This window comes from Stenotrophomonas sp. VV52, assembly GCF_002893095.1.
GTDB classification, from domain to species: Bacteria; Pseudomonadota; Gammaproteobacteria; order Xanthomonadales; family Xanthomonadaceae; genus Stenotrophomonas; species Stenotrophomonas aracearum.
This window is the reverse complement of the sequence record NZ_PKQQ01000013.1, coordinates 56,629-102,057: the sequence shown is the minus strand read 5'-3', so window position 1 is coordinate 102,057 and position 45,429 is coordinate 56,629. Positions and strand designations below refer to the sequence as shown.

Here is a 45,429-nt window from a genome sequence, read left to right as displayed (position 1 = left end):
GTAAGTGTCCGTGAAAACGGGGGTGAACCCGTACCTTCGGAGGCGAACCATGACCGATGGAATTGGCAGTAGAGGCTGCAGTCGACCACTTATCCTTTCTAAAGTGGGCTTCTGCACCACAGCATCTGAGCTGGCTGCCCAGCGGTGCACATTGAATCGCCAGAGAGATCATTCGATCAGAGCGAGGACTCCTTGGCCTCAGAGTGCCGCCGTCCCTCGCTCGGCGAGCGTGGAGCTACTCTGGATCCGATTGACCAGGATTATTGACTGCGAGACCAAGAAGTTCTCTGTCCTCGTCACTCATCGGATTCTTGATTGCATCCTCGACCCGGCGTGCGCACCAGTTATAGAACGCCGGGTGCTCGATCATAAGCCGCGTTTGACCGAGCTCGTTCAGCCTGACTTGGTAGCAATAGCGAACAGGCCCTATGGTAAGAGTCGAGTAGAAGGACTCCGGTGCGAGCGAGTCCCGATCCCCTGTGATAACGAGTCCACCGTGGGCGGCGTACGGCATCTCGGGGAGATTTGTTCGCACTCGCTCAAACGCGACATCCGCATCAACCCTCAGAAGAATGAAGTTGTCTTCATTCGCTCCAATGGCAAAGCCTGCAACATCTTCAAAGGATGGCGCACTCATCTCTGCAAGATGACAGCACATCAGCTTCGCAAAGTATCTGAAAACGTCTAGATACAGAGGGCCGCCTTCTATGAATCGTGGATCGTTAAAGACATCGATAGGGTTCGAGCCTAGCGCCATAAGCTCTTGGGCTCGCGCGTTGAACTGGTCGAATGCCAGGTCGGCCGGCTGAGTCCTTGAGTTGTTGCAAGCTTCGCAGACGCGAGCTGAGAAGTGGAGCGCTTTGGAGCTAGGACTCTGTGCGAAGCGATAAGCACCACCGTGCCTGGCGATCACCATTCCCCGCTTGCCAAACACGGCTTTAAGAGCGGATGCCTTGATCTTGTGCTCACCGGAAAGCGCATCCTTCGATCCACACAAGCAGCACTCTGCAGTAAGCGGCGGAGCGAAAATGTCCATCTCTTTGCTCTTAGGACAATGTAGGAGGGAGAGCGCCACACCGCGCGTTCGCTTCAGAATACGCCTAGTAGAGATATCGGGTCTTGGCGGCATTCTTGATCATCAGCCCAGTGCGCACTGGAACACTGCCGAGTCGCCTGTGGATTTGAGACAGATGCCCATTTTTGGCGACAGCCCAGACATGTCTCTTGGCTCGGAACGGCTCACCCATTGTGACTCACCGCATGCTCTGAGTACCGTCCCGGCTTGGCCCCATGCATTAGCCTGCCCAGTTGCACCAAATTAGGCCTGCTGCGTTCTGCGCACCGCCAGATCGGCGCAACAAGTATCCTCAGCGACTTCCAGCAGGCTTCGGAGCGCACCATGGAGGCCGTCATCATCTTCAGGATATGGGGATCCGAATAGAGGAACCTGAATCCAGAGATGTTCCGGGCCAGAGTGAACGTAGGGGCCGTAGTCGTCGAGCAAAAGGGCATCGCCCAGAGTCGGCGAGGCAAGTCGCAAATCCTTGGTTTGACCGGACCAGATGATGTACTGCAGATCTGCGAACCACTCGGGCGCGCACCCATCCCTGACTAGTAGCGTGGCGATGCTACGAAAACGTTGCTCTGGGACCGTCGTGAACATCACCAGGCGGTCAAACCGCGCATGGATCTCCTCAAGGAACCGGTAGAGTCCAGGCCTTGGTATCTGGCTGGTCGCATTGGAAATGAGAGTGCCCTCAAGGTCCAGTGCCAGGATAGTCGGTCTCATGTGCCACATATTTACTCTCAGGGAACACCACTCCGCCTGCAGGATCGTGGCGACAGGACCGATCGCGATAAATGTCTGAGTGATTCCGATCCGTCGAGCATTTGCAACCGAAGCCCGACCCATCTCAAGCCAATGACACCGTAGCGAATCACAGGTCAGGCTATCAGGTAGCGGTTGCGTACGGAACGCGAGACATTGCGATTTTTTCCCTGCCAATCATTTTGGCGGCGCGTCCCGGCAACTGCGCAAATGCACGCTGCATGCAGTCCTCGCGCGGGCATACCCGGCAACCGGGACCGATCGATACCGAATTGCCCGGGCTCTGGATATCCAGCCCGCGCGAGTAGATCAACCGCTCGGCATGCTGCAGGTCGCAGCCCAACGCCACCGCAAATGTCTTGCGCGGCTGCCCATGGCCCACCGGGCCGCTGCTCACCTGCCGCGCCAACCAGAAATGCCTGCGCCCATCCGGCATGCGCGCGGTCTGGGTCAGCACACGCCCGGGCTGGTTGAACGCCTCGTACACGATCCACAGCGGGCACGAACCGCCCACCTGCGAGAAGTGGAAGTCGGTCGCCGAATGCCGCTTGGACACATTGCCGGCACGGTCCACGCGGATGAAGAAGAACGGCAGCCCCGGCGCGCTGCGCCGCGCCAGCGTGCTCAGCCGGTGGCATACCGCCTCGAACCCCACGCCAAAGCGATGCGCCAGCGCGTCGATGTCGTACGCGCTGTGTTCGGCTGCACGCAGGAACTGCGCATACGGCATCACCAGCGCACCGGCGAAGTAGTTGGACATGCCGATCCGCGCCTGCGCGATCTGCTCAGGTTCGCGGAAACCCGCCCGCGCGATCACCGCATCGATCTGCGCCGCGTATCCCAGCAGGGCCAGTTCGGCCGCCATCTGGAACGCCTGCTGCCCCGCCTCCAGGTAGTCCGGCAGCCACAGCGTGCGGCTGCCGCCGTCGTACACCCGCTTCTCGCGCCCGGCCTGCAACGGCGCCACCTCCACCAGCACCCCGTGGCGGTCGGCCAGCAGTTGGCGCAGGCGCGGCGCCACATGCCCGGCCACCAGCCCCCATTCGGCGAACAGCTGCTCGGCCAGGTCATCCAGCTCGGGAATGTGGTTGTGCATGCGGTTGAAGAAGTCGCGCACCTGGTCCCCGGCGGGCAGCGCCTGCCCGGCCGCCGGGTCGCCCAGCTGGAATTCCAGCGCGGCGGCATGCTCGCGCAGCAGCAGGTGGCGGCGGTGCAGGTCGAGCAGGGCGTGGCTGATCTGCGGAAGGTTGCCGGCCATGGCGCGCAGGTCGGTGCTGCTCACCTCGTCCAGGCCCAGGTCGCGCAGTGTCTGGCCCAGCGCTTCCTGCAGCGCGCCGGGCTCATCCACGTCGAACAGGTCGGTAACGTCGCCCAACACCTCGCGCAGCTTGTGCTGCACCGCTGGAGTGAGCGGGCGCTTGTTGCGCTCGATCTGGTTCAGGTAGCTGGCCGAAAGCCCCAGCGCCCGGGCGAGCTCGGCCTGGCTGTAGCCACGCTGTTCGCGCAGCCGCAGCAGGCGCAGGCCGATCTGGCGTTGGGGGAGCTGGCTATTCACAGAATTAACAGAAATCGTAGCGGGCATTGGCCAGATTAAGCGTAGACAGCCCGGAAAGCGAGTAAGCGTATGTGAATAATGCCAATCACCTTTCGCACCCCGCCGGTATTGCCATGACTGTTGCAGCGCCCCGTATCCGCATGTTGATCGATGGCCAGTTCATCGAATCGGCCAGCTCGCACTGGCAGAACGTGGTCAATCCGGCCACCCAGGACGTCCTGGCCCAGGTCCCGTTCGCCACCATGAGCGAAGTGGACGCCGCCGTGGCCTCGGCCAAGGAAGCCTTCAAGACCTGGCGCAAGACCCCGATCGGCACCCGCGCGCGCATCTTCCTGAAGTACCAGCAGCTGATCCGCGAGCACATGGGCGAACTGGCCCACATCCTCAGCGCCGAACAGGGCAAGACCGTGCCCGACGCCGAAGGCGACGTGTTCCGCGGCCTGGAAGTGGTCGAGCATGCCGCCGCCATCGGCAACCTGCAGCTCGGCGAGCTGGCCAACAACGTGGCCAACGGCGTGGACACCTACACCCTGCTGCAGCCGCTCGGCGTATGCGCCGGCATCACCCCGTTCAACTTCCCGGCGATGATTCCGCTGTGGATGTTCCCGATGGCCATCGCCACCGGCAACACCTTCCTGCTCAAGCCGTCCGAGCAGGACCCGATGGTCACCATGCGCCTGGTCGAACTGGCGCTGGAAGCGGGCATTCCCAAGGGCGTGCTCAACGTCGTGCACGGCGGCGAAGAGGTGGTCAACGCGATCTGCGACCACCCGGACATCAAGGCCGTTTCGTTCGTGGGCTCCACCCGCGTCGGCACCCACGTGTACAACCGCGCCTCGCTGGCCGGCAAGCGCGTGCAGTGCATGATGGGCGCCAAGAACCACGCCGTGGTGCTGCCGGACGCGAACAAGGAACAGAGCCTCAACGCCATGGTCGGTGCCGCGTTCGGCGCGGCCGGCCAGCGCTGCATGGCCGCGTCCACCCTCGTGCTGGTCGGCGAAGCCCGCGAGTGGGTGCCGGACCTGGTGGCCAAGGCAAAGACCCTCAAGGTCAGCGCCGGCAGCGTCGCCGGTACCGACGTCGGCCCGGTGATCTCCTGCGCCGCGCGCGAACGCGTTGAAGCGCTGATCGCCTCGGGCGTGGAGCAGGGCGCCAAGCTGGTGCTCGACGGCCGCAACCCGCAGGTGGACGGCTTCGAGAAGGGCAACTTTGTTGGCCCGACCATCTTCGACGGCGTGAAGCCGGGCATGCGCGTGTACGACGAAGAAATCTTCGGGCCGGTGCTGGTCATCCTCGAAGCCGAAACGCTGGACGACGCCATTGAACTGATCAACAGCAACCCGAACGGCAACGGCACCGCGCTGTTCACCCAGTCCGGCGCTGCGGCACGTCGCTTCCAGGAAGAGATCGACGTCGGCCAGGTCGGCATCAACGTGCCGATTCCGGTGCCGGTGCCGCTGTTCTCCTTCACTGGTTCGCGCGCCTCCAAGCTCGGCGACCTGGGTCCTTATGGCAAGCAGGTGGTCATGTTCTACACCCAGACCAAGACCATCACCGCGCGCTGGTTCGACGACGAGACCCTGGGTCACGGAGTCAACACCACGATCAGCCTGAAGTAATTGCCTGCAAGGGCACGGAGTATTTTTTTATGAGCAACTCGATGACGACGGAACTCGAAGAAGCGCAGCAGGCCTATAGAGAAGCCGCGCGTGACTTCGCCCAGGCCGAACTGGCGCCGCACGCCGCGCGATGGGATGCGGAGGGCATCTTTCCGCGCGAGGCGATCGCCAAGGCCGGGGAACTCGGGTTCTGTGGCCTGTACATGGACCCCGATATCGGTGGCAGCGGCCTGAGCCGTCTGGACGCCGCCGTCGTCATCGAGGAGCTCGCCAATGTGGACCCGTCCACCGGCGCCTTTGTGAGCATTCACAACATGGCCTCGTGGATGGTCTCCAAGTGGGGCACCGACGCACTGCGTGCCGAATGGGGCCAGGCGCTGTCTTCGGGCAGCAAGCTGGCGTCGTACTGCCTGACCGAACCGGGTGCCGGTTCGGACGCGGCCTCGCTCAAGACCACCGCCGTGCGCGATGGCGACCACTTCGTGCTCAACGGTTCCAAGGCCTTCATCTCCGGCGCCGGTGCCACCGAGCTGCTGGTGGTGATGGCGCGTACCGGCGGCCCGGGTGCCAAGGGCGTCAGCGCCATCGCGGTGCCGGCCGACCTGCCGGGCATCAGCTACGGCCGCAAGGAAGAGAAGATGGGCTGGAACAGCCAGCCCACCCGCGGCATCACCTTCGAAAACGTGCGCGTCCCGGTCGGCAACCTGCTCGGCGAAGAGGGAAGCGGTTTCAAGCTCGCCATGAAGGGCCTGGACGGTGGTCGCATCAACATCGCCGCCTGCTCGCTGGGCGCCGCGCAGGGCGCGCTGGACGCCGCACGCCGCTACATGGGCGAGCGCCGCCAGTTCGGCAAGCCGTTGGCCGACTTCCAGGCGCTGCAGTTCAAGCTGGCCGACATGGCCACCCAGCTGGTCGCCGCGCGGCAGATGGTGCACACCGCTGCACGCAAGCTCGACGCCGGTGCCAGCGATGCCACCGTGTGGTGCGCGATGGCCAAGCGCTTCGCCACCGACGCCGGTTTCCAGATCTGCAACGACGCACTGCAGATCCACGGTGGCTACGGCTATATTCGCGAGTACCCGATCGAACGCCTGCTGCGCGACAGCCGCGTGCACCAGATCCTGGAAGGCACCAACGAGATCATGCGCGTGATCGTGGCCCGTCACCTGCTCAACACCGAAGAGGAACTGCGATGATGGATTGGCGCACGCACGAACACGTTGGCCTGAAGGTGGAAGCCGATGGCCACACCGCCGTGGTCACGCTGGACAACCCGCCGGCCCATACCTGGACCGTGCACAGCCTGTCGGCGCTGCGCGACCTGGTCGGTGCGCTCAATGCCGACAACGGCATCTACGCGCTGGTGATCACCGGTGGCGGCGAGAAGTTCTTCTCGGCCGGTGCCGACCTCAAGCAGTTCGCCTCCGGCGACAAGGCGCTGGCCCGCGAGGCCGCGCGCCGCTTCGGCGAAGCCTTCGAAGCGCTTTCCGGCTTCCGTGGCGTCTCCATCGCCGCGATCAACGGCTATGCGATGGGCGGTGGGCTGGAATGCGCACTGGCCTGCGACCTGCGCATCATCGAAGACCACGCCCAGGTTGCCCTGCCGGAGGCCACCGTGGGCCTGCTGCCGTGCGCCGGCGGCACCCAGAACCTGCCGCGCCTGGTGGGCGAGGGGTGGGCCAAGCGCCTGATCCTGCTCGGCGAACGCATCGATGCCGAAACCGCCGTGCGGATTGGCCTGGCCGAAGAGAAGGTCGGCAAGGGCGAGTCCAAGGCGCTCGCCCTGGAATGGGCGAAGAAGGCCGGCAAGCAGAGCCCGTCGAGCGTGGCCGCGTGCAAGACCCTGGTGCAGTCCACCCGCAGTGGCATGAGTCATGCCTCGGCGCTGGTCGCCGAGCGCGAAGCCTTTGTCGACCTGTTCGACCGTGCCGACCAGGCCGAAGGCGTGAACGCCTTCCTGGAAAAGCGCGCGCCGCAGTGGAAGAACGCATGAGCACCGCCGAGACCGTTGCGGAAGCACCGGTGCTGTTCGAAGAGCAGCACGCCGCCAACGGCAAGCGCATCGGCATCGCGACGCTCAACGCACCGCGCACCCTCAACGGCTTTTCGCTGCCGATGGCGCACCTGCTGCACGAGCGCCTGACCGCGTGGGCGGCCGATGACAACATCGCCCTGGTGGTCCTGCAGGGCGCCGGCGAGAAGGCGTTCTGTGCCGGCGGCGACCTGCACAGCCTGTACCAGAGCATGCGCGCCTACCGCGACGCTGGCCACAGCGACGTGCGCGACAACGCCTACGCCGCGGAGTTCTTCGACGTGGAGTACCGCGTCGACTACGCCATCCATACCTATGCCAAGCCGATCCTGTGCTGGGGCCATGGCATCGTGATGGGCGGCGGCATCGGACTGATGTCCGGGGCCAGCCACCGCGTGGTGAGCGAGCGCTCGAAACTGGCGTTCCCGGAAATCACCGTCGGCCTGTTCCCGGACGTCGGTGGCAGCTGGCTGCTGCCGCGCGTACCGGGCAAGGGCGGTCTGTTCCTGGCCCTGACCGGCGCACCGCTCAACGCGGGCGATGCCATCTACGCCGGCCTGGCCGACATCCATATCGCCGAAGCCCAGCGTGCCGACGTGTTCAGCGCGCTGGCGCAGGTGCATTGGAGCGACGACGCCAAGCGCAACCACGAGCAGCTCACCAACCTGCTGCAGCAGCACGCCAGCGACGCCGCTACCGGCCCGCTGCTGCGAAACGCCGCCACCATCGACGCGCTGTGCGAAGGCGACGACGTGGTCAGCGTGGTCAACGCCATCGCCGCACTGCAGACCGAGGACCCCTGGCTGCAGGCCGCGCAGGCCACGCTCGCCGCCGGTGCCCCCGGTTCCGCACGCCTGGCCTGGGAACTGCAGAAGCGGGCGGAAGGTGCCTCGCTGGCCGACGTCTATCGCTTCGAATACATCGCCGCACTGCACAGCGCCGCCCACGGCGATTTCGCCGAAGGCATCCGCGCGCTGTTGATCGACAAGGACCGCACCCCGCGCTGGCAGCCGGCCACCCTGGCCGACGCTACCCCGCAGTGGGCACAGACCTTCTTCGTTTCGCCTTGGAACGAGGCCACGCATCCGCTGGCCGACCTGGGTGCCACCGTTCCTGAAAGGAGCCTTGCATGAGCCGTATTGCATTCATCGGGTTGGGCAACATGGGTGGCCCGATGGCCGCCAACCTGGCCAAGGCCGGTCACGCCGTGCGCGTGTTCGACCTGGTGCCCGCCGCCGTGCAGGCCGCCGTCGACGCAGGCGCCACCGCCGCCAGCTCCGCGCTCGACACCCTGACCGACGCCGAAGTGGTGATCTCGATGCTGCCGGCCAGCCGCCACGTCGAAGGCGTGTACCTGGGCGACGACGGCCTGCTGGCCGACATCCCCGGCGGCGCGCTGGTGATCGACTGCAGCACCATTGCCCCGGCCACCGCACGCAAGGTGTCCGAAGCCGCTGCCGCGCGCGGCCTGCAGATGCTCGATGCCCCGGTCTCCGGCGGCACCGCCGGTGCCCAGGCCGGCACCCTGACCTTCATCGTCGGCGGCGAAACGGACGCGCTCGAACGTGCCCGCCCGCTGCTGCAGGCGATGGGCAAGAACATCTTCCACGTGGGCGCCAGCGGCGCCGGCCAGGTCGCCAAGCTGTGCAACAACATGGCGCTGGGCGTGATCATGGCGGTCACTGGCGAATCCATCGCGCTCGGCGTGGCGCATGGTCTGGACCCGAAGGTCCTCTCGCAGATGATGGCGGTCAGCACCGGCCGCAGCTGGGCCACCGAAGTGTGCAACCCGTGGCCGGGCGTACTGGAAAACGCGCCGGCATCGCGCGGCTACAGCGGCGGCTTCGGCAGCGACCTCATGCTCAAGGACATGGGCCTGGCGGTGGAAGCGGCGATGAGCGTAGGCGCCTCGATCCCGCTGGGCGAACTCGCCCGCAACCTGTACTCGATGAATCACCAGGCAGGCCGCGGCAAGCTCGACTTCTCCAGCGTAGTCCAACTGGTAACCAACGAAGCGTAGTGCCGGCCGCCGGCCGGCAACCCGATAGAAACAGAACGCATCCCATAACAGGGATCCACCGCGGTGGGATGGGCGGATGCCCGGTCAAATACGACCGGCACCCGCCCATTTTTTTTTACACGATGGTCAACGTCACATCGATATTGCCGCGGGTAGCATTCGAATACGGGCACACGATGTGCGCCTTCTGCACCAGCTCTTCAACCTGTGCACGCTCCAGGCCCGGCACGCTGATCTGCAGTTCCACTTCAATGCCAAAGCCAGTCGGAATCTGACCGATACCCACATTGCCGGTGATGCTGGTCTCAGCCGGCAGCGCCACCTTCGCCTGACCCGCCACGAACTTCAGCGCACCCAGGAAGCAGGCCGAGTAACCGGCAGCAAACAGCTGTTCCGGATTGGTACCCGGGCCGCCAGCGCCGCCCAGCTCGCGCGGGGTGGACAGCTGCACGTCCAGCACCTTGTCCGACGAGGTGGCGTGGCCTTCGCGGCCGCCTGTGGCGGTGGCGTGCGCGGTGTAAAGAACCTTTTCAATCGACATGGGAATCTCCTGGCTGTGAACGGAATGGACCGGTTGGTGAGGTGTACTTTGCGCCTCCCGGGCGGACGTGTGGCAACATAAGATCCAGAAAACTTGATCTGGAGTCCGAAATGGTCGACCGCCTGCAATCCCTGCTGGGCCGCTTCGCGGTCAACGCCGAGGTCTTCCACGCCGGCGCCCTGTGCGGCATCACCGCCCTGCCGGCCGAAGGCGAGCGCGGCCAGCTGCACCTCATCCGCAACGGCCACGTGCGCGTGGAACATCCCGACGGCAGCGTGCTGGAGATCACCCAGCCGAGCGTGCTTGTCTACCCGCGGCCCATGGCGCACCGCTTCCTCACCGACCCGGACGCCGGCGCCGACTTCGCCTGCGCCCACCTGCAGTTCGAAGGCGGCGGCAACAGCCCGGTCGCCGCCGCACTGCCGCCGGTGATCTGCCTGCCGCTGGAGGAGCTCTACGGCGGCCAGCCGATCCTCTCGGTGCTGTTCGACGAAGCCTTCGCCCAGCGCTGCGGTCGCCAGGCGCTGCTCGACCGCCTGTTCGAAGTCGTGTTGATCCAGATCCTGCGCGCACTGATGGAGAGCGGTCAGCTGCGCGTAGGCCTGCTTGCCGGCATGTCCCACCCCCGCCTGCGTCATGCCTTGGTGGCCATGCACGAAGAACCCGCCCAGGACTGGACGCTCGAACTTCTCGCCCAACGCGCCGGCATGTCGCGCAGCGCCTTCGCCGACAGCTTCCGCGACACCATCGGCAGCACGCCGGGGCATTACCTGCAGGGTTGGCGTACGCGCCTGGTGCAGCAGGCGCTGCGCAAAGGCCAGCCGCTCAAGCGGATCGCGATTGATGTGGGCTATGGAAGCGAAGCAGCGCTGTCGCGCGCGTTCAAGTCGCAGACGGGCCAGTCACCGCGGCAGTGGAAGCAGGGGGTAGTGGTGTGATGCAGGTCCAATTTTCCCTACATCCAAGTGGAGAAAAGGCCGATGCAATCATGGAGTTTTGAGATCTAGAGTGATGGGCCACGCTAGGAAGCGTTCCAAGAGGTTTCTCGTTTGGCTGTCTCACCCTTCTCCAGAAAGTCACGTCCAGTTCCATCCAACGTCAACAAGCCTCGTACGTTCGCGAAGTCCGTCATAGCACTCCTGCTGCTGGCTGCCGCAGCGTCGTCCGTGGCAATTGCCTGGAGCGACCGCAAACACCTCCCCGAAGGGGACGCAGCGGCCAGCTACGAGACGCGCGCGGCGGCTCATCCCTGCAACGACCTCGCGACGCTTCAATCCAGCGTGGAACTGCAGGCGCTGAAGGCGTGCGAAGGGCTGCCGGACTCCGCGGATATGACAGTCACGCACACCTTTACCGGGTGTTTCGCAAGCAAGTCGATCCAAGACGTTACGATCACTGTCGCCTATGGAGCTGTGAGCTGCGGCAATCTGCGCTCGTCCCTGAGAGGCCATCAGGAGCCTTGAACCACAGGGAGCGGCTGCAGCGCTAGATCGTCCACTCCCGGTCGGTGGTGAACATGATCGTCAACCACCGATCCGTCGACTCCTCGCCCAGTGCCTCGCCAATCTCATCGCGCAGCTGGTCCCATTCGACCAGCTGCCGCGGCGGGTCGTTCGCCGGCACCACGAAGAACAGCTCGATCTGGTCGCCTCGGCCGACCTTCGCTACGTAGCTGCGATGCTCAATGAAGCCATGTTTGGCGACGATGCTGCTAGCCACCTCATCCACATGCGCCTGCAGGTCGACCGGCGTGATCAGCAGGATGTCCGACAGCGCCTGCCGCACCGTGCCCAGTGGCGCCACGACCACGAATAGACAGACCACCAGCAGGATGGCCGGATCGATGTAAGGCACCAGCCACGCCCACCCGGTATCGCGCAGCAGCCAGCCGCCGCCGAATGCCACCAGATAGGCCGCCGACATGCTTGCTGCCACCACCCAGTTCTTCGCGTCCAGCGCGATGAACTCCGAGCCGATGGAGCGGTTGGCGCGTCGTACGAACAACGCCAGGCCACTCTCGACGATGATGGAGATCACCGCAAACACAATGGCCGGCCCCAGCGCGATCTCGCGGCCGCCGGACATCAGTGCATCGACCGCATTGACCGCCGCATACAACGCCGCACCGATCATCAGCGTGCCGCTCACCCCAAGCACAATCGGCTCCAGGTGCCAGAAGCCCATGGTAAAGCGCTGGTTTAATCGCGACTGCAGCGCGTCCACGTTGGTGGACAGGCTGATAAGCCGCACCACCAGCAGCGACAGCCAGGTCATCACCACATCGATCAAGCCATAGATGCCGTCAAAGATGATGAGCGATGAGTTGGCGTATAGGCCAAAGGCCACGGCGATGGCCGCGACGCCGAATGAGGCCGCGATGGAAAGGCGAAGTACGCCCTGTTCCGTGCTGCTGTCGAAGGTGGAGGGGTGCAGAACGCGCATGGTGAAATCGAAAGAGTCCCGGCATGAGCCGCAGCGACCATGGACGAAGTGGGGGCCGTGGTCAGTAGATTGCCCGTCTTTGACTACACACTCCAAGGCTGGGCTCGACGGTCGAGGATTCTCGGGTCTCCCGCCCATTCCCGGCCCGGTTCAGGCCTCCGGTGTAAACTATTGATCGCGCTGGCAAACCCAGCACTTCCCTGCCAGACCCGACACCCCATGACCCTGCCTGCCGCCCTCGCAGACCGCTACGCCGCATCCCTGCGCCTGTCCGTTGCCCCGATGATGGACTGGACGGACCGCCATTGCCGCGTGTTCCACCGGATCTTGGCCCCCGGCGCGCGTCTGTACACCGAAATGGTCCACGCCAACGCCGTGATCCACGGCGACCGCGAACGCCTGCTCGGCTATGACGGCAGCGAGCATCCGCTCGCCCTGCAGCTCGGCGGCAGCGATCCGACCCTGCTTGCGCAGGCGGCGGAAATCGCACAGGACTGGGGCTACGACGAGGTCAACCTCAACTGCGGCTGCCCCTCCGACCGGGTCCAGGCCGGGCGCTTCGGCGCCTGCCTGATGCGCGAACCCACCCTGGTGGCCGAGTGCGTGGCGGCCATGGTCCAGGCGGTGAACATCCCGGTCACGGTCAAATGCCGCTTGGGCGTGGATGAAGACAACGACTACGAAACCTTCGTCAACTTCGTCGATCAGTCCGCCAACGCCGGTAGCGCAATGTTCATCGTGCACGCCCGCAACGCGTGGCTGAAGGGCTTGTCGCCGAAGGAAAACCGCGAAGTGCCGCCGCTGCGCTACGACTGGGCGCACCGCCTCAAGGCCGACCGCCCGAACCTGCAGATCGTCCTCAACGGCGGCCTGGCCACGGTGGAGGCCTGCCAGGCCCAGCTGCCGGCGCTGGACGGGGTGATGCTGGGCCGCGCGGCCTACCACGACCCCTACGTGCTACATCAGCTGGAGGCGGCCCAGACCGGCGCTCCGCCGCAGCCGCGCGAGGCGCTGCTGCGCGCCATGCGCCCCTACATCGAGGCGCAGCTGGAGCGCGGCCTGGCCCTCAAGCACATCACCCGCCACCTGCTGGGCCTGTTCCACGGCCAGCCGGGCGGCCGCGCATTCCGCCAGGTGCTGAGCGAGGGTGCCCACCGCCCGGGCGCCGATTGGGCGCTGATCGAGCAGGCGCTGACCATCACCCGCAACCAGGCCGAACGCGTCGCGGCTTGACACCGCCCAGCAAGACCCTGCAAGGTTCACTTAGATGAACGAAGCGAAGCGGGGGTCGGAAAAGTTCAGACCGGATTCACTGCGTAAAACCAAGAATTTGCAAAAGATTCGTAAAGCGCCGGCCCAGGCCGACGCTCGCCGATTCACAACTTTTGAACGTTTTGACGCGCTCCGTTAGGATCAGACCCGATGCTCTCCCTGCCCCGCCACCGTCGAATTGCCGTTGCCGCCGTGCTGGCGACCTGCGCCGTTGCTGCCATCGGCAGCGCGGCTGCGCAGGCCCCGCAGCCGGAACCGGCCCGCGGCGAGATGGTCCGGGCGTCCCGTGGTGCCCCGCAGGAGCGGTCCCTGTCCGACGCGGTGCGCCGGGTCCAGCGCACCACCGGCGGCCACATCCTGGGTGCCGAGCGGGTGCCCTTCGATGGGCGGGACATCAACCGGGTGAAATACATGGATGACCGGGGCCGGGTCCGCTACATGGACGACCCTGCCCAGCCGCGTTCACAGCCCCGCACGCCGCGTTCGGATATGTCATCACTACGCGGCGATAACCCCTGAACGGGGATAGTTGTCCGCAGTCATCTGTTAGCCACTGGCCCCAGGCCACACCCAGGACACTAGGGAGAGTTCATGCGTATCCTTCTGGTCGAAGACGAAGCCCCGCTGCGGGAAACCCTTGCAGCCCGGCTCAAGCGCGAAGGCTTTGCCGTCGATGCCGCACAGGACGGTGAGGAAGGTCTGTACATGGGCCGCGAAGTGCCGTTCGACGTAGGCATCATCGATCTGGGCCTGCCCAAGATGTCGGGCATGGAACTGATCAAGGCGCTGCGCGACGAGGGCAAGAAGTTCCCGGTGCTGATCCTTACCGCCCGCTCGAGCTGGCAGGACAAGGTCGAAGGGCTCAAGCAGGGCGCCGACGATTACCTCGTCAAGCCGTTCCACGTCGAAGAGCTGCTGGCACGCGTCAACGCGCTGCTGCGCCGCGCTGCCGGCTGGAGCAAGCCCACCCTCGAATGTGGCCCGGTCGCGCTGGATCTTGCGGCGCAGACCGTCAGCGTTGCAGGCAGCAACGTGGACCTCACCAGCTACGAGTACAAGGTGCTCGAATACCTGATGATGCATGCCGGTGAACTGGTCTCCAAGGCCGACCTCACCGAACACATCTACCAGCAGGACTTCGATCGCGACTCGAACGTGCTGGAAGTGTTCATCGGGCGCCTGCGCAAGAAGCTGGATCCGGACGGCGAGCTCAAGCCGATCGAAACCGTGCGTGGCCGTGGCTACCGCTTCGCGATTCCGCGCAACCACGAGGGCTGAGCCGCTGGTGCGGTGACGGGATGATGTCAGGCCGTCTGTGGTTCTTTAAACGCTGGCGGCCGCGCTCCCTGCAGGCGCGCCAGCTGCTGGCTGCCAGTGTGAGCCTGATCGCCTTCCTGGCGATCGCCGGCTATGCGCTGGATGCGGCATTCGCCGACACCGCGCGCGCCAACCTGCGCGAGCGGTTGAAGAACTACGCCACCGCGTACGCGGCCGGCATCGATTTCACCCGCGACCGCTCGTTGTACATCCGCGAGCAGCCGCCGGATCCACGCTTCGACGTGCCCGGCAGCGGGCTGTACCTGCAGGTGGTGATGCCGGACGGCAAGGGCAACTCGATGTCCGCCGAAGGCCCGATGCTGCCCACCGTGGGCGGCGGCCTGCTGGCCCCGCGGCAGGAAGTGTTCGAAGGCCCGCTGCCGATGATCCAGATCGATGGCAGCCAGGGCTCGGTGTACCGCTACGGCCTGGGCCTGGTGTGGGACGCCGACGCCGATCCCGCCACCGAATTCCCGTACACCATCTACGTGATGGAAGACTCGCGCGCGCTCGGTGCGCAGCTGCGCGTGTTCCGTGGTCGGGTGTGGTTCTGGATGGGTGGTGCCGGTCTGATCCTGCTGCTGTTGCAGACGGTGATCCTGCAGTGGAGCCTGCGCCCGATGCGCCGCGTGATCACCGAGCTGACCAAGGTCCAGCGCGGCGAAACCGAGCGCATGAGCGAACGCCACCCGCGTGAGCTGGAACCGCTCACCGACAGCATCAATGCCTTCATTGAGAGTGAGCGCGAAAATCTCGAGCGACAGCGCAACACGCTGGCCGATCTCGCGCACAGCCTGAAAACCCCGCTGGCGGTGCTGCGCACGCAGCTGGATAGTGGTGCCCAGGACCAGGACCTGCGCGAAGAATTCGACGTGCAGCTGCGACGCATGAACAACCTGGTGGGCTACCAGCTGGCGCGTGCGGCATCGTCCGGGCACAAGCTGTTCTCGGCACCGTTGCCGATCGAATCCAACGCCGAGGAAATCGTGCGTGGGCTGGAGAAGGTCTACGCGTCCAAGGGCGTGCTGTGCGAGTTCGACATCGACGAGGCCGCGCGCTTCCACGGCGAACCGGGCGATCTGCAGGAACTGCTGGGCAACCTGCTGGAGAACGCCTTCAAGTGGGCCAACCGCCGCGTGCTGCTGACCGCCAAGCCGCTTACGGAGCGGGGCGTGCGTCGCGCAGGCTTGCTGCTTTCGGTGGACGATGATGGCCCGGGCATCGCGCCGGAAGACATCGCCAAGGTGCTGCAGCGTGGCGTGCGTGGCGACGAACGCGTGCAGGGCCACGGCATCGGGCTGTCGATCGTGCAGGACCTGATCAAGGACTATCGCGGCGAACTGCAGGTGAAGCGTTCGCCGGAACTGGGTGGCGCGCGGTTTGAAGTGAAGCTGCCGCCCGGCCCTTAGTCGGTAGGTACCGGCCGCTGGCCGGTACACCCTCAAAACGAGGGCGAAGCCCCATAGAACCTGCGCAGGTGCGCTGCCACTGCTGGCATCTCCTGCTCCAGCAGGTCCGGCGCGGAAAAGTGGTACTCGGTCGCCACCGCGAAGAACTCATCCGGTGCTTCAGCCGCATACGGGTCGATCACCGTCTCCTGGCCATCATCCACCTGCGCGCACAGCGCATCGAACGCCTGCTGGAAATCGGCGGCCCACTGCTTCTGCCAGTCGCGCGGCAACGGCGGGGTGCCATCGAGCACGCCGTCCAGCACATCGATCCGATGCGCCATCTCATGCACCACCACGCAGGCCCCTTCATGCGGGTGCTTCAGCTCGGCCTGCACGTCATGCCAGGACAGCAGCAGCGGCCCGTTGTGCGAGACCTGGCCGATCGCCTCTTCTTCCCACTCGTGCAGCACCCCGTCTTCGTCCATCTCGCTCTGCGGCACGATGAAGCCTTCGGGATAGACCAGCACCTGCGACCAGCCGCGCAGTCCCACTTCACCCAGTTCCAGCAGCGGCAAGCAGCACAGCGCGGCGATCAGTACCGCATCATCGTCGCCCAGCTGCAGTCCGCCGATCGGCGTGATGGTCTTGTCGTGCAGGAACGCAGCTGACAATTCGCGCAGGCGCTGCCGTCGTTCGGCCGGCAAACCGCGCAGCCACGCGCTACGCTGGCAGGTGCGTTGCCAGGACGTTTCAGGAATGGGACGCGGCGCGGACCGCAGCCAGCGCAACAACGACTGGATCAGCGGAACATGCCCGGCAGGAAGCTGTGCCATTTCGGTGCACGCAGGCGCGGCAGCACCTCATCGTCGCCGCCACCGCCGGTGCTGACCGGTGCGGCGGCGCTGGGCTTGACCGTGGCCGGCGCCGGGGTTGCCGGTGCGGCGGCGGGGGCCGGGCGCTCGCTTTCCGCTGCCGAATACACGCAACCGCCCCGCCCCGAGCTGGCCATCGCATCGGACGCATGCGCGGCAAGGGGAGCCAACAGCAGGATCAGGCAATGGGCGTGGCGCATCGTCAAAGTCCGTGAAGGGGCGAAAACGGTCAATCTTCGATTCTAGCCCGATTCACGGCGTCGATTGGAAGCCTCCCGAAAAGCGCGTTCGGCCGCTTTCCCGCATACTTTTCCCGATCAACCGATGGAAGCTGCCGTGGACGACCGCCAACTGCTGGCCAAACTGGGCGCCGGGCGACTGTCCGGCGACGCGCTGGCGCGCGAGCTGGGCCAGACCCGTGCCGCCATTTGGAAGCGGATTCAAGGACTTAGGGCGGCGGGCATCGAGGTCGATGGGCGTGCCGGCGACGGCTACCAGCTGCAGCAGCGGCTGGACCTGCTGGACGCGGCTGCGATCCTGAATGCGCTCAACCCCGCGCAGCAGGCCGGTCTGGAAAGCCTGGATGTGTCCTGGTCGGTCGGGTCGACCAATACCGAATTGTTGCGGTGCAGCGCGCCCGAGCGCGGCGCACGGGTGCTGCTGGCCGAACGCCAGACCGGCGGCCGCGGCCGTCGCGGGCGGGCCTGGGCCTCGCCGCTGGCGGCGCATGTGTACCTGTCGGTGCTGCGCGGTTTCGCCGGTGGCCTGTCGCGGCTGGGCGGGCTGAGCCTGGTCGCCGGCGTGGCGGTGGCCGAGGCGCTGCGCGCGCACGGCGTGGCCAACGTGGGCCTGAAGTGGCCCAACGACATCGTGGTCGACGGCCACAAGCTCGGTGGCCTGCTGGTGGAAGGTGGCGGCGAATTCGCCGGCCCGGCACGCGCGGTGATCGGGCTGGGCATCAACGTGCGCATGCCGGCCGCGTTCGCCGCGGAGATCACCCAGCCGTGGACCGATCTGGCCACGCTGCTCGGCGACGAGGTCAGCCGCAATGACGTCGTGGCGTGGTTGCTGGCCGCATTGCTGCCGGCGCTGGACGCATTCGAGGGCGACGGACTGGCGCCATTCCTGCCGCGTTATGCCGCGCTGGACAGTCTGGCCGGACGCAACGTGCGGGTGGACGATGGAGGCGTGCTGCATGAAGGGCAGGCACTGGGGCTGGCCGACGATGGTGCGTTGCGCGTGCGCATCGACGGCAGCGAACGCGTGTTCCATGCCGGGGAAGTCAGCGTGAGGGCGCAATGAGCGACTGGTTGTTCGACCTGGGGAATTCGCGGTTCAAGTTCGCACCGCTGCAGGGCAACCGCGCCGGCGACGTGCAGGCCTGGCCGCACGGTGCCGAAGCGATGCCGACCGATGCGCTGGCGCTGCTGCCCAGCGGCGACACCGCGTATGTGGCCAGCGTGGCTGCCGCGTCGCTCACCGCCAGCATGCTCGAGGTGCTGCAAGCACGCTTCAAGCACGTGCGGGTCGCACGCACCGAAGCCAGTTGCGCGGGCGTGCGCATCGCATATGCGGACCCGGCGAAGTTTGGCGTGGACCGCTACCTGGCCCTCATCGCCGCTGCCGAACGCAGCGAGGCGGTGCTGGTGGCCGGGGTAGGCACCGCGCTCACCATCGACCTGCTCGATGCCGACGGCCAGCACCATGGCGGGCGCATCTCCGCCTCGCCCACCACCATGCGTGAGGCCCTGCGCGCGCGCGCGGTGCAGTTGCCCGCGCAGGGCGGCGACTACAGCGAATTCGCCAACGACACCGCAGATGCGCTGGCCTCCGGCTGCGACGGTGCCGCCGTGGCGTTGATCGAACGCAGTCGCATGCAGGCGGCCACCACGCTGGGCGCGGTGCCGGCGTTGCTGGTCCATGGCGGTGGTGCACCCGCATTGCTGCCGTTGCTGGGCGACGCGCAGTTCCAACCGGCGCTGGTCCTGGATGGCCTCGCGCGCTGGGCGGTGCACCAGCCACCGGCGGCGCGGTAGGATCGCCGCATGCTTACCCGTGCCCTGATCGTCGTACTGGCCATCCTCAATGTAGGCGTTGCGCTGTGGTGGATGCTGCGCGGTGACGCTGCGCCAGCACCGCCCCCCGCCCCACCCACCGGCGTGGCGCAGCTGCAGCTGCTCGAGACGCCGAAGGCGGCCGCGCCGGCAGGCGCGCCAGCAGAAGCCCCGGATGCCGCAGGTGCCGCATTGACCGACGCCACCCCGGCGGCCACCAATGGCGCTGAAAAGCCGGCCTCCGAAGTAGCGCCGGGCTCTGCCCGGCCGCCTGAACCGCGCGCGACCTCTCCGGCGCAAACTGCTGCTTCTGCTTCTGCTTCTGCTTTGACGGCCGCCCCGGCAGCGCCCGCACCGGCGACGCCATCTCCGGCCCCGGCTCCCGCCCCCGGCCCGCTCCAATGCATCAGCCTCGGCCCGTTTGCCGATCGCGACACCGCCATGGCCGCCCAGTCCAAGGCCGGCGCGCTGGTCCAGCGCTCGCGCCTGCGTGAGACGGCCAAGCCCGGCGCCAGCAGCACCTACCGGGTGATGATGCCGGCCGCCGCCAGCCGCGAAGAGGCGCAGGCCACGGTCAAGCGCATTGCCGCCGCCGGCATCAGCGATTACTACATCATGGCCCAGGGCGAAGACGCCAACGCCATCGCGCTGGGCCAGTACCGCAACCGCGAAGGCGCCGAGCGCCGCTTGGCCGCCCTGAGCGCGGCCGGCTTCAATGCCCGCCTGGTCGGCGGCAGCGCCGGCACCGCGCAATGGTGGGTCGACGCCGCCCTTGCCGACCAGGCCACCCCCAGTGCCGTCCGCCAGCGCAGCGGTGCCGCCCAGCAACGCTCGCTGGAATGCGCAGGCTTGCGCTAGAATCGCCCTCCGCGCCGGCCAATGCCGTCGCCGTGCCTTTGCCGGCATAGCTCAGTTGGTAGAGCAACCGCCTTGTAAGCGGTAGGTCCCCAGTTCGAATCCGGGTGTCGGCACCATCGATGTCACGGCGAGCATCCGCCCGTAGTGCCGGCCGCTGGCCGGCTCCTCGACTCAATTCGTTTCCGCGTACCGATACGACAGCAGCGACTTCACCAGGAAGGTCACCTGCGTTGCCGAGCGCGCGTCCACGCGCATGACCGGCAGCCGGTGTCCAGCCTCGAAAAGCGCATTGCGGAATTCGGGAATGAGCAGCGCGGGGTGTTCGTCGGTGCGGGTCACGCCCACCGCCAGGCTGGCGTCCGGCGCGATACGCGAGAATTCCTGCAGCAGTTCCACCGTGGAGGCTACCGGGTCGGGATGACCGGCGCTGACCAGCACGATCACGCCAAGCGCGCCTTCGCAGACCATCGGCCACATGAAGTCCAGGTAGCGCTGGCCGGGGACGCCGTACACGTGCAGCAGTTCGCCGTCGTCCAGTTCGATCGAGCTGTAGTCGAGCGCGACGGTGGTTTCCACCTTGTCGCCCATCGCGTCTTCGCTCATCGGCATTTCAGTGCTGACCGGCTCCACGTCGGAGATCGCACGCACCGCCGTGGTCTTGCCGGCGCCCATGCTGCCGACGAACACCAGCTTGTTGGCGGGCAGGCTCATGCCGAATTCCCCTGGAACAGGTTCAGACCGAAGCGGCGCGCCACCCACGAGAAGAAGCGCGAATCACCGGCATCGCGGCGGCGGGAAGGAGGGGTCACGGCAGGCTCCTGGTTCAGTGCGAGGCCACTGGCAACAGCAGCGCAGAAGAGGGATTGCACCGTGTCGCGCGGGATCTGGCAAGCGGCGGCGAGTGCACTCGCCTGCCACGGCCGGGCATGCAGGCAGGCGATGGCCAGCAGCCAGGTGCCCGGCACATCCTCGGCGGTGAGGTCGGGCCAATGGCGCAGCTTCAGTGCGGTGTGCTCGGCCACCGGCGGCAGCAGCTCCGGGCGATGGCGCGCAATGCAGAAATACAGCGCTTCGAACGAATGCCGCTGCGGCAGTCGGTACGCATACTGGTGCTGGAAGGTGGGCGCATCAATCGCCTCGCCCGACCAGGCGATGTCATCCAGCTGCGCAACCACGTCGGACAACGTCGTTGAGGGTGCCAATCCGATGCTGCGCGTGGCCGTATCCACCAGCACGGTAATGCCACCGCGCTGCAGCAGGCGCAACGCCGGTCTGCCGGTTGCGGACGCCAGCTGCAGCAGCAACGGCACGCCCTGCACCGGGCGCTCCACGCTGGGCGCAGCCAGCAGCAGGCTGGACAACTGCTCGTTGATGGCACGCACGGTTGCGCCGTGCGGCAGGCGGCCGGGTGCCGGGTCGGCGAAGCGACGCGCGATGGGAAGGACCGGCACGTTCAATGCGTGCGCTTCGCTGAGCGCGCGCGCCGAATCGGCATGGTCCAGTCCAATCACCAGCAGGTCGCAGCTGTCGGTGGACCACGGCTGCAGCACCACGTCCATGCGCTCGGCGAGCAGCATCGAACTGGCCAGCTTCAGGCGGGTCTGGTGCAGCACGTCCAGCCCGACGGCGGATATGCGGAAGGAACGGGTGGGGGTATTCATGGGGTGTGGCGCGGAACGGATGCAACGGCCGCAGCGCGGCCGTTGCAGCGTCGATCAGCTGAAGTCCAGGGTCTTCTCGAAGGCCTTCAGTTCGTGGCGCGACATGGCCAGGTTGGCCTTGCTGCGGTCCATCACCACGTACAGGAACAGCAGCGGGTTGCTTTCCAGCGGACGGATCAGGTGGTACTGCGTGGTAAGGGTGATCAGCAGGTCTTCGAGCGTGTCCGACAGGCCCAGCGACTCGGCCACGCGGCGCTTGGCACGCACCACTTCGGTGTTGCCGGCCGCAGCCAGTTCCAGGTTGATGTTGCCGCCGCCGACCATGGCCAGGGCCATGCCGCTGTCACCGTCGACTAGGGCGGCGCCGACGAAACCGGCGAGCGAGTTGAGCTTTTCCAGATTGAGATTGGGCACGTAAATCCTTTTTACTTCAGGCAGTGGGAGGGGCAGGCGAACGCCTGCCGGAAGGGCACAACGAAATCGGAGGGGCTCAGGCCGCGCGGTCGCGCAGCACGGCATCAAGACGGTTGGCGCACTCGCGCGCATGGAACAGCAGCACCGCCATGTTGACCTCGTGGCTGGCCACGGCGGTCAGGGTCAGCGGCTTGTCGGCGGCAATGCGGATCAGCACCACGTTGCCCAGCTTGGTGCAGATGGTGGCGTAGTCCGCATCGCTCAGCGCCAGTTCGCGCGACACGGTCTCGCCCAGGGTCAGGAACGAATTGGCCATCGCCGCCAGGCGGCGACCGTCCACGCCCAGCGAGGAATCCTCGGCCACGGCGCGGCCGTCGGCGGTGGAGAGCATCAGCAGGCTCAAGCCCCGCTCGCGCTCGCGCGACTGCTGGAACACCGCTTCGATGGCGGCAACGTCATACAACTGCCGGGCCGGTTGGCTCTCGCCACTGGCATTACGGACGATCTGGTGGATGCTGCTGCGCTGCACGTACTGCCCCCTGAGACAAAACGAAAGACAGACCAACCCTTTGCGGGTTAGTCAATCAGTACTGCGAAGAAGTGTGAAATGTAGCACGTAAATTTCGCCAGAACGGCTAACGTAAGATGAACCGACCGTTTCTTTGCAATGTGTCAAACCATTGACACATAAGGCTTTCACGCCGCGCGACGTCCTCCGCTGCTGCGCCGCCGCGCGTGTTTCGGCGGCACCGTCACTAGACTGGTCTGATTTTCCGTGTGTGTGGAGTCAGCATGAGCAAGCGTCAACCTGCGGTGTCCCTGATCGGCGTGCCGACCGATATCGGCGCCGGCCACCGTGGCGCCAGCATGGGCCCGGAAGCCCTGCGCATCGCCGGCCTCGTCGACGCGCTGGAGGCGCGCGGCGTGGACGTGCGCGACTGCGGCGACCTGGTGGGCCCGCGCAATCCGTGGACGTCGCCAGTCGAAGGCTACCGCCACCTGGACGAGGTGGTGGAGTGGAACCGCGTGCTGATGGACGCCACCTACGCCGAGCTGCAGGCCGGCCGCCTGCCGATCATGCTGGGCGGCGACCACTGCCTGGGCATCGGCTCCATCACCGCTGTCGCCCGCTGGTGCCGCGAAAAGGGACGCACCCTGCGCGTGCTGTGGCTGGACGCGCATTCGGACTTCAACACCAGCGAGGTCACCCCGTCGGGCAATGTGCACGGCATGCCGGTGGCCTGCCTGTGCGGGCTCGGCCCGGACGCGCTGACCCGCCTGGGTGGCCACGCCCCGGCGATCTCCCCGCAGCAGGTGCGCCAGATCGGCATCCGCTCGGTGGACCAGGAAGAGAAGCGCCTGATCAAGCAGCACAAGGTCGATGTGTATGACATGCGCTACATCGACGAGGTCGGCATGAAGCGCGCGGTGGAAGCGGCGCTGGAAGGCGTGGACGAAAACACCCACCTGCATGTGAGTTTCGACGTGGACTTCCTGGACCCCAGCATCGCTCCCGGCGTGGGCACCACGGTGCCGGGCGGGGTGAATTACCGCGAGGCGCAGCTGGTGATGGAAATGATCGCCGACACCGGCCGCATGGGCTCGCTGGACATCGTTGAACTCAACCCCATTTTGGACGACCACAACGCCACCGGGTCGCTGGCGGTGGACCTGGTGGAGAGCCTGTTCGGCAAGTCCACCCTGATGCGCGACTGAGGCGCCTGGCCGGTTCCCGGCGCGTGGCTGAACAGCCGCGCGCCGCGTTCACATCGATTGCACGCGCCAGACCCCAGATTGCACATCACGCGGCGGCAATGCCACCGCGATCTGCCAAAGGCAGGTGGGGCCGGAATTCGGTAGTGACGTTGAACTAATCAGGAGAACCCTATGAAGCGTGTTATTGCACTGATGCTGTTGTCGATGGTTTCGCTGGCCATGCTGTCGGGTTGCAACACCGTTGCCGGTGCCGGCAAGGATGTGCAGAAGGCCGGGCAGTCGGTTGAAGACGCCGCCAAGGGCAACTGATCCAACGATGCAGGCCAGCCTCGCGCTGGCGTGCAACGAAGAATGGCCGGGATTCCCGGCCATTTTTTTTTGTGATTTCCGCCGCTTTTTCTGCCATTCAATGAAGTGAGCGCGCGCTTCATCCGCGCTTGACCGCCTGGAAACACGCGTTATTGCATCCTGTTCCTGCGGCGACATTGCCGTTGCACTACAGGACGCGAACCCATGAACAAAGACATCATTTCCGGCAAGTGGACGCAGCTGAAGGGTAAGGCGCAGGCAAAGTGGGGCGACCTGACCGATGACGATTTCAAGGTGGCCGAAGGCAATGCCGAATACCTGGCGGGCCGCCTGCAGGAGCGCTATGGCTGGGCGCGCGATCGCGCCGAAAGCGAGGTCAAGGACTTCGAAGCCTCCATGCGCAAGGATTACCCGGATTTCCACTGACTCGCAGCGCGGGCCAGCGCGGTGCAGTACCGCGACGAGGGTATGAAACCGGAACGGGCCGCATTGCGGCCCGTTTTTTCGTATGCGCGTACCCGTCCGGCTCAGCGCCAGCCGTACGCGGGGGGGTCAGGCACGAAGCGGTTGGGAAACGCCTGAGGGCCGCTCTCGTTGCTGCGGTACCGGGTCGGAATGACGCCCCGCGCCACCAGGTTGCGCTCGCTGTCATAGCGGATGTCCACGCGCTGCGCGGGCAGGCGGCTGGCGCGTTCGAAGGTGGTACTGCCCGAATACGACGCTTCGCGCGGGCCGTGGCCGGTGCCCAACGCGGGCGCCGGCGCAGCGGCCACTGAGCCGCTCGCCCGGGCCGACGGCATCGCGCTGTCGGCGGCGGCTTCGGCCGATGCCTGCACCTGCACCCGGCTCTTCTCGCGTGGCACCGGCGGCACGCGCGGGGTCGGTGGCACCCAGCGCTCGGCCTCGTTGAACACCGCGATGCCGATCACGCCGATGTTGTCCGGGCGGCCGGTGCGGTCGGCGTAGCTGTTGCCGGGGTGGGTGAACACGAACTGCGCCACCTCCCGCTGCGACTTGCGCCAGCCGGTGATGTCCGCGCTCTGCCAGGGCTCCAGCACGTAGCCGGTCTGGTCAGGCGAGGCCACCTCGCCGTTGATCACGTTCAGGCCGTCCACAGACAGCACCACCAGCACCCGCTCGGGGCTGTTGTTGCGCAGGCGCACCGCGTACGGCGTGCCCTGGCTGCCGGCCACCCAGCGCTGGCCGCGGTGCTGCCAGGTGGGCAGTTCCCGCTGCTGGTCGCGGTCGACCAGGCTCAGGGTGACCGGGCCGGCGTCGGCACGGGGCGGAACGGCGGGTTTGAAGCCACACAGGGCCAGCACGGCAAGCAGGGGCAGGGTCAGGCGTTTCATGGCAGGGGCCTTCGCGGTTGGGTATGACCTTCAACGCGCCGGGCCGGCCAACGGGGTTGGGCGTGGGCAGGTAAACTGGGGGCGTTCAACTGCCTGTAATGATTCCCACATGACCACCCGCGTTCTCACCGGTATCACCCCCTCCGGCACCCCCCACCTGGGCAACTATGTCGGCGCGATCCGCCCCGCCATTGCCGCCAGTGCCGCCTCGGACATCGAGAGCTTCTTCTTCCTGGCCGACCTGCACAGCCTGATCAAGGCGCAGGAGCCGGAGCGGACCCAGCGCTCGACCCTGGAGATCGCCGCCAGCTGGCTGGCGTGCGGGCTGGATCCGGACAAGGTCTGGTTCTACCGGCAGAGCGACATTCCCGAAACCACCGAGCTGATGTGGTTCCTGACCGTCATCGCCAGCAAGGGCATCCTCAACCGGGCCCATGCGTACAAGGCGGCGGTGGACAAGAACCGCGAAGAACAGCTGGACGAAGACGCCGGGATCAGCGCGGGGTTGTTCATGTATCCGGTGCTGATGGCCGCCGACATCCTGATCTTCAAGGCCAACCAGGTGCCGGTGGGCCGCGACCAGATCCAGCACATCGAAATGGCGCGCGACTTCGCGCAGCGCTTCAACCACGTGTACGGCAAGGAATACTTCCCGCTGCCGGACGTGGTGATCGACGAGCAGGTCGCCACCCTGGCCGGCCTGGACGGCCGCAAGATGAGCAAGAGCTACCACAACACCATTCCACTGTTCGCCCCGCGCGCGGAACTGAAGAAGCTGGTGTTCTCCATCCTCACCGACTCGCGCGCACCGGGCGAGCCCAAGAGCACCGAAGGCTCGGCGCTGTTCCAGATGTACCAGGCCTTCGCCAGCCCGACACAGACCGCGGCGTTTGCCCAGGCCTTCGCCGACGGCATCAGCTGGGGCGACGCCAAGCAGCAGCTGTTCGAGCGCATCGACGCCGAACTGACTCCGCTGCGCGAGCGCTACGACGCGCTGATGGCCGAGCCGGAGAAGATTGAAGCGCTGCTGCGCCGTCGCGGCCAGCAGCTGCGCGAGCAGTGCGCCATTCCGCTGCTGAAGGAACTGCGCCACGCGGTGGGCCTGCGCGACCTCTCCACTGCCGGCAGCATCGCCGCGGAAGACGGCGGCGTGGCGCGCGCTGCGCCGCCGCTGTTCAAGCAGTACCGCGAAAAGGATGGCCGCTTCTACTTCAAGCTGCAGGCCGGCGACGGCACCCTGCTGATCCAGAGCGAGGCCTTCGATTCCCCGCGCGACGCCGGCCAGCTGATCGGCGTGCTCAAGCAGGCCGAGCAGGGCGACCAGCTGCAGAGCGAGCTGTTCAAGCTGGAAGTGGAAGTAGACGTGGTGCTGGCCGCGCTGCAGGAGCTGCGCGACCAGTCCGCCTGATGCGGTGCGTGCGGTAGCCATCGACCGCTGGTCGATGGAAACGTCAACGGAGGAAACACGATGGCCTGGTTGTCGTTGGTGTTGTTCCTGCCCTGGTTCATCCTGCTGGGCACCTTGTACTGGATGTTCCCCCGCCAGCCGCGCAACACCGCGCGGCGCCTGTTCGACGGCGCCGCGCTGGTGCTGGCGTTCGTGCTCAGCATTGCCGCCATGCTGTGGGGCCACCATATCGGCGTGGTGCAGAGCGACGCCGGCCCGATCTGGCGCCAGGTGCTCGCGGTGCTTTACGCCTACGGTGCGTTCCTGGGGGTGATGGTGGCCGCGCTGCTGCTGCGCGGCAGCTGGCTGGCCCAGCGTGCGACCAAAGCCGCATCGAAACCGGCCGCCGGTTCGCCCTAGACTGGGTCGGTATACCGTTTCTGCCAGGGATGAGCCGATGTACGTGGACCCCAGCATCTTCACCATCGACACCGCGTTCCAGCGCAATGACTTCGACGCCGCCTACCTGATCGTCGAAAAGGGCCGCGCCGCGTTCATCGACTGCGGCACCGGCCTGGCCGTACCGGCCATGCTCGCCGCGCTGGAGCGTGCGGGCTGCACCCCGGAACAGGTGGACTGGCTGGTGCTTACCCACGTGCACCTGGACCATGCCGGCGGCGCCGGCCTGCTCATGCAGCAGCTGCCCAACGCCACGCTGGTGGTGCACCCGCGCGGCGCACCGCACATGGTCGACCCCACCCGCCTGGTCGCCGGTGCCACCGAAGTCTATGGCGCCGAGGAAATCGCGCGCAGTTATGGCCCGGTATTGCCGGTGCCGGCCGCGCGCATCGTGATTGCCGAAGACGGCCACCGCGTCGACCTGGCCGGGCGCAGCCTGCTGTGCCTGGACACGCCCGGGCATGCGCGCCACCACCTGTGCGTGTGGGACGAACGCAGCCGGAGCCTGTTCACCGGCGACACCTTCGGGCTGTCCTACCGCGAGCTGGACAGCGCACGCGGCGCTTTCATCGTTCCCACCTCCTCGCCGGTGCAGTTCGACCCCGAACCGCTCAAGCAGTCCATCGCGCGCCTGCTCGCCTTGGAACCGCAGGCGGTATACCTCACCCACTACGGCCGCGTGGAGGATATCCCCGCGCTGGCCGCCGACCTGATCGAGCAGATCGATGCGATGGTGGAAATCGGGCGCCAGTGCGATGAGCGCCCCGACCGCCATCGCTGCCTTGTCTCGGCACTCACCGCGCTCTATCTGGAGCGCGCGCAGGCGCACGGCTGCCGCTTGGACGATGCCGCAGTCGAGCGCATCCTCGCCATGGATATCGAGCTCAACGCACAGGGCCTGGCGTGCTGGCTGGACCGCGACCGGCGCTGAGGCGTGCACGGTAACTGAAGTGTCACGTTACACTTTGGCATTCCGTTCTTTTTCTGGTGTCTGCCGTGAATCCGATGCGCATGCTGCTGTTGTCGTCCTGTCTGTTCGTCGGCGGGCTGGCCCACGCGGCCAATGACCTGCCGGGCGGCGGCATCGACCCCGAAGCGCTGTCGCGTCACGTGCGGATCCTGGCCTCGGACGAGTTCGAAGGGCGCGCCCCGGCCTCGCCCGGCGAAGAGCGCACCGTGCAGTACCTGATCGAGCAATTCCGAAAATCCGGGCTGCAGCCGGGCGGCCCGGACGGCAGCTGGGTGCAGCCGGTGCCGATGGTGCGCGCCTCGGTCGACGGCCCGGTGCGCGCGGCGCTGCGCCAGAAGGGCAAGGCGCGCGCGCTGGAAAACGGCGTGGATGTGACGATGCAGAGCCTGCGTCCGCAGGCGTCGGTCGACATCAGGAACGCACCGCTGGTGTTCGTCGGCTACGGCATCGACGCGCCCGAACGCCAGTGGGACGACTACAAGGGCGTGGACCTGCACGGCAAGATCGCCGTCATGCTGATCAACGACGCCGATTTCGAGGCTGATCGCCCGGGCGCCTTCGACGGCAAGGCAGTCACCTACTACGGCCGCTGGACCTACAAGTTCGAGGAAGCGGCGCGACGTGGCGCACAGGGCGTGCTGATCGTGCATGAAACCGCCCCGGCGGCGTATGGCTGGGCCACGGTGAAGAGCTCGGGCACCTCGCCGCTGTTCGACATCGAGCGCACCCCGGAGCAGGCGCTGGCCCAGCACGTGCCGCTGCGGGGCTGGATGCAGCGCTCGGTGGCCGAGCAGGTGTTCCGCGACGCCGGGCTGGATTTCGAGGCGGAGAAGCGCAAGGCCATGACCCCCGGCTTCCAGCCGGTGGTGCTGGGCGACGCCACGCTGTCGGCGCAGTTCAAGCTCAAGCGCGAGCAGGTGGTCACCCGCAACGTGGTCGCCAAGCTTCCGGGCGGCGCGCATGCGGATGAGGCGGTGATCTTCTCCGCGCATTGGGACGCGTTCGGCATCGGCCAACCCGACGCCAAGGGCGACAAGATCCGCCGCGGCGCGATCGACAACGCCACCGGCGTGGCCACGGTGCTGGAGCTGGGCCGCGTGTTCGCGGCCGGCCCGCAGCCGCAGCGCACGCTGTACTTCGTAGCGCTCACGGCTGAAGAAAAGGGCCTGCTGGGTGCCAATTATTACGCCGCCCATCCGCTGGCGCCGCTGGAGAAGACCGCGGCGGTGATCAACATCGAGATGTTCAGCCCGGACGGCGCCACCCGCGACATCGCCTCGTGGGGCAAGGGCCGCGTCTCGCTGGAAGGCGACCTGGAGCGCGTGGCCAAGGCCCGTGGCCGCAGCTACAGCCCGGATCCGAACCTCGAAGCCGGCTTCTTCTACCGCGCCGACCACTTCGCCTTCGCCCGCCTGGGCGTGCCGGCGATCACCATCGGCCCGGGCCTGGACAAGCTGGAAGGGGGCGTGGAAGCCGGCAAGGCATTGCGCGAGAAGTACTTCGCCGACTGCTACCACCAGGCCTGCGACGCCTGGACCCCCACCTGGGACCCGGCCGGCCACGCCGCCGACACCCTGCTGGTCTACGACCTGGGTGCCGAGCTGGCCAACAGCCGCCGCTGGCCGCATTGGGAAGAGGGTTCGGAGTTCCGCCAGACCCGCGAGCGAAGCGACGCTGTGCGTCGCTGAGCGGTAGTGCCGGCCGCTGGCCGGCAACCAGGTAAATCCAAACGCAAAAAAAGGCCGGGGCATGCCCCGGCCTTGTCATTTTTCCGATCCGGAATTATTTCAGGGTGCCATCCAGATAGTTCGGCCCCTTGTTCTTCAGGAAGAACACATACACCACCAGCGACACCGCGATGATCGCCGTGACGTAGATGGCGAAGTCGCCCACCCGGTCGGTCTTCAGCGCGCCCTGGTACAGCAGCGGCGCGGTACCACCGAACAGCGAGTTGGCCATTGCGTAGCCGAAGCCCACGCCCAGCGCACGCACGTGGGTCGGGAACAGCTCGGCCTTCACCACCGCGTTGATCGAGGTGTAGCCGGTGAGGATCACGAAGCCGAGGGCCAGGGTCAGGAAGGCCCACAGCGGGTCGTGCTGGTTCGGCAGCTGGGTGATCAGGTACCAGCTGTACAGCACGCCGCCCACGCCGAAGAACACCAGCAGGCTCTTGCGGCCCACGATGTCCGAGAGCCAGCCGCCAATCGGCTGCAGCACCATCAGGAAGGTCAGCACGCCCAGGTTGATCAGCGTGCCGGTCATCACGTCGGTACCGGCAAAGGCGCTCTGGATCATCTTCGGGCCGTTCACCGAGTAGGTGTAGAAGGCCACGGTGCCACCGGCGGTGATCAGGAAGCACAGCAGCAGCGGGCGCCACTGGTGCACGAACAGCTCGTACATCGAGCCCGACGCCTTGGCGCGGCCTTCGCGGGCGGCTTCGATGGAATCTTCGGTCAGCGACTCATCCATCGTGCGGCGCAGCCAGAACACCACGATGGCGGCCAGGCCACCGATGCCGAATGCGATGCGCCAGCCCCACGCCGAAATTTCCGGCTTGTCCCAGAACAGCAGCATGGTGAACAGGGTCAGCTGTGCCAGCACATGGCCACCGACCAGGGTGACGTAGTGGAATGAGGACAGGAAGCCGCGACGGCCCGGGATGGCCGCCTCGGACATGTAGGTGGCGCTGGTGCCGTACTCGCCACCGGTGGCGAAGCCCTGCAGCAGGCGCGCGAATAGCAGGATCAACGCAGCCCAGCCCCCGATGGTGGCGGCGGTGGGGGTCAGCGCGATCAGGAACGAACAGGCGGCCATCATGGTCACCGACACGGTCAGCGCCAGGCGGCGGCCGTAACGGTCGGCGAAGCGGCCGAAGTACCAGGCGCCGATCGGGCGCATCAGGAAGGTGGCGGCGAAGATCGCCCACACATAGATGGTGGAGTTCTTGTCGGCAGCCGAGAAGAACTGGGATTCGAAGTAGACCGCGAACACCGAGTAGACGTAGACGTCGTACCACTCGACCAGATTGCCGGCCGAGCCCTTCAGGGTGTTGGAGATCGAACGTTTCAGCGCGGCCTTGTCATTGGCGGGCGCTGAAAGGGTAGGGGAGATGCTCATGCTGGAAAACGGTCCTCACGATGGAGCGGTGGTTCTAGGCAGTTTTTACCTTACCCCACGTGCATGACCGGTGGGCATTGCACCATGTAACTAGTCCGGGCACGACAGCGTGCCGCCAGAAGGCATGCCGCGCCTGCAGCAAAGGCCTAGAATCCCCTCTCCCCCCGCCCGCTGGTCCCGTATGGCCGCCACCCCCGCACCCCCGCAGGCCGCTCCCCGCAGCGGCCTGGTCGTCCTGGCCCTGCTGCTGGTGTACGTGGTCTGGGGGTCCACCTACCTGGGCATCCGCTTCGCCCTGGAGGGCGGCGCGCTTCCGCTGACCACCGTCTCCGGGGCCCGGTTCATCGTGGCGGGCAGCCTGATGTACGCCGTGCTGCGCTGGCGCGGCCTGCCCGCGCCGACCGGCCGGCAGTGGCGCAACCTGGTCATCATGGGCCTGACCATGCTGGTGCTGGGCAACGGCATGGTGGTCTTGGCCGAACGCACCGTCTCCTCCGGCCTGGCCGCCACCGCCGTGGCCTCGGTGCCGCTGTGGATGGCCCTGTTCGGCGCCATGCGCGGCCAGCACGCCACCCGCGGCGAGTGGCTGGGCATCGCCATCGGCTTCCTCGGCGTGGTCTGGCTGAATGCGGGCAGCAGCCTCACCGCCTCCCCGCAGGGCCTGGTCCTGCTGCTGATCGCCCCGATCGGCTGGGCGTTCGGCTCGGTCTGGGCGCGTGGTTTGGACCTGCCCAGCCCGTTCATGACCGCTGCCGGCCAGATGCTGTGCGGCGGCGTGATGCTGGTCGCCCTCGGCCTGGCCACCGGCGAGCGCCCCACCACCTGGCCCAGCATGAATGGACTGCTGGCCGTGGCCTACCTGTGCATGTTCGGTTCCATCGTCGCCTTCACCGCCTATGTGTGGCTGCTGCAGAACGTACGCCCGGCGTTGGCCGCCAGCTATGCGTACGTCAATCCGGTGATCGCGGTGCTGCTGGGTGCGCTGATCGGCCATGAGCATTTCGGCCCGCGCGACCTGCTGGCCATGGGCGTGATCCTGGCAGGCGTGCTGGTGCTGACCCTGGCCCGGACCCGCCGCAAGTGAGCGCAGTGGAAAGGACGCCCCTGCAGGAACAGCGCCGTGGCCTGGCCATCACCGCCTTTACCTTCACCCTGTGGGGCCTGGTGCCGGTGTACTGGCACCTGCTCAAGGCGGTGCCCTCGCAGCAGATCATCGCGCACCGCATCATCTGGAGCACCGTGCTGGTGGTGGCCTGGCTGCTGATCAGCAACGGCACCGGCTGGTGGAAGCAGATCGCCGCGCAGCCGCGCGCGTTGCCCACGCTGGCGCTGAGCAGCCTGGCCATCGCCTTCAACTGGGGCCTGTACATCTGGGCGATCAACGCCGGGCACGTGATCGAAACCAGCCTGGGCTACTTCATCAACCCGTTGGTCAGCGTGGTGCTGGGCGTGGTGGTGCTGAAGGAACGCCTGCGCGGCCTGCAATGGCTGGCCGTGGCCTGCGCGGCGCTCGGCGTGACCTGGCTGACCGTCGATGCCGGCACCCCGCCGTGGATTGCGCTGGGGCTGGCCTGCTCGTTCGGGCTGTACGGCCTGCTGCGCAAGTTGATCTCGGTGGACCCGGTGGCCGGGCTGGGCATCGAAAGCCTGTACCTGTTCCTGCCGGCCATCGGCTTCGCGCTGTGGAGCGAGGCCGGACACGGCGGCGGCTTCTTCGGCGGCTGGGGTTGGCGCAACGACCTGCTGCTGATCCTGGGCGGCGCGGTCACCGCACTGCCGTTGATCGGCTTTGCCTATGGCGTAAAGCGCATCCCGCTCTCCCTGGTCGGAATCCTGCAATACATCGCCCCCAGCCTGGGCCTGCTGCTGGGCGTGTTCTTCTTCCGCGAACCGTTCGACAGCGCCAAGGCGATCGGTTTCGCCGCGATCTGGGTAGGCCTGCTGCTGTTCGTCTCCGACAGCGTGTATCGCTCGCGAAAAATCCCCCGGTAGAGCCACGCCCTGCGTGGCTGCGCCAATTTCCGATTTTGTTCAACGTGCTGCAGAACCCGCGCGCATAGCATCGCGCGCACCAGCCATTGAAGAATCGGAGGTGCACGGTGCTGAAGCTGTCTGCGCGTTACCTGTGTCCGCTCATCCTGATGATGACGTCTCCGCTCCCCGCATGGGCGCTGTGCTGCCCGGGCGACATAAAAGACCCCATGTCTGCGAGTAGTGGAATAGGGCAGGCCCAACCTTCCGAGACAGATGTCAGTCTTGATCGGCAGTGGGCCGTTCATACGTTCGAACGTGATGGAGTTGGATACCTGCAGGTCAGTGAAAAGGCAGGAGCGGTGCAGTTCATCATCGGAAGATCGGGAGCGCACTACTGGGTCCTGCCCGCGGGCCCGACCGATACCAGCATCGCCTTGCCCTCGGACCATCGCCCATCCGCGCCGGCGCACGCACGCGAGGTGTACCGGCATCCTGATTTCAGGCTGCTTGTGAGTGGTTGGGGAAGCGCTGCAAACTGGTGGGTGGAAAACGCCTCCGAGCAGCCCTAGCAAGCTGGGCAGACACCCGGTAGAGCCACGTCCTGCGTGGCTGCGCGAGATTCCGACTTTCTTCATCGTGCTGGCGCCTGGGGGCAAATAGCATCGCGCGCATCGTATGACGAACAGTCCGGAGGTCCACGGTGATGTTTCTTTCCACCCGTTACATCTGTCCTTTCATCCTGATGCTCGGTTCACCGCTGCCTGCGTGGGCTCTGTGTTGCCCAGGGGATGCGAACGTCATCAAATATGCCGAAACTGGGATTGGACAACCACAGCCCTTCGCCACCGATCTGAGCGGTGACTCAAGGTGGCGAGTCCATGCATTCGAACGAGACACCGTCGCCTACCTCCAAGTGAGCGACGCGGCAGGCGAACTCGTGTTCATAGTCGGAAACTCAGGAAACCAGTTCTGGCTGTTGCCTGCGGGTCCGGCTGACACCCTGATCAACCTTCCATCGAGTGACTCCGTGACGGCACCGGTGGTGGGTGCCACTGAAGTCTACCGAGCGGATCACTTCCGGCTGCTGGTAAGCGGCGCAGGCGGCGTGCCTGTTTGGTGGGTAGAGAACGTGCCGGCAACTCGCTAGCAGTCGGATGACTCGACGAAGCACAATCGAATTCGATTGCGATGGCAATGAACTGTGCCGCCATAAACCTGTGTGCGTCCGCTGAGTCGCCCAGTCGCCATGGTGGCAGTGGTTCGTGAAAGCTGGTGACGTGGATCAGTCGAGCCAACGGTGACCATCAGGCCTCGGACAGGGCCGAACCAGCCACTCCGTGCTCGAATCTTCAGCTGGCCCCGCTCATTCTCAAGAAGAATGGACACTGCCTCGGTCACTGCGCGGTATGCGGTCAGTTGAAGGTCCAGGCTGAGGCGACAGGGATCGCCTGCGAGATGCGGTTCAGCGAGGCGGTCATTCCTGTCCAGAGCATCGAAGACCCCGCCAGCCTGCAGTGCGAGATAGAGGCCAACATGCTCGACAATCGTGGGGTAGATCATGGCCGTCTCCTCCCGGAACCTCTGAGAATGCACAGCCGCTGCATCGAGGAGTTCCGAGGCCATTTCAGGATGTCCGTGAATCCTGAGCCACTCGACGGTCATGCTGAGCGACGAATCCAGACCATCACCAATCTTCCTGAGATTGAGAGCGCGCATGCGCAACCGTCGCTCGTGCGTGGCGTCGGAAGAGCGGGCGTTGGCAATGGCTTGCTTTCTTGCGTTCGAGTGATGGCTGTACTTGCGACAGTAGTGGGTGATTCTGGATCCAAGAGAAAGCAGGGCGCTGCAGGATATTGCGATGATCAGCTGCGCGTTGAAAGAGTGGGGATCGAATGATTCCGGAAGCCCGCTGACATTCGTGTTGATACGTATGACCATGCTCATCACCGGCATTGCAATGGCAGCTCCCCACCAGCCTTGAAGGCAGGTTAGTGCGACGACTGGCGGGGCCATGAGTAGCTGCATCGTCGTCCTCTCCGCTGCTGTCTCCTGGGGGATCAGTGTCAATCCTGCGCAACACGCCAGCAGCAAGAGTGTCGCGTAGACGACAGGCGGCCTGCTCCATGACGGCCAGTCAATATCGCGACGTCTTTTCCATAACAGAGCGAGTGGCGCGACTGTCATGATGGCAATGTAGTGGCCAAGAACATAGCGCGCAGAAAGAGCAAGGAATCCACCCGATGGTGGCGATGGCCATAGAAGGTGGGCCAGCGAGAGGTTGCCGATTCCTATCAGCAGGGCAGCCATGCCTGCGATGAAGAGTAGCCAGGTATCGCTCCTCGCTTCGATAAGGCGGCGACTCCAGTACACGATGAGAGCGGCAACGGGGAGCTGATATGCCGATGCGATGAACACCCACTCTGGACCGTACCTGTCGAGCATCGGGAGGCGGATCAGGCCAAGATACGCGTAGTCGCCAAGCAGAAGATATGGCCAACCCCGGACAGGCAGCATCAGTAATGCCGCTATCCGGATGCCCGCTGGAAGGAAAAACTGATCCAGTGAAACCTGCCTTGCCGCCCAGCACGCCGCGGCGTAGAGCGCAGCTATGAACAGTCCTTCGGGGAGAGTGCGCGCCCATGGCATAACCGCGCTGACAAACGTTCTTCCCGACATCCATACCCTCCTGAGGTGGGCCGCTGTCGCATTCCGTCTGCGCTGCGTGCCCGTTTCGAGGGCGGGAAAGTAGCGGTCGAAGCAGTGGGTCGCAATGGAGATTCGGAAATTTCAGACAAAAGTGAGCGGTGTTGCCCGATTCCATTGAAGCCCGTCACAGCGCCGGTTTGACGCACGTTCCAGAACGAGGCATCAGCCGAGCCATACGCGTTGACGCATTGTGCACGGTGTTTGGAGTCGTTCGTCCGCTTGCATCATTCCGGATGATGCATCCAAAGCGTCGCGTTTCGCCCCATTCCGATAGGCACCTCTTCCTCCCGCTGCTGAACTGCCTGTACCCGCGTGTGCGGGCACTCAGGGAGAAGATGATGAAGAAGGTGTGGTGGTTGCTATTGGCCGCGTTGCCGTATCCGGCAGTGGCATCGGTGGAGGATCCTCTCGCTCGGCCCTGTTACATGTGCACGGCGGACGAGATGTATGAGCGTGCCGAGTCACTTGGGGTCGGACAGCACTACATTTACAATGGCGCAAGTTGGACCAACATCCAGGGCTTCGATGTGACGGAGGTCAATGGCCAACGCGTGGCGACCCATTTCGTGCCGGAGCCATGGATACGCACGCAGTACAACCAGATGATGAGGGTGTACGACGAGAGGCGGGACGAATTCGTTGATCCATGGGGGACGGTATCGTTGCAGCCGCCGGGTGCGCCCCATGTCGCCCTGGAACAGCCGCAAAGCAGTACGATCCTGTGGGGTCATCACGTTGCGGGCGTCAATCCCCGACACCTGGAAGCCCGCGAAACCGCACGGCGCATGATCACGCGCGCAATTCGCTTCGACTATCTCAATGCGGACACCAAGCATGGGCGCGTGCTGCGCATCGAGTCACCGTGGGGTGGAGTAACGCCGCTCATCTCCCGCCTCAATCTCATCACTTCCTACCTGGGATTCATCGAGTTCTACTTCGACCATGAAACCCGTCGGTGGGAATACCTTGAGTCGGGCGACCGCTATGCCCGGATGCAGGAAACGCCGGAGGACTTCCTGCATGCAGACGGCACTCCGCGCGACTTCCTGTACCGGAAGGAGTACAGAGAACTGCGGCCCTACTTCATGGATCGCGCCAAATGGGCGGGCGTGGAGGTGATCGGCGAGCTGCCCGGCTACGTGGACATGGTCTTTTCCTGCAGTCGCGTCCAAGGAAAGCCCCAGTGCCGGATAGCGAACTACTAGCGGCAGCGACTGCGACGCAACCGACCGTGCCCCTCCGGGGGCACGGTCGTACCGCGCATCAGGTTTCCCGCAGCGCCGTAGTAATCGGCAACCGCGCCGCGCGCAGTGCCGGGAACAGCCCGCCTACCAGCCCGATCCCCAGCGCCCACTTCAAGCCACTCCACAGCAGCTCGGGTGATACCTTGAACTGGAACACCACCTGGCTGAAGTTGCTGCCGATGGTGGAGACGCTGTAGCCGTTGAAGATGGCCCAGGCCACCAGCCCGCCCAACAGTCCGCCGATCAGCGCCAGCAGCATGGTCTCCAGCATGATCGCGGTGACCACCGGCAAGCCGCGGAAGCCGATGGCACGCATGGTGGCGATCTCACGCGCACGGGTAGCCACTGCCGCGTACATGGTGTTGAGCGCACCGAATACTGCACCTACTGCCATGATCGCACCGATCACCGTGCCCAGCACCTTGATCAGCGTGTTCAGTCCACCGCCCTGTTTGGCGTAGTACGCCTTGGTGGTTTCCACGTCCAGCTTCAGGCGCGGGTCGGCGGCAACGCCGGCCTTGAACTGCTTGAAGCCCGCTTCGCCATCGGTACGCACCGTGATCGACTGCCAGGCACTGCGCTGGTAGGTGTTGGCCAGGGTTTCAGCGTCGGTCCACAGTTCCGAATCGTGCGCGTCGCCGGAGTTGAACACCCCGACCACCGTCCACTGCTGGTTGCCCAGGGTCAGCGACTTGCCCACCTCCAGACCACGGAACTGGCCCTGCGCGCCCTTGCCGACCACGATTTCGCGCAGGCCGGGATTGAAGCGACGGCCTTCGGTGATCTTGACCTTGTCGTGCACCGCCCAGGCCATTTCGCCCACGCCACGGAACTGCGCGTTGACGTCGGTGCCATCGCCCTTGGAGACCAGGTTCACCACCTGCGAGAGCTCCGGCGAGATCATCGGCTTGCCCTGCGCATCCTTGGCCACGCCCGGTACCGTGGACAGCAGCGGCACCTGGTCGCGGGTGATCACCGAATTGGTTTCCGCCTGCGAACCGCCGCGCAGCACGATCGCGGTACTCTCATCGCCGGTGCTGTTGAGCGTGGCCTGGAAGCCCTGGCCCATCGCCAGCATCGCCACCAGTACGCCCACCACGCCGGCAATGCCCACCACCACCACCGAGGACGCGCCCCAGCGCTGCGGCAGGCTGGCCACGCCGATGCGCGTGGCGACCAGCGCCAGCCGCCCGCTGCGGGTCAGCAGCAGCCACAGCGCCACGGCCGCAACCACCGCCAGCACCAGCGGCCACGGCAGCATGATCCACACCACCAGCGCCACCGCGAGCAGCAGCACCGACACCAGATTGCCCAACCATTGCTTCTTCATGTCGGTTCTCCTCAGCGGCCCGCCAGGGCGTCGACGATCTTCAGCCGCTTGGCGCGCAGCGCCGGCAGCAGGCCCACCACCACGCCGATGACCAGGATCAGCGCCACGCCCATGGCCCAGGTCTGGGTCGGCACGTGCGGCGGCAGCAGGCCCTGTGTCTTCGGCGACAGGATCGGCAGGATGGTGGCGGCCAGGCCCATGCCGATCGCACCGCCAAGCCCGATCAACAACACCGCCTCGATCATCACCAGCACCAGCACCGTGCTGTCCTTGAAGCCCAGCGTCTTCAGCGTGGCCAGCTCCGGCACGCGCTCGCGCACCGCCTGGGCTATGGTGTTGCCGGTGAGCAGCAGCAGGGTGAAGAACACCGCGCCCATGATCGAGGTGACGATCAGCCCGATATCGGCGAACTGTTTCACGAACGCCTGCTGGAACGCCGACTCGGTCTGGGTCTTGGTTTCATGGTCGGAGTTGGCCGAGATCGCATCGATGGCCTGGGCCACGCGCGAGGCATGGTCCGGGTTGTCCAGGGTCACCGTGAACCAGCTGACCTGGTTCTTGATGTAGTCGTTGGACTCGTCGAAGTACTTCCAGTTCATCATCAACTGGCGTTCTTCATTGGCCGCCAGGGTGCGGTCCTTGGAGCGGAACACGCCCACCAGCTGCAGCGGCCAGTCGTTGCTGCCACCGCGCGGGAAGATGGTGGCCTGCAGCGGAATGGTGTCGCCGATCTTCCAGCCGAACTCCTTGGCCAGGGTCTCGCCGACCACCGCGCCGGTGCGGGTGTCCTGGAAGGCCTTGAGCTGGTCCGGCGGCAGCTGCAGTTCGCGGTACACGTCGAAGTAGTTCGGTGCCACCGAGAAGTTGGCGAAGAAGTTCTTCGGGTCCTGGTAGATGCCGCCGAACCACATGCCCGAGGTCACGTCTTTCACCCCGGGGACCTGGCGCACCTGCGGTTCCAGGCGGATCGGCAGCGACTGGGTGATGGACAGGCGCGAGGCCACGATCAGGCGGTTGGCGCCTTCCACGCTGCCGCCCGAACTGAAGGCCACGCGCACCGAGTCGAGCATGCCGAACAGCAGGAACGCGGCCACCACCGAAAGCAGGGTCAGCAGGGTCCGCGTCTTGCTGCGGAACAGCTGCGCCCATATGAGCGAGAAATACTTCATCGCAGTGACCTCCGTCAGTGGGCCGCAGGCGCGTCGGCCAGCTCGCCCTTGTCCAGGTGCACCGTATGCGTGGCGTACTCGGCGGCCTTGGGGTCATGGGTGACCATGATGATGGTCTTGCCGTGCTCGCGGTTGAGCTGCTGCAGCAGCAACAGGATCTCCTCGGCCGAGGCGCGGTCGAGGTCGCCGGTGGGTTCGTCGCAGATCAGGAAGGTCGGGTCGGACACGATCGCGCGGGCGATCGCCACGCGCTGCTGCTGGCCGCCGGAAAGCTCGTTGGGGCGGTGGCTGCGGCGGTCGGCCAGGCCGACCAGGGTCAGGGCGATCTCCGCATTGCGCTTGCGCTGCGCCGCACCCAGATGGGTCAGCAGCAGCGGCAGTTCCACGTTCTTCTGCGCGGTGAGCATCGGCATCAGGTTGTAGAACTGGAACACGAAGCCGACGTGGTGGCTGCGCCAGGTGGAGAGCTGGCCGCCGGACATGCGGTCGATGCGCTCGCCCTCGATCTCGATCTCACCGCCGCTCGGCGTGTCCAGCCCGCCGATCAGGTTGAGCAGGGTGGTCTTGCCCGAGCCGGACGGGCCCATCAGCGCGACGAAGTCGCCCTTCTGGATGTCCAGGTCGATGCCGTGCAGGACCTGCACCTTCTCGGGGCCGCGCTGGTAGGTCTTGGTGATGTTGCGGAGCGAAACCAGGGTGGACATGGGTGGTTCTCCGTAAATCGATGAAAAGGAAAAGGTTGCGGGCAGCCGCCCACGCGCGCGCCGGGATGGCACGGGAATCGCACTAGCTCGGCTCGCGACCAGGTCGCGGCACCGCCCTGCTTACTGCGGTTGCTTTTCCACTACGGCACTGCCGTCGCGCAGTTCCGGGGGTGGGTTGTTGACCACCTGCTCGCCGGCGCTGAGGCCGGCAGTGACCTGGCGGTCGTTGTTGAGGGCCACGCCTACCGTGACCGGCACCTGCTGCACGCGCTTGTCGTCGCCGACCACGAATGCCACGGTCTTCTGGTCGCGCTCGACCAGCGCCGAGGCCGGTACGCGCACGCCCTTGGGGGCGGCGGCCTGGGCCGGCGCAGCCGCTTCCAGGAAGCTCACCCGTACGCCCATTTCCGGCACGATGCGCGGATCTTTCACCTTCAATGCGATGCGCACCTTGACCGTGGCCTTGCCGCGGTCGGCGGTGGGAATGATGGCGATCACCTCGGCCGGGATCTTCCATTCCGGGTAGGCGTTGAGGGTGGCTTCCACCGGCATCTTCGGCTGCACGCGGCCGATGAAGGCCTCGCCCACTTCGACTTCGATCTCCAGCGAGTCCATGTCCACGATGGTGCCGATACCGGTACGGGTGAAACCGCCACCGGCCGACAGCGGCGAGACGATCTCACCCGGCTGCGCGGCCTTGGCGGTGACCACGCCGGAGAACGGCGCGCGCACGGTGTTGTTGTCCACCCCGAGCTCGGCGATGGCCAGCGCGTCGCCGGCCACGCGGGTGTTGCGTTCGGCGGTCTTGAGCTGGGCCCGCAGGCTGTCGCGCTGGGCCATGGCGAGGTCGTACTGCGAACGCGAAACCAGCTGCTGGCCGACCAGCTTCTGCAGGCGCCCGGCTTCGGCATCGGCCTGCGCCACCTGCGCCTTCAACCCGGCCAGCTGGCTGCGCGCCGCTTCCAGCTGCGAGGCCGAGAGGCTGCGCTGGGCGTTGGCGTCGATCGGGTCCAGGGTGGCCATGACCTGGGCTTCTTCCACCCGCATGCCTTCTTCGATCATCACCTCGCGGACCTTGCCGGTGATCTTGGCCGAGACCGTGGCCATGCGCCGGGCGACCACGTAGCCGCTGGCGTCGAGCACCGAGCTGCTGGCGGTGCCCTGCTGGATCGCCACCACCGGGACGGTGCTGACCTCGATCGGCCGTTCGCGGCCGAACAGGAACCAGGCGATACCGCCCAGCACCAGCAGCGCGACGATGGCCAGCACGATCCACAGACCACGGCGGGGCGTACCCGACGGCGGCGGCGCCGAGGCCTTGTTGCGGTCGATGCGGAGTTCCTTGAGCAGTTCAGCGGATGCGTTCATCGTGAGTCTGGACGTGGAATCGGGCCGAGTGTGACCGCAACCACCGTCACGGGCAATCCGGCGGGGTGCCGGGTGGGGCACAGAATGCCCGCCGGGCGGGGGGGCGGGCAGTGACAGCTGTCACCTGCTTGGGGTGATCGGGGCCACTGGCCGGGCCGATGGCGACGCGCGAAGCTGGATGCCATGATCGTTCCCGATCCCTTTGCCCAGGACGTTTCCGTGCTGCCCAGCTGGCTCTCCTCGCGTTTGCGCCCCGCACCCGACTCGGCCGTGGCCGACAACCTGCGCAGCGGCAAACCGGCCTGGTCCGACGCGGTGCACCTGCTGTGGACCGGCTGGGTGTTCCTGACCCCGATCTTCGGCGGCGGCTTTACCGCCACGTGGGTGTGGCTGACCGTGCTGACCTACCCGGTGTTTTTGGCGCTGTACGGCCGCCAGCTGCTGGCGCCGCGCCGGTACGCGCCGCGTTTTGCGCTGGCGATGGTGGCCATGGGGCTGGTGCTGCTGCCGTGGTACCCGTCGGGCATCAGCTACTTCATCTTCGGCTGCGTCACTTTGCGCGTGTGCCGCACCGGCAGCGCCTGGCGCTACCTGGCCCAGCTGGTGGCGCTCAACGCGCTGTTCGTGGGCATCGCGCTATGGGTGGGCTACCAGTGGCAGCTGGTGGTGTGGATTCCGGCCATGGCGATGATCATCGGCATCATCATCAACGTGGAAAGCACCAACAAGGACCGCGAGGCGGCGCTGCAGCTGTCGCAGGACGAGGTGCGCCGGCTGGCCGCCACCGCCGAGCGCGAACGCATCGGACGCGACCTGCATGACCTGCTGGGGCACACCCTGTCGCTGATCACCTTGAAGCTGGAGCTGTCGCGCAAGCTGTTCGACCGCGACCCGGAGCGCGCCCGCGCCGAAGTGACCGAGGCCGAGGCCATCGCCCGCCAGGCCCTGGCAGAGGTGCGCAGCGCGGTCACCGGGATCCGCGCCAGCGACCTCGCCGCCGAACTTGCGGCCGCGCGGCTGCTGCTGGAGTGCCAGCACGTGCACCTGGACTACCCGCCGCCGCCGCCGATGCCGGTGGAGATCGAGCGCGGGCTGGCGCTGGTGCTGCGCGAAGCGGCCACCAACATCGTGCGCCACGCGCAGGCGCACCAGGCCTGGGTGGCGTTCGAGCAGGACGGGCGCATGCTGTCCATGCAGATTCGCGATGACGGGCAGGGCGGCGTGCAGGTCGATGGCAATGGCCTGACCGGCATGCGCGAACGGGTGGCGGCATTGCGCGGCACCCTGCTGGTGACCTCGGTGCGCGGGCAGGGCACCACCGTGGCGGTGCAGGTACCGCTGCCGGCGGCGACGCGGTCGGTGCCGGCCGCGGCGCCAGTGGCGGTGATTCCATGATCCGCATCGTCCTCGCGGAAGACCAGGCCATGGTGCGCGGCGCGCTGTCCGCGCTGCTCGGGTTGGAGCCGGACATCGAAGTGCTGGGCGCTGCGGCCGACGGTGAAGCGGCGTGGCGCATGGTGCAGCAGTTGAAGCCGGACATTCTGGTGACTGACATCGAGATGCCGGGATTGTCAGGGTTGGAGCTGGCGCAGCGCATCTCGCGGCATGAACTGCCCATCAAGGTGGTGATCGTGACCACCTTCGCGCGCTCGGGGTTCCTGCGCCGCGCGCTGGATGCCGGCGTGTGCGGCTATCTGCTGAAGGACGCGCCGGCCGAGAAGCTGGCCGACGCATTGCGCCAGGTGCAGCACGGCGGCCGCGCCATCGACCCGCAACTGGCGCTGGACGCGTGGTCGCAGGCCGACCCGCTGAACGACCGCGAACGCCAGGTGCTGCGCCTGTCCGGCGACGGCCGCTCGGCCAGCGAGATCGCCACCCAGCTGGGCCTGTCGCACGGCACCGTGCGCAATTATCTGTCCGAGTGCATCGGCAAGCTGGGGGTGGCCAATCGGATCGAGGCGTATCGGTTGGCAAGGCAGAAGGGTTGGTTGTAGGCGGGTTCCCACCTCGGAACGGACGGCGGACACGCATGGCGTGTCACTACGCCTTCGACGCGGACCGATCGCGCCCGACGTCATCGAACGTCGTCCGACCGCGTAGCGACACGCCATGCGTGTCCCACGCACCGCCGGCAGAATCCAATAAATCACCCCGCCGCAATCACCCCCGCGGCGATCCCCGACCCTCCGGCCCCTTCGCCATCGCCTGGAACACGCCATCGCGGCGCACCCACAGGTGGAACAACGCGGCACTCAGATGCAGCACCACCGTGGCGAACAACACATACGCCAACACACTGTGCGCACCGCGCAGCGCCGCATACATCGCCACGTCGTGCGGCAGGATCGGCGGCAGCAACACGCCCTTCCACATCTGGATCGGGTAGCCACCGGCCGACAACATCGCCCAGCCCACCAGCGGCATCGCCAGCATCAGCCCGTACAGCATCCAATGCGAGGCATGCGCGGCGAATTTCTGCCACGCCGGCAGATCCGCCGGCAGCGGCGGTGGACGATGACGAATCCGGTTCACCAGCCGCACCACGGCCAGCAGCAGGATCGCGATGCCCAACGGCCGGTGCAGGTCCACCAGCATCGGCCGCCAGTGCAGCGAGGCGACCATGGTCACGCCCACGAACAGCATGGTCAGGATCAGCACCGCCATCAGCCAGTGCAGCACGCGCGCGGTCAGGTTGAAATGCCCGTCGGAGGTCTTCATCGACGCGCTCCCGCATCCGGTGCCGCACCGCTGGCGGTTTCCCGCTCGCGGCGGTTGAACGATTCCGAGTACACCGCAGACCGCGCGGCCAGGATCGGATCATCGGTACCGGCGATCCCGCTCGGCAGGATCAGCGGATCGAAGTTCACGTTGTTGCAGGCGCCGTTGGCCTGCGGCTGCATTGCGGTCAGGCTGAGCGTGCCGGCCTTGACCCGGCGGCGGGTGTCCGGCCACGGGATGGAGGGGTCATTGATCGCATCGCCCGGCTCGGCCAGCGTGATCCACATGTCCCAACGCACCGGTCCCTGTGCCAGCCGCTGCGCGAATTCATCGGCCAGGTAATCCACGCTCGCCTGCGCGCGCTGCTCGGGGCTCATCGCCTCGAACGCTGCCTGCGGCAGCATGCTCCAGCGCACCGCCTGCTCCGTGCCGTCAGCCGCAATGAAGCGGAAACTGTTCACGCCGTTGTAGTCGGTGTTGGCCCAGCTGGTGGACCACGGCGCGGTCTTCGCCCACGCGCCGAACGCACGTGCCGACGGGTACTTCGCGGCGATGGCCGCCTGCTTGGCCGGGTCCGGCTTGCCGGTGGCCGGGTCGGGAATGCCGGCGCGGGTCTGTTCGAGGAACGCCTGGGTGGTGGGCACCGCGAAGAACGGGAAGCTGTTCATGGCGGTGCGCCACTCCTGGCCGTCGTCGGTGACCAGTTGCAGCGCCATGCTGCGCACCCGCGCGCTGGCATCGGCGCCATGCGGGTCGCCGCCGCCAATCGAGAGGCGGCCCAGCACCGGCACCTGCTGCTGGCGGAACACCCGCGCCGAGCTCAGCGCGGCACCGTCCGGCGTGCCCTGGAAGGTGCCGCTTACGCACACGCCCTTGCTGTGCGCGCGGCGGAACCCGGCATGCTTGGCACCAGTGGCTTCAATGGTGTCGGTGAAGGTCTGCGCGGTCACCCGGTCGCGCCCGATCCAGCCGGCCAGCCAGGCGAAGGCCAGTACCACTGCCCCTGCAATCAGCGCGATCAGGCCGATCC

General features: G+C 66.2%; 47 protein-coding genes and 1 tRNA gene (1 of these 48 only partly in view). 28 read left to right on the top strand and 20 right to left on the bottom strand.

Going from position 1 to position 45,429, the window contains the following annotated elements; translation table 11 throughout:
* Window positions 1-235 precede the first annotated feature (235 nt).
* From C2U58_RS17765 to C2U58_RS17755, 3 genes are all read right to left on the bottom strand, one after another.
* On the bottom strand, window positions 236-1,036 hold the full coding sequence (locus C2U58_RS17765) for a hypothetical protein (RefSeq protein WP_102947063.1): 801 nt from the start codon (window positions 1,034-1,036) through the stop codon (window positions 236-238).
* A gap of 282 nt (window positions 1,037-1,318) precedes the next feature.
* Window positions 1,319-1,789 (bottom strand): NIF family HAD-type phosphatase, encoded by a 471-nt coding sequence (locus C2U58_RS17760; RefSeq protein ID WP_102947073.1) that lies wholly within the window; start codon window positions 1,787-1,789, stop codon window positions 1,319-1,321.
* A gap of 163 nt (window positions 1,790-1,952) precedes the next feature.
* Window positions 1,953-3,410 carry a short-chain fatty acyl-CoA regulator family protein gene (locus C2U58_RS17755; protein WP_102947062.1) on the bottom strand — a complete coding sequence of 486 codons (1,458 nt, stop codon included), beginning with the start codon at window positions 3,408-3,410 and terminating at the stop codon, window positions 1,953-1,955.
* Between the two features lie 86 nt (window positions 3,411-3,496).
* Here C2U58_RS17755 and C2U58_RS17750 point away from each other — a divergent pair, with 86 nt between their 5' ends.
* The 5 genes from C2U58_RS17750 to mmsB are packed head-to-tail and all read left to right on the top strand — an operon-like array spanning window position 3,497 to window position 9,054.
* Entirely contained in the window at window positions 3,497-5,002 is a 1,506-nt protein-coding gene (locus tag C2U58_RS17750; protein ID WP_102947061.1) for a CoA-acylating methylmalonate-semialdehyde dehydrogenase, read from the top strand.
* A 29-nt stretch (window positions 5,003-5,031) separates the two neighbouring features.
* Entirely contained in the window at window positions 5,032-6,198 is a 1,167-nt protein-coding gene (locus C2U58_RS17745; RefSeq protein ID WP_102947060.1) for an acyl-CoA dehydrogenase family protein, read from the top strand.
* Window positions 6,195-6,995 carry an enoyl-CoA hydratase gene (locus tag C2U58_RS17740; RefSeq protein WP_070208456.1) on the top strand — a complete coding sequence of 267 codons (801 nt, stop codon included), beginning with the start codon at window positions 6,195-6,197 and terminating at the stop codon, window positions 6,993-6,995. Before C2U58_RS17745 ends, C2U58_RS17740 begins: the two co-directional genes overlap by 4 nt.
* Window positions 6,992-8,167 carry an enoyl-CoA hydratase/isomerase family protein gene (locus C2U58_RS17735; protein WP_102947059.1) on the top strand — a complete coding sequence of 392 codons (1,176 nt, stop codon included), beginning with the start codon at window positions 6,992-6,994 and terminating at the stop codon, window positions 8,165-8,167. Before C2U58_RS17740 ends, C2U58_RS17735 begins: the two co-directional genes overlap by 4 nt.
* Window positions 8,164-9,054, top strand: a complete 891-nt coding sequence (mmsB, locus tag C2U58_RS17730; RefSeq protein ID WP_102947058.1) for a 3-hydroxyisobutyrate dehydrogenase — start codon at window positions 8,164-8,166, stop codon at window positions 9,052-9,054. The genes C2U58_RS17735 and mmsB overlap by 4 nt, the downstream gene beginning before the upstream one ends.
* Before the next feature lie 115 nt (window positions 9,055-9,169).
* On the opposite strand, the gene C2U58_RS17725 is transcribed toward mmsB, so the two are convergent.
* Window positions 9,170-9,595: an organic hydroperoxide resistance protein gene (locus C2U58_RS17725; protein ID WP_102947057.1), complete on the bottom strand. Its 426-nt coding sequence runs from the start codon at window positions 9,593-9,595 to the stop codon at window positions 9,170-9,172.
* A 110-nt stretch (window positions 9,596-9,705) separates the two neighbouring features.
* Between C2U58_RS17725 and C2U58_RS17720 the strand changes: the two genes are divergently transcribed.
* Both C2U58_RS17720 and C2U58_RS17715 read left to right on the top strand, forming a co-directional pair.
* A complete protein-coding gene (locus C2U58_RS17720) occupies window positions 9,706-10,533 on the top strand; it encodes an AraC family transcriptional regulator (protein ID WP_102947056.1) in 828 nt (275 codons plus the stop codon).
* Window positions 10,534-10,761: 228 nt separating this feature from the next.
* Window positions 10,762-11,058: a hypothetical protein gene (locus C2U58_RS17715; RefSeq protein WP_102947055.1), complete on the top strand. Its 297-nt coding sequence runs from the start codon at window positions 10,762-10,764 to the stop codon at window positions 11,056-11,058.
* 22 nt (window positions 11,059-11,080) lie between these two features.
* Here C2U58_RS17715 and C2U58_RS17710 read toward each other — a convergent pair whose 3' ends face one another.
* Window positions 11,081-12,037, bottom strand: a complete 957-nt coding sequence (locus C2U58_RS17710) for a cation transporter (protein ID WP_102947054.1) — start codon at window positions 12,035-12,037, stop codon at window positions 11,081-11,083.
* 219 nt (window positions 12,038-12,256) lie between these two features.
* Between C2U58_RS17710 and dusA the strand changes: the two genes are divergently transcribed.
* The 4 genes from dusA to C2U58_RS17690 all read left to right on the top strand — a co-directional run bounded on the left by dusA (window position 12,257) and on the right by C2U58_RS17690 (window position 16,035).
* Entirely contained in the window at window positions 12,257-13,270 is a 1,014-nt protein-coding gene (dusA, locus tag C2U58_RS17705) for a tRNA dihydrouridine(20/20a) synthase DusA (protein WP_102947053.1), read from the top strand.
* Window positions 13,271-13,459: 189 nt separating this feature from the next.
* Window positions 13,460-13,828, top strand: a complete 369-nt coding sequence (locus tag C2U58_RS17700) for a hypothetical protein (RefSeq protein WP_102947052.1) — start codon at window positions 13,460-13,462, stop codon at window positions 13,826-13,828.
* A gap of 72 nt (window positions 13,829-13,900) precedes the next feature.
* On the top strand, window positions 13,901-14,587 hold the full coding sequence (locus tag C2U58_RS17695; RefSeq protein WP_102947051.1) for a response regulator transcription factor: 687 nt from the start codon (window positions 13,901-13,903) through the stop codon (window positions 14,585-14,587).
* A 23-nt stretch (window positions 14,588-14,610) separates the two neighbouring features.
* Window positions 14,611-16,035 carry a sensor histidine kinase gene (locus tag C2U58_RS17690; RefSeq protein WP_070208480.1) on the top strand — a complete coding sequence of 475 codons (1,425 nt, stop codon included), beginning with the start codon at window positions 14,611-14,613 and terminating at the stop codon, window positions 16,033-16,035.
* A 32-nt stretch (window positions 16,036-16,067) separates the two neighbouring features.
* Here C2U58_RS17690 and C2U58_RS17685 read toward each other — a convergent pair whose 3' ends face one another.
* The gene (locus C2U58_RS17685) at window positions 16,068-16,850 is read right to left on the bottom strand and encodes a M90 family metallopeptidase (protein WP_102947050.1); all 783 of its coding nucleotides are present in this window, start codon (window positions 16,848-16,850) and stop codon (window positions 16,068-16,070) included.
* Window positions 16,817-17,089 (bottom strand): hypothetical protein, encoded by a 273-nt coding sequence (locus C2U58_RS17680; protein WP_102947049.1) that lies wholly within the window; start codon window positions 17,087-17,089, stop codon window positions 16,817-16,819. Before C2U58_RS17680 ends, C2U58_RS17685 begins: the two co-directional genes overlap by 34 nt.
* Window positions 17,090-17,225: 136 nt before the next feature.
* On the opposite strand from C2U58_RS17680, the gene birA reads away from it, so the two are divergent.
* From birA to C2U58_RS17660, 4 genes are all read left to right on the top strand, one after another.
* Window positions 17,226-18,191 carry a bifunctional biotin--[acetyl-CoA-carboxylase] ligase/biotin operon repressor BirA gene (gene birA / locus C2U58_RS17675; protein ID WP_102947072.1) on the top strand — a complete coding sequence of 322 codons (966 nt, stop codon included), beginning with the start codon at window positions 17,226-17,228 and terminating at the stop codon, window positions 18,189-18,191.
* Window positions 18,188-18,925: a type III pantothenate kinase gene (locus tag C2U58_RS17670; RefSeq protein WP_102947048.1), complete on the top strand. Its 738-nt coding sequence runs from the start codon at window positions 18,188-18,190 to the stop codon at window positions 18,923-18,925. Before birA ends, C2U58_RS17670 begins: the two co-directional genes overlap by 4 nt.
* 9 nt (window positions 18,926-18,934) lie before the next feature.
* Window positions 18,935-19,801: an SPOR domain-containing protein gene (locus C2U58_RS17665; RefSeq protein WP_102947047.1), complete on the top strand. Its 867-nt coding sequence runs from the start codon at window positions 18,935-18,937 to the stop codon at window positions 19,799-19,801.
* A gap of 40 nt (window positions 19,802-19,841) precedes the next feature.
* Window positions 19,842-19,917, top strand: a tRNA-Thr gene (locus C2U58_RS17660).
* 55 nt (window positions 19,918-19,972) lie between these two features.
* On the opposite strand, the gene C2U58_RS17655 is transcribed toward C2U58_RS17660, so the two are convergent.
* The 4 genes from C2U58_RS17655 to C2U58_RS17640 all read right to left on the bottom strand — a co-directional run bounded on the left by C2U58_RS17655 (window position 19,973) and on the right by C2U58_RS17640 (window position 22,405).
* Window positions 19,973-20,512 carry an ATP/GTP-binding protein gene (locus C2U58_RS17655; protein WP_102947046.1) on the bottom strand — a complete coding sequence of 180 codons (540 nt, stop codon included), beginning with the start codon at window positions 20,510-20,512 and terminating at the stop codon, window positions 19,973-19,975.
* Window positions 20,509-21,462: a hypothetical protein gene (locus tag C2U58_RS17650; protein ID WP_102947045.1), complete on the bottom strand. Its 954-nt coding sequence runs from the start codon at window positions 21,460-21,462 to the stop codon at window positions 20,509-20,511. Before C2U58_RS17650 ends, C2U58_RS17655 begins: the two co-directional genes overlap by 4 nt.
* Before the next feature lie 54 nt (window positions 21,463-21,516).
* The gene (locus tag C2U58_RS17645) at window positions 21,517-21,876 is read right to left on the bottom strand and encodes a hypothetical protein (protein WP_070208473.1); all 360 of its coding nucleotides are present in this window, start codon (window positions 21,874-21,876) and stop codon (window positions 21,517-21,519) included.
* A 76-nt stretch (window positions 21,877-21,952) separates the two neighbouring features.
* On the bottom strand, window positions 21,953-22,405 hold the full coding sequence (locus tag C2U58_RS17640) for a hypothetical protein (protein WP_102947044.1): 453 nt from the start codon (window positions 22,403-22,405) through the stop codon (window positions 21,953-21,955).
* Window positions 22,406-22,668: 263 nt separating this feature from the next.
* Here C2U58_RS17640 and rocF point away from each other — a divergent pair, with 263 nt between their 5' ends.
* The 3 genes from rocF to C2U58_RS17625 all read left to right on the top strand — a co-directional run bounded on the left by rocF (window position 22,669) and on the right by C2U58_RS17625 (window position 24,327).
* On the top strand, window positions 22,669-23,592 hold the full coding sequence (gene rocF, locus C2U58_RS17635) for an arginase (RefSeq protein ID WP_102947043.1): 924 nt from the start codon (window positions 22,669-22,671) through the stop codon (window positions 23,590-23,592).
* Between the two features lie 171 nt (window positions 23,593-23,763).
* Window positions 23,764-23,901, top strand: a complete 138-nt coding sequence (locus tag C2U58_RS17630; RefSeq protein WP_068848583.1) for an entericidin A/B family lipoprotein — start codon at window positions 23,764-23,766, stop codon at window positions 23,899-23,901.
* A 204-nt stretch (window positions 23,902-24,105) separates the two neighbouring features.
* The gene (locus C2U58_RS17625) at window positions 24,106-24,327 is read left to right on the top strand and encodes a CsbD family protein (protein WP_070208476.1); all 222 of its coding nucleotides are present in this window, start codon (window positions 24,106-24,108) and stop codon (window positions 24,325-24,327) included.
* 101 nt (window positions 24,328-24,428) lie between these two features.
* Here the strand turns inward: C2U58_RS17625 and C2U58_RS17620 are convergent, their stop codons facing one another.
* Window positions 24,429-25,253: a hypothetical protein gene (locus C2U58_RS17620; protein ID WP_102947042.1), complete on the bottom strand. Its 825-nt coding sequence runs from the start codon at window positions 25,251-25,253 to the stop codon at window positions 24,429-24,431.
* 109 nt (window positions 25,254-25,362) lie between these two features.
* Between C2U58_RS17620 and C2U58_RS17615 the strand changes: the two genes are divergently transcribed.
* The 4 genes from C2U58_RS17615 to C2U58_RS17600 all read left to right on the top strand — a co-directional run bounded on the left by C2U58_RS17615 (window position 25,363) and on the right by C2U58_RS17600 (window position 29,757).
* Complete coding sequence (locus C2U58_RS17615) at window positions 25,363-26,661, top strand: tryptophan--tRNA ligase (RefSeq protein ID WP_102947041.1); 1,299 nt, start codon at window positions 25,363-25,365, stop codon at window positions 26,659-26,661.
* Window positions 26,662-26,721: 60 nt separating this feature from the next.
* Complete coding sequence (locus tag C2U58_RS17610) at window positions 26,722-27,060, top strand: hypothetical protein (RefSeq protein WP_102947040.1); 339 nt, start codon at window positions 26,722-26,724, stop codon at window positions 27,058-27,060.
* Between the two features lie 37 nt (window positions 27,061-27,097).
* Window positions 27,098-28,030: an MBL fold metallo-hydrolase gene (locus C2U58_RS17605; RefSeq protein ID WP_102947039.1), complete on the top strand. Its 933-nt coding sequence runs from the start codon at window positions 27,098-27,100 to the stop codon at window positions 28,028-28,030.
* Between the two features lie 74 nt (window positions 28,031-28,104).
* Entirely contained in the window at window positions 28,105-29,757 is a 1,653-nt protein-coding gene (locus C2U58_RS17600; protein ID WP_102947038.1) for a M28 family metallopeptidase, read from the top strand.
* A 94-nt stretch (window positions 29,758-29,851) separates the two neighbouring features.
* Here C2U58_RS17600 and C2U58_RS17595 read toward each other — a convergent pair whose 3' ends face one another.
* The gene (locus C2U58_RS17595) at window positions 29,852-31,186 is read right to left on the bottom strand and encodes an MFS transporter (protein WP_102947037.1); all 1,335 of its coding nucleotides are present in this window, start codon (window positions 31,184-31,186) and stop codon (window positions 29,852-29,854) included.
* 181 nt (window positions 31,187-31,367) lie between these two features.
* Between C2U58_RS17595 and yedA the strand changes: the two genes are divergently transcribed.
* The 3 genes from yedA (at window position 31,368) to C2U58_RS19915 (ending at window position 34,307) form a co-directional block, all read left to right on the top strand.
* A complete protein-coding gene (yedA, locus tag C2U58_RS17590; protein ID WP_102947036.1) occupies window positions 31,368-32,270 on the top strand; it encodes a drug/metabolite exporter YedA in 903 nt (300 codons plus the stop codon).
* A 5-nt stretch (window positions 32,271-32,275) separates the two neighbouring features.
* Window positions 32,276-33,178, top strand: a complete 903-nt coding sequence (gene rarD / locus C2U58_RS17585) for an EamA family transporter RarD (RefSeq protein ID WP_253256783.1) — start codon at window positions 32,276-32,278, stop codon at window positions 33,176-33,178.
* A 685-nt stretch (window positions 33,179-33,863) separates the two neighbouring features.
* Window positions 33,864-34,307: a hypothetical protein gene (locus C2U58_RS19915; RefSeq protein ID WP_146033495.1), complete on the top strand. Its 444-nt coding sequence runs from the start codon at window positions 33,864-33,866 to the stop codon at window positions 34,305-34,307.
* Here the strand turns inward: C2U58_RS19915 and C2U58_RS17580 are convergent.
* Window positions 34,304-35,836: an MASE1 domain-containing protein gene (locus tag C2U58_RS17580; RefSeq protein WP_102947035.1), complete on the bottom strand. Its 1,533-nt coding sequence runs from the start codon at window positions 35,834-35,836 to the stop codon at window positions 34,304-34,306. The genes C2U58_RS19915 and C2U58_RS17580 overlap by 4 nt on opposite strands.
* 368 nt (window positions 35,837-36,204) lie before the next feature.
* Here C2U58_RS17580 and C2U58_RS17575 point away from each other — a divergent pair, with 368 nt between their 5' ends.
* Entirely contained in the window at window positions 36,205-37,071 is an 867-nt protein-coding gene (locus tag C2U58_RS17575; protein WP_146033494.1) for a hypothetical protein, read from the top strand.
* 58 nt (window positions 37,072-37,129) lie between these two features.
* Here C2U58_RS17575 and C2U58_RS17570 read toward each other — a convergent pair whose 3' ends face one another.
* The 4 genes from C2U58_RS17570 to C2U58_RS17555 form a co-directional block, all read right to left on the bottom strand.
* Window positions 37,130-38,440, bottom strand: a complete 1,311-nt coding sequence (locus tag C2U58_RS17570) for an ABC transporter permease (protein ID WP_102947033.1) — start codon at window positions 38,438-38,440, stop codon at window positions 37,130-37,132.
* A gap of 11 nt (window positions 38,441-38,451) precedes the next feature.
* Window positions 38,452-39,609: an ABC transporter permease gene (locus tag C2U58_RS17565; protein ID WP_102947032.1), complete on the bottom strand. Its 1,158-nt coding sequence runs from the start codon at window positions 39,607-39,609 to the stop codon at window positions 38,452-38,454.
* A 14-nt stretch (window positions 39,610-39,623) separates the two neighbouring features.
* Complete coding sequence (locus tag C2U58_RS17560) at window positions 39,624-40,313, bottom strand: ABC transporter ATP-binding protein (protein WP_070208560.1); 690 nt, start codon at window positions 40,311-40,313, stop codon at window positions 39,624-39,626.
* Window positions 40,314-40,433: 120 nt separating this feature from the next.
* Window positions 40,434-41,681 (bottom strand): efflux RND transporter periplasmic adaptor subunit, encoded by a 1,248-nt coding sequence (locus C2U58_RS17555; protein ID WP_102947031.1) that lies wholly within the window; start codon window positions 41,679-41,681, stop codon window positions 40,434-40,436.
* A 183-nt stretch (window positions 41,682-41,864) separates the two neighbouring features.
* Here C2U58_RS17555 and C2U58_RS17550 point away from each other — a divergent pair, with 183 nt between their 5' ends.
* Both C2U58_RS17550 and C2U58_RS17545 read left to right on the top strand, forming a co-directional pair.
* The gene (locus C2U58_RS17550) at window positions 41,865-43,076 is read left to right on the top strand and encodes a sensor histidine kinase (RefSeq protein WP_102947030.1); all 1,212 of its coding nucleotides are present in this window, start codon (window positions 41,865-41,867) and stop codon (window positions 43,074-43,076) included.
* A complete protein-coding gene (locus tag C2U58_RS17545; protein WP_102947029.1) occupies window positions 43,073-43,675 on the top strand; it encodes a response regulator transcription factor in 603 nt (200 codons plus the stop codon). The genes C2U58_RS17550 and C2U58_RS17545 overlap by 4 nt, the downstream gene beginning before the upstream one ends.
* A 166-nt stretch (window positions 43,676-43,841) precedes the next feature.
* Here the strand turns inward: C2U58_RS17545 and C2U58_RS17540 are convergent, their stop codons facing one another.
* Complete coding sequence (locus C2U58_RS17540) at window positions 43,842-44,399, bottom strand: cytochrome b (protein ID WP_102947028.1); 558 nt, start codon at window positions 44,397-44,399, stop codon at window positions 43,842-43,844.
* Window positions 44,396-45,429: the 3' portion of a catalase family peroxidase gene (locus C2U58_RS17535; RefSeq protein ID WP_102947027.1), read on the bottom strand. The gene runs 73 nt beyond the window's last position; 1,034 of the gene's 1,107 nt are visible here — the last part of the coding sequence; its start codon lies beyond the right edge, outside the window; its stop codon occupies window positions 44,396-44,398. Before C2U58_RS17535 ends, C2U58_RS17540 begins: the two co-directional genes overlap by 4 nt.

Coding starts and splice junctions, on each gene's coding strand:
- C2U58_RS17575 (WP_146033494.1), top strand. CDS start 36,205: ATGAAGAAGGTGTGGTGGTTGCTATTGGCCGCGTTGCCGTATCCGGCA.
- C2U58_RS17615 (WP_102947041.1), top strand. CDS start 25,363: ATGACCACCCGCGTTCTCACCGGTATCACCCCCTCCGGCACCCCCCAC.
- C2U58_RS17580 (WP_102947035.1), bottom strand. CDS start 35,836: ATGTCGGGAAGAACGTTTGTCAGCGCGGTTATGCCATGGGCGCGCACT.
- C2U58_RS17710 (WP_102947054.1), bottom strand. CDS start 12,037: ATGCGCGTTCTGCACCCCTCCACCTTCGACAGCAGCACGGAACAGGGC.
- C2U58_RS17570 (WP_102947033.1), bottom strand. CDS start 38,440: ATGAAGAAGCAATGGTTGGGCAATCTGGTGTCGGTGCTGCTGCTCGCG.
- C2U58_RS17760 (WP_102947073.1), bottom strand. CDS start 1,789: ATGAGACCGACTATCCTGGCACTGGACCTTGAGGGCACTCTCATTTCC.
- C2U58_RS17665 (WP_102947047.1), top strand. CDS start 18,935: ATGCTTACCCGTGCCCTGATCGTCGTACTGGCCATCCTCAATGTAGGC.
- C2U58_RS17670 (WP_102947048.1), top strand. CDS start 18,188: ATGAGCGACTGGTTGTTCGACCTGGGGAATTCGCGGTTCAAGTTCGCA.
- C2U58_RS17600 (WP_102947038.1), top strand. CDS start 28,105: ATGCGCATGCTGCTGTTGTCGTCCTGTCTGTTCGTCGGCGGGCTGGCC.
- rocF (WP_102947043.1), top strand. CDS start 22,669: ATGAGCAAGCGTCAACCTGCGGTGTCCCTGATCGGCGTGCCGACCGAT.
- C2U58_RS17700 (WP_102947052.1), top strand. CDS start 13,460: ATGCTCTCCCTGCCCCGCCACCGTCGAATTGCCGTTGCCGCCGTGCTG.
- C2U58_RS17550 (WP_102947030.1), top strand. CDS start 41,865: ATGATCGTTCCCGATCCCTTTGCCCAGGACGTTTCCGTGCTGCCCAGC.
- C2U58_RS17540 (WP_102947028.1), bottom strand. CDS start 44,399: ATGAAGACCTCCGACGGGCATTTCAACCTGACCGCGCGCGTGCTGCAC.
- C2U58_RS17765 (WP_102947063.1), bottom strand. CDS start 1,036: ATGGACATTTTCGCTCCGCCGCTTACTGCAGAGTGCTGCTTGTGTGGA.
- C2U58_RS19915 (WP_146033495.1), top strand. CDS start 33,864: ATGTTTCTTTCCACCCGTTACATCTGTCCTTTCATCCTGATGCTCGGT.
- C2U58_RS17725 (WP_102947057.1), bottom strand. CDS start 9,595: ATGTCGATTGAAAAGGTTCTTTACACCGCGCACGCCACCGCCACAGGC.
- C2U58_RS17680 (WP_102947049.1), bottom strand. CDS start 17,089: ATGCGCCACGCCCATTGCCTGATCCTGCTGTTGGCTCCCCTTGCCGCG.
- C2U58_RS17625 (WP_070208476.1), top strand. CDS start 24,106: ATGAACAAAGACATCATTTCCGGCAAGTGGACGCAGCTGAAGGGTAAG.
- C2U58_RS17745 (WP_102947060.1), top strand. CDS start 5,032: ATGAGCAACTCGATGACGACGGAACTCGAAGAAGCGCAGCAGGCCTAT.
- C2U58_RS17720 (WP_102947056.1), top strand. CDS start 9,706: ATGGTCGACCGCCTGCAATCCCTGCTGGGCCGCTTCGCGGTCAACGCC.
- C2U58_RS17630 (WP_068848583.1), top strand. CDS start 23,764: ATGAAGCGTGTTATTGCACTGATGCTGTTGTCGATGGTTTCGCTGGCC.
- C2U58_RS17650 (WP_102947045.1), bottom strand. CDS start 21,462: ATGAATACCCCCACCCGTTCCTTCCGCATATCCGCCGTCGGGCTGGAC.
- dusA (WP_102947053.1), top strand. CDS start 12,257: ATGACCCTGCCTGCCGCCCTCGCAGACCGCTACGCCGCATCCCTGCGC.
- C2U58_RS17685 (WP_102947050.1), bottom strand. CDS start 16,850: ATGGCACAGCTTCCTGCCGGGCATGTTCCGCTGATCCAGTCGTTGTTG.
- C2U58_RS17655 (WP_102947046.1), bottom strand. CDS start 20,512: ATGAGCCTGCCCGCCAACAAGCTGGTGTTCGTCGGCAGCATGGGCGCC.
- C2U58_RS17595 (WP_102947037.1), bottom strand. CDS start 31,186: ATGAGCATCTCCCCTACCCTTTCAGCGCCCGCCAATGACAAGGCCGCG.
- C2U58_RS17560 (WP_070208560.1), bottom strand. CDS start 40,313: ATGTCCACCCTGGTTTCGCTCCGCAACATCACCAAGACCTACCAGCGC.
- mmsB (WP_102947058.1), top strand. CDS start 8,164: ATGAGCCGTATTGCATTCATCGGGTTGGGCAACATGGGTGGCCCGATG.
- C2U58_RS17620 (WP_102947042.1), bottom strand. CDS start 25,253: ATGAAACGCCTGACCCTGCCCCTGCTTGCCGTGCTGGCCCTGTGTGGC.
- C2U58_RS17605 (WP_102947039.1), top strand. CDS start 27,098: ATGTACGTGGACCCCAGCATCTTCACCATCGACACCGCGTTCCAGCGC.
- C2U58_RS17695 (WP_102947051.1), top strand. CDS start 13,901: ATGCGTATCCTTCTGGTCGAAGACGAAGCCCCGCTGCGGGAAACCCTT.
- C2U58_RS17610 (WP_102947040.1), top strand. CDS start 26,722: ATGGCCTGGTTGTCGTTGGTGTTGTTCCTGCCCTGGTTCATCCTGCTG.
- C2U58_RS17740 (WP_070208456.1), top strand. CDS start 6,195: ATGATGGATTGGCGCACGCACGAACACGTTGGCCTGAAGGTGGAAGCC.
- C2U58_RS17755 (WP_102947062.1), bottom strand. CDS start 3,410: ATGCCCGCTACGATTTCTGTTAATTCTGTGAATAGCCAGCTCCCCCAA.
- C2U58_RS17555 (WP_102947031.1), bottom strand. CDS start 41,681: ATGAACGCATCCGCTGAACTGCTCAAGGAACTCCGCATCGACCGCAAC.
- C2U58_RS17735 (WP_102947059.1), top strand. CDS start 6,992: ATGAGCACCGCCGAGACCGTTGCGGAAGCACCGGTGCTGTTCGAAGAG.
- yedA (WP_102947036.1), top strand. CDS start 31,368: ATGGCCGCCACCCCCGCACCCCCGCAGGCCGCTCCCCGCAGCGGCCTG.
- C2U58_RS17750 (WP_102947061.1), top strand. CDS start 3,497: ATGACTGTTGCAGCGCCCCGTATCCGCATGTTGATCGATGGCCAGTTC.
- C2U58_RS17545 (WP_102947029.1), top strand. CDS start 43,073: ATGATCCGCATCGTCCTCGCGGAAGACCAGGCCATGGTGCGCGGCGCG.
- C2U58_RS17565 (WP_102947032.1), bottom strand. CDS start 39,609: ATGAAGTATTTCTCGCTCATATGGGCGCAGCTGTTCCGCAGCAAGACG.
- C2U58_RS17690 (WP_070208480.1), top strand. CDS start 14,611: ATGTCAGGCCGTCTGTGGTTCTTTAAACGCTGGCGGCCGCGCTCCCTG.